Annotated in this window: 31 protein-coding genes and 1 pseudogene; 16 read left to right on the top strand and 16 right to left on the bottom strand. The window is 62.8% G+C overall.

The window, feature by feature from the left end:
• Positions 1–167: 167 nt before the first annotated feature.
• The 5 genes from G0D83_RS20975 to G0D83_RS20955 form a co-directional block, all read right to left on the bottom strand.
• On the bottom strand, positions 168–542 hold the full coding sequence (locus G0D83_RS20975; protein ID WP_164196651.1) for a hypothetical protein: 375 nt from the start codon (positions 540–542) through the stop codon (positions 168–170).
• A gap of 230 nt (positions 543–772) precedes the next feature.
• The gene (locus G0D83_RS20970; protein ID WP_164196650.1) at positions 773–1,126 is read right to left on the bottom strand and encodes a hypothetical protein; all 354 of its coding nucleotides are present in this window, start codon (positions 1,124–1,126) and stop codon (positions 773–775) included.
• Complete coding sequence (locus G0D83_RS20965; RefSeq protein WP_164196649.1) at positions 1,123–2,997, bottom strand: TniQ family protein; 1,875 nt, start codon at positions 2,995–2,997, stop codon at positions 1,123–1,125. The genes G0D83_RS20970 and G0D83_RS20965 overlap by 4 nt, the downstream gene beginning before the upstream one ends.
• The gene (locus G0D83_RS20960) at positions 2,994–3,257 is read right to left on the bottom strand and encodes a hypothetical protein (RefSeq protein ID WP_164196648.1); all 264 of its coding nucleotides are present in this window, start codon (positions 3,255–3,257) and stop codon (positions 2,994–2,996) included. The genes G0D83_RS20965 and G0D83_RS20960 overlap by 4 nt, the downstream gene beginning before the upstream one ends.
• Entirely contained in the window at positions 3,257–4,402 is a 1,146-nt protein-coding gene (locus G0D83_RS20955; RefSeq protein ID WP_164196647.1) for a metallophosphoesterase, read from the bottom strand. The genes G0D83_RS20960 and G0D83_RS20955 overlap by 1 nt, the downstream gene beginning before the upstream one ends.
• Before the next feature lie 354 nt (positions 4,403–4,756).
• On the opposite strand from G0D83_RS20955, the gene G0D83_RS20950 reads away from it, so the two are divergent.
• Both G0D83_RS20950 and G0D83_RS20945 read left to right on the top strand, forming a co-directional pair.
• A complete protein-coding gene (locus G0D83_RS20950; protein ID WP_164196646.1) occupies positions 4,757–10,609 on the top strand; it encodes a DUF3320 domain-containing protein in 5,853 nt (1,950 codons plus the stop codon).
• Between the two features lie 119 nt (positions 10,610–10,728).
• Positions 10,729–16,296, top strand: a complete 5,568-nt coding sequence (locus G0D83_RS20945) for a RecQ family ATP-dependent DNA helicase (protein WP_164196645.1) — start codon at positions 10,729–10,731, stop codon at positions 16,294–16,296.
• 19 nt (positions 16,297–16,315) lie between these two features.
• On the opposite strand, the gene G0D83_RS20940 is transcribed toward G0D83_RS20945, so the two are convergent.
• Positions 16,316–16,924 (bottom strand): plasmid pRiA4b ORF-3 family protein, encoded by a 609-nt coding sequence (locus tag G0D83_RS20940; protein WP_164196644.1) that lies wholly within the window; start codon positions 16,922–16,924, stop codon positions 16,316–16,318.
• 42 nt (positions 16,925–16,966) lie between these two features.
• Complete coding sequence (locus G0D83_RS20935; protein ID WP_235958160.1) at positions 16,967–18,964, bottom strand: DUF262 domain-containing protein; 1,998 nt, start codon at positions 18,962–18,964, stop codon at positions 16,967–16,969.
• Between the two features lie 572 nt (positions 18,965–19,536).
• Here G0D83_RS20935 and G0D83_RS20930 point away from each other — a divergent pair.
• Complete coding sequence (locus G0D83_RS20930) at positions 19,537–21,099, top strand: ABC transporter substrate-binding protein (protein ID WP_235958159.1); 1,563 nt, start codon at positions 19,537–19,539, stop codon at positions 21,097–21,099.
• Between the two features lie 67 nt (positions 21,100–21,166).
• On the opposite strand, the gene G0D83_RS20925 is transcribed toward G0D83_RS20930, so the two are convergent.
• On the bottom strand, positions 21,167–22,084 hold the full coding sequence (locus G0D83_RS20925) for a LysR family transcriptional regulator (RefSeq protein ID WP_164196643.1): 918 nt from the start codon (positions 22,082–22,084) through the stop codon (positions 21,167–21,169).
• 96 nt (positions 22,085–22,180) lie between these two features.
• Here G0D83_RS20925 and G0D83_RS20920 point away from each other — a divergent pair, with 96 nt between their 5' ends.
• From G0D83_RS20920 to G0D83_RS20880, 9 genes are all read left to right on the top strand, one after another.
• On the top strand, positions 22,181–23,299 hold the full coding sequence (locus G0D83_RS20920; protein WP_164196642.1) for an FAD-dependent oxidoreductase: 1,119 nt from the start codon (positions 22,181–22,183) through the stop codon (positions 23,297–23,299).
• A gap of 19 nt (positions 23,300–23,318) precedes the next feature.
• The gene (locus G0D83_RS20915) at positions 23,319–23,576 is read left to right on the top strand and encodes a (2Fe-2S)-binding protein (protein ID WP_222476316.1); all 258 of its coding nucleotides are present in this window, start codon (positions 23,319–23,321) and stop codon (positions 23,574–23,576) included.
• Positions 23,573–24,985, top strand: coding sequence for an FAD/NAD(P)-binding oxidoreductase (locus G0D83_RS20910; RefSeq protein WP_235958155.1), 1,413 nt, complete (start codon positions 23,573–23,575; stop codon positions 24,983–24,985). The genes G0D83_RS20915 and G0D83_RS20910 overlap by 4 nt, the downstream gene beginning before the upstream one ends.
• On the top strand, positions 24,982–26,109 hold the full coding sequence (locus G0D83_RS20905; protein WP_164196641.1) for an FAD-binding oxidoreductase: 1,128 nt from the start codon (positions 24,982–24,984) through the stop codon (positions 26,107–26,109). The genes G0D83_RS20910 and G0D83_RS20905 overlap by 4 nt, the downstream gene beginning before the upstream one ends.
• Positions 26,106–27,044, top strand: a complete 939-nt coding sequence (locus tag G0D83_RS20900; protein ID WP_164196640.1) for an ABC transporter permease — start codon at positions 26,106–26,108, stop codon at positions 27,042–27,044. The genes G0D83_RS20905 and G0D83_RS20900 overlap by 4 nt, the downstream gene beginning before the upstream one ends.
• A complete protein-coding gene (locus tag G0D83_RS20895) occupies positions 27,044–27,916 on the top strand; it encodes an ABC transporter permease (protein WP_108969686.1) in 873 nt (290 codons plus the stop codon). Before G0D83_RS20900 ends, G0D83_RS20895 begins: the two co-directional genes overlap by 1 nt.
• Positions 27,913–28,905, top strand: a complete 993-nt coding sequence (locus G0D83_RS20890) for an ABC transporter ATP-binding protein (RefSeq protein WP_164196639.1) — start codon at positions 27,913–27,915, stop codon at positions 28,903–28,905. Before G0D83_RS20895 ends, G0D83_RS20890 begins: the two co-directional genes overlap by 4 nt.
• On the top strand, positions 28,902–29,861 hold the full coding sequence (locus G0D83_RS20885) for an ABC transporter ATP-binding protein (protein WP_164196638.1): 960 nt from the start codon (positions 28,902–28,904) through the stop codon (positions 29,859–29,861). Before G0D83_RS20890 ends, G0D83_RS20885 begins: the two co-directional genes overlap by 4 nt.
• A gap of 62 nt (positions 29,862–29,923) precedes the next feature.
• Complete coding sequence (locus G0D83_RS20880) at positions 29,924–30,943, top strand: NAD/NADP octopine/nopaline dehydrogenase family protein (protein WP_164196637.1); 1,020 nt, start codon at positions 29,924–29,926, stop codon at positions 30,941–30,943.
• A 64-nt stretch (positions 30,944–31,007) separates the two neighbouring features.
• Here the strand turns inward: G0D83_RS20880 and G0D83_RS20875 are convergent, their stop codons facing one another.
• Positions 31,008–32,360, bottom strand: coding sequence for an MmgE/PrpD family protein (locus G0D83_RS20875; RefSeq protein ID WP_370457291.1), 1,353 nt, complete (start codon positions 32,358–32,360; stop codon positions 31,008–31,010).
• Positions 32,361–33,227: 867 nt separating this feature from the next.
• On the opposite strand from G0D83_RS20875, the gene G0D83_RS20870 reads away from it, so the two are divergent.
• From G0D83_RS20870 to G0D83_RS20855, 4 genes are all read left to right on the top strand, one after another.
• Entirely contained in the window at positions 33,228–33,968 is a 741-nt protein-coding gene (locus G0D83_RS20870; RefSeq protein WP_164196635.1) for a hypothetical protein, read from the top strand.
• Positions 33,965–36,208, top strand: coding sequence for a Mu transposase C-terminal domain-containing protein (locus tag G0D83_RS20865; RefSeq protein WP_164196634.1), 2,244 nt, complete (start codon positions 33,965–33,967; stop codon positions 36,206–36,208). Before G0D83_RS20870 ends, G0D83_RS20865 begins: the two co-directional genes overlap by 4 nt.
• A complete protein-coding gene (locus G0D83_RS20860) occupies positions 36,205–37,194 on the top strand; it encodes an ATP-binding protein (RefSeq protein ID WP_164196633.1) in 990 nt (329 codons plus the stop codon). Before G0D83_RS20865 ends, G0D83_RS20860 begins: the two co-directional genes overlap by 4 nt.
• 606 nt (positions 37,195–37,800) lie before the next feature.
• Positions 37,801–37,977 carry a hypothetical protein gene (locus G0D83_RS20855; protein ID WP_164196632.1) on the top strand — a complete coding sequence of 59 codons (177 nt, stop codon included), beginning with the start codon at positions 37,801–37,803 and terminating at the stop codon, positions 37,975–37,977.
• Between the two features lie 390 nt (positions 37,978–38,367).
• Here the strand turns inward: G0D83_RS20855 and G0D83_RS20850 are convergent, their stop codons facing one another.
• The 7 genes and pseudogenes from G0D83_RS20850 to G0D83_RS20820 form a co-directional block, all read right to left on the bottom strand.
• On the bottom strand, positions 38,368–39,021 hold the full coding sequence (locus G0D83_RS20850; protein ID WP_164196631.1) for a DUF6680 family protein: 654 nt from the start codon (positions 39,019–39,021) through the stop codon (positions 38,368–38,370).
• A gap of 10 nt (positions 39,022–39,031) precedes the next feature.
• Positions 39,032–39,385, bottom strand: coding sequence for a 4-fold beta flower protein (locus tag G0D83_RS20845; RefSeq protein ID WP_164196630.1), 354 nt, complete (start codon positions 39,383–39,385; stop codon positions 39,032–39,034).
• A 288-nt stretch (positions 39,386–39,673) separates the two neighbouring features.
• A pseudogene (locus tag G0D83_RS20840) lies at positions 39,674–41,058 on the bottom strand (transposase).
• A 301-nt stretch (positions 41,059–41,359) separates the two neighbouring features.
• Complete coding sequence (locus G0D83_RS20835) at positions 41,360–43,243, bottom strand: DUF3604 domain-containing protein (RefSeq protein ID WP_164196629.1); 1,884 nt, start codon at positions 43,241–43,243, stop codon at positions 41,360–41,362.
• A gap of 69 nt (positions 43,244–43,312) precedes the next feature.
• A complete protein-coding gene (locus G0D83_RS20830) occupies positions 43,313–44,305 on the bottom strand; it encodes a HupE/UreJ family protein (RefSeq protein WP_203595631.1) in 993 nt (330 codons plus the stop codon).
• Positions 44,302–45,171, bottom strand: coding sequence for a peptidyl-prolyl cis-trans isomerase (locus G0D83_RS20825; protein ID WP_164196628.1), 870 nt, complete (start codon positions 45,169–45,171; stop codon positions 44,302–44,304). Before G0D83_RS20825 ends, G0D83_RS20830 begins: the two co-directional genes overlap by 4 nt.
• 8 nt (positions 45,172–45,179) lie before the next feature.
• On the bottom strand, positions 45,180–45,482 hold a 303-nt coding region (locus G0D83_RS20820), incomplete at its 5' end, for a DUF3604 domain-containing protein (RefSeq protein WP_164196627.1).

The raw sequence follows: 45,482 nt of genomic DNA, 5'->3' as shown, positions 1-45,482 counted from the left end.
CATTCCCAAATGCACAGGGTGGCGATCAGTCCCACACCCCAGCCACACGCGCCATTGCCGCGCGAGCGGCTTCGTCCGAGGGCCGAAAGCAGCGGCGCTTCCGGCTGAGGCCCCGCACCTGCGCATCACGCAGCCCCTCTCTTATTCGCGAAGGTCTCGAGGCGAGGTCACTTCGCCGCTGCATCGCCAGCCGCAGTCGAGAGAAGTGCTTCAAGGAGCCCTGGTTCAAGCCAATCCCGGTCCTCCAGAACCTCTGCATCGACAACGGTCGGCTGGCGCTTCAGCTCTTCCAGGCCAGAGGCCATGATGCGTGACATACGATATCCGCCGCGATGGCATAGATAGACGGAACCTGATCGACCAAGGAAGCGGTATTCGACGTCATCCGCATCAATGGCTTGGATGCCGGAGTTTATGCGCCACGCATCCCCGTCGAGATACCCCCCGCGCCAGCCACCCAACACTCTGAGCTGAGTGAAAGCTCTGTCCCGCGTCGCAAACGAAACTTTCAGGATCACCCAGTCGTCAGGTGAATAGTCCATGCGCGTCTTCTCCATAGTTCGATTTCGGGAGTGCGATATGTGGGGCGTGACACCGCCGGCCAGGGACGAAGCTCGATGCAAAGACTGCATCGGGGTGTGCGCTCGTTATGCCGTGAAGCGGGGTGACCGAGGGCTTTGGGGGATCCCGTTACAGCTCGACCGCAACGCTGGCCAAGTGGCCTGGTCTGTCTCGCAAGTGGTATGCCTAGCGTGGCGAAGCCGCTCGTCACCTACTTGTCGTCGAACGGAGCCAGGATCGTTCTCAAGAACTCATATGTCTCTTCCGCCACGTCCTCCGCAGCTGAAGCAGGCAGGTCGTGATACCAGAACGACATTGGCAGGGTTTCTTGAATCCAAGCGGGCTCCCCGTAGGTGTTGCGGAGACGAGTGATAAATTCCGCAAACTCGGCCTCATGGGCTTTGATGGCTTGGCTCCGGGGGCCAGTAAGTTTTTCGCAGTGAACGAAGACAGTGCATTTTTCGCCCAGAACCAGCGCGTAAATGCATGGGATCTGATGAGCTTCGCAGTAGTTGGCATGATCCGTCACATCATGGCGGTCATATGTCGTGATGAGGTATTTCATTCCCCGTCTTTCTCCTTGTTTTGTTGGCTTCTTGGTTTCGTGGAGGGAAGGTCAGCTGCGATAGCGACATCGCGCTCGAAAACCGCGCCGTAGTCCTGCCCGTCTGGACTGAAGGGCTCGATCCCCGCAGCCGCCAGCTTGGGCCGGAGCGCCTGCCAGGGCATGCCAAGCTCGACGGCCAGGCCGCGCAGGGTCACGAACCGCTCATGGAAAGCGGCGAGGTCGCCTGGTGCCAGGAAGCGCTGCCGCGCATTGGTCTTGGGGTGTCGGCCTTCCGTGGACGGGATATGCCCTTCGCGCACCAGCCGCATGGCGGCGGAGCGTGTCAGACCGCACTGGCGGGCGAAGACATCGATACTGAGACCCGGCGCCTCGGGGCGATCCAGAAGGCGCTCGATCTCACCTTTCGTGACCACGATGCTGGCGTAGCCATCACGCTTGGTGTGCCGACCGATCCGCTGAACCCTGCCGCCCTCGAGCAGTTTCAGGACCATGCCTGGGGAGACCTTCAGGCTTTGCGCGGTCGTCGGGATGTCATCCCAGCCGTGCATGTTCACGTAGATCGGCTCGGCACCGGTCAGCAGGCTTTCCAGATGCAGGTGCGCGGCACGGATGTCCCAGAGTGGCTTGTGATCTCCACCGTCGATCGCGGGCGGGAAATGGCCCTCTTTTCGCAAAAGTTCGAACTGCGAGCGGGACATGTTCAATGCTTCCTGGAAGTCCTTTGCGGACACCAGGGTGTTGATCCGGTCGAGATGCGGCTGCGCCGCCTTGGCATCGAACAGCTCCCACTGGTCATCGCGGCCGGTCTCGGCGGGCCGGACGAGATCGACATCGACCAGCAGCTTCCGCAGGCGCCGGGGATCCATGCCAAGCTCGCGCGCGGCGGTCCGGACCGAGTGGACCTTTCGCTCCAGCACAGGCTCTCCCATGAGATCGTCGCCCGGACCTAGTGGCCAGGTGCTTGCGATGTGGTCGCGGAGAAGCTCCCGGAAGGGAGCGTAGGCCTCGCCCAGGAGGTCGAACGCGAGCCGGTCATAGAGCGCGCCGTACTTCTTCTTGGGGCCGTCGGTCGGCTCGCCAATGGTCTCCTGCAGTTGCATCAGGGTGTCGCGGACCGTCGCTTCGCCTTCGGTCGCGAAGCGGAAGCCCATCTCGAAGGACATCCAGGCACGTTCCGGGCCGAACTTCTTCCACTTCGGGTATCTGACCGCCCAGATGGCGCGGCCGAGCAACTCGCAGAAATGTGCTGCGGCGTAGAGGTCGAACTGATCGAGCCAGCTCTCCGTGGGGGTGCCCGCAAGGCGCGCCTCGATCCATTCATCGAACGGGTTGGGGGCGCGAAGCTCCTTGTCCAGTTTTCCGGCCCATACGCCGGGCGCGATCTCGGCCAAGCGAGCGGCAGCGTCGTAGCGCCGGCTGACATTGGCCTCGGCCCATAGCGGAACGAGAGGATGGTGATGCTTCAGGCAGAGTGTCACAGGCCGGAAGAGCCAGTGGCCCCTGATGTACATGTCGCCTTCAAAACTGTCTGGGGCGGCTTCCGCATCCTCCCGCAGACAGGCAGGGCAGCCCCGGACGGTGCTTTCCTTGATGGCCTTGGCATGAAGGCGATTGCCGCGGAACTCATGCTCCCGGTTCCCCAGGTAGCGCGGCGACCAACGCCGCAGCTCCTCGACATCAGTCGCGCTGAGATCTGCCAGACGGGCCAAGGCTTCGGGCTTGCCGTCGATCACCTGGCTGAAGGACAGTCCCATGTCGGTGCAGAAGCCCGCAGTATCGACGCCGTTCATCGCGGCGAGGCGCGATACGAAGGAGAAGGCAGTTTCCCGATCCAGGAGGTCGGGCGCGAGGGGGAGTGGTGTGGTCAACGCGGCGCCTCGTGGTCTTTTGAGTCTTCCTCAGCAGGCTCGGCCTCTTGCGCGCGAGAGGGCCTCGCTTCGGGGCATTGATCCTGATGAGCGTAAAGCAGGTGGCCCGGGATCGGCGGGGCGCTTTCGACAAAGCGCTTCACACGCTCCGGATCAGGTTCAGCCGAGCGCGACGTCCGCCGGTAGGCGATGACGACATGAACAAGGCCAGCAAGGCAGGCCAGCATCCCCGAGATCGAAATGATCGCATCAAACGGCATCATTCAGAACCTGGCCGTGTCCGGCCGAGCGCGACGATGACATCGGTTGCGTAGTACGCGTCTCCTTCCGGCACGACAGGGCAGGCGCAACCCCTCAACGCGCGGCGCAGAAAGGTGCGCGTTGAGGGGGAGAGCTTGTCCACCAGAACAGGAACGCCGGTTTCGCTGCTCCGAAGCGCGTGCTCGAAGTCCTGCTCAAGTGCCTGTCGGTCGTCCGGCAGTTCCCTAACCTCATTCGAGGACTGCGTGTTCAGCGCCGCCGCAATGAAGCAGACCTCCGCCAGGTCATCCTCGTCGTCACCGTGATCTTCGTCCGGATAGCCGATTGAAACATTCTGGATACGTGTCCCTGCGACTGTGCAGGACAGCCGCCGGTGCGAATGTCCGAAGAACCAGGTGTCGATGTCGCTCCGCTCGAGGACTTCGGTCAGGTTTGAGTGGAAGGCTGGTGTGAGACCATCGATTGGGCCTGCGGCGGAGGGGTGCGGGCCGTGGTGCGTGACGACAAAGGTCCTGCCATTGCCGGCGAAATGTGGGGTCGCCAGTCGTTCTTCCAGCCAAGCGCGGTGTTCCCTATGCACGGCGATCATGTCTTCAGGTGTGATCGGGACAATGCGGCGCGGCAGCACCTCGTCCGGGTCAAGCAACTCATGACCAGGCGCTTCGATGGAGATCATGTCGAAGTCGCGCATGAACCGGCGTGTGAAGCTCTTGGCAGCCTCCTGATCCCCCAGTAAGTCAAAGTTCGTCCATAACGTGGCGCAGAGAAACCGGTCGCTGCGGTGGCGGAGTTCGGTCTTCTGCGCGAACCAACTCCCGCTGGCGTGAACCAGGTCACGGAGCCGGTTCTCGTCGTCCAGCCGCCCAGAATAGTAGTCGTGGTTGCCGGGGACGACGTAGATGCGATCGGCCGGTACATAGCGGGTCAGGTATGTGAGCGCGTCCTGCAGAGACGGGCCAAAGGTGTCGGACAGGTCACCCGCGACGATCAAGGCGTCAACGTTTTCCTGGAGCAGCCGATCTTGCAGGCCATAGAATTGGAGTGGGTTGCTGCCCAGCCAGAAATGGGACCGGAGATGCAGGTCGGCTATTACTGCGACCGTTCCCCCATTGTCCGGGATTTCGATAACGGTGGGGCCGGGCAAAATCGCCTCCGATGAGTTCGTACGAGTTTTGACCCACAGGGAAGGCAGGCCAGGACGCAGCTGATCGAGGGTGCGCTGGCGCGCTAGCCTCTTCAGTCAGACATTACCTGCCTCATCACGGTAATGACTTCAAGCCGCTGATTTTGCTATATAATTTTTTCGCATTTGATGCGGCCTCCTCAAAGACTTGAATTTGCTCGACTTGTGGGCCTAGAAATTTCTTTTTCGCAAACTTGGTGGGGCGCGGCAGTGAGGAGTTGACCTCTGAGGCTCAAGGGATTCAGCCGTGCAATTGACAGTCAAATACCTCTATGCCTGAGTAGTTTGGGGATTAAAGGGCCAGGTAGCGTAAGAATGTCGTTTGATACGGTTGGGGAAGAGTCGCGTGACCAGCTCGTTCTGGAGCTGTCCGTCGCTCAAAAAGTAAACTTTGCATCGTCCCAGAACGGTGTCTCGGTTCTGAAAAGTGTCGTGTTGCAGAACCTTTCAGATGAGCCGCTGGAGAATATCACTCTCGAACTGGCTTGCAGTCCCGGTCTGATCCGCCCGAAAAACTGGACGGTGGATCGGCTGGCGCCGGGGCAACGACAAGAGCTGCGCGACCTGGAAACGCCCCTGGACACGGTGATCCTGGGCGGTCTCAACGAGGCAGAGTGGGGAGAGCTGCAGTTCGTTGTAAAGCACGGCGAGACGGAGCTGCTGCACGAGCAGCGCCCGATCGAGATGCTGGCCCGAGACGAATGGGGTGGTGTCGGCGACATGGCGCATCTGCTTGCGGCCTTCGTCTCTCCCAATGACACGGTTATCGCTAGTGTCCTAAAGGAGGCCAGCCGACTACTGGAGGGTGCCGGACAGAGCGGTGCCATGGATGGCTACCAGACCCGCGACCCGTCCCGTACATGGATGCTGGCCGGGGCGATCTGGTCGGCCGCGACCGGCATGGGGCTTACCTACGCAGTACCTCGGGCAAGTTTCGAGTTGCGCGGCCAGAAGGTGCGCGACCCCGGCCGCATCAAGTCTGAAGGACTGGCCACCTGCCTGGATAGTGCTCTTCTGCTGGCCGGCTGCTTCGAGGCTGCTGGCCTCAACCCCGTTGTGCTCTTCTCCGAAGGGCATGCCTGGACCGGGGTCTGGCTGACGGACCGGGATTTCGGGACCATCAGCGAGCCCGACGTCATGACGGTCCGGAAGGCCATCGATGCGCGTGAGTTCGTGGTCATGGAGACCACCTTGCTGACGAAGAAGCCCAGCGTCGGGTTCGAGCAGGCGGTTGATACGGCGCGCGAGCTGACATCCGAGCGCAATGAGCACAGCTTTGTCATGGCGGTCGACATCCGGCGTGCCCGGGCGGCCCGGATTCGCCCGCTTGCCAGCCACCGCTCCGAGCTGGAGGCCGAGGCGGAAGACGTCATTGCAAGTCCGGCAGCCCTGCCGCGCCCGCTGGATCTGGGCCTGCTGCCGGGCGAACTGATCGAGGATGAGGCCTCGACGCCAGCGGACCGGATCTCTCGCTGGCAACGCAAGCTTCTGGACCTGTCGCTGCGCAACCGGTTGCTGAACTTCAAGGACAGCAAGCAGACGCTCCCCTTCCTGTGCCCTGATGTCTCGGCACTGGAGGATCAGTTGGCCGACGGCAAGAAGTTCCGCGCGCTGGCGTTGAAGGACGAGGATCCGGTCGGCACGCGCGACCTTCTGGCGAAGGAAGAACCCAAAGTCCTTGATGAAGTCGCGAAGGATGCCTTCGCAAAGGGCCAGATTGCGGTCCCGCTGACCCGCAAGGAAAGCGAGCGCCGGCTGCTCGAGCTGCACCGGCGCGCCAAAAGCGACATGCAGGAAGGGGGCACGAACACCCTGTTCCTGGCCGCTGGCTTCCTGCGCTGGAAGAAGTCCGAAGGGGACACGCGCAGCTACCGCGCGCCACTGCTGCTGGTGCCGGTGAAGATCTCGCGCAAGTCGGCGCAATCGGAGTTCGTGATCGAGCATCACGAGGACGACGTGCGCTTTAACACCACGCTGCTGGAGTTTCTCAAGCGGGACTTTGACCTGAAGGTGCCCGAGTTGGAGGGCGATCTTCCCCGGGACGACAGCGGTTTCGACCTGCCACGCATCTTCGAGATCATGCGCCGCAAGGTGCGCGATGTTGCTGGATTCGAGGTGGTAGAGGAGCTTGCGCTTTCGACCTTCTCCTTTGCAAAGTTCCTGATGTGGAAGGACCTGGTAGAGCGGACCGACAGCCTGCGCGAGAGCGCGCTGGTGAAGCATCTGGTGGACAACCCGACCGAGCCTTTCCTGGCCGAAGGGACGCCGGGTCTGCCGGTTGCGGTCGATGTGGACCGCAGGCTGGCGCCGCGCGACCTATTCACGCCGCTGCCCGCTGACTCCTCGCAACTTGCCGCCGTTCTGGCCGCGCAGGAGGGGCATGACTTCGTCCTGATCGGGCCGCCGGGCACCGGCAAGAGCCAGACTATCGCCAATATCATCTCGCAATGCCTCGCCATGCAGAAGACGGTTCTCTTCGTCGCCGAGAAATCGGCGGCGCTGGACGTGGTGCAGCGGCGGCTTGCGTCACATGGGCTTGGCGATGCGGTGTTGGAGCTGCATTCCAACAAGGCCGACCGGAAATCGGTGCTGTCTCAGTTGGGCCGCAGCTGGGCGCGGGCGGCCAGCGCGTCGCAGGCCGACTGGATCAAGGTGACGGATGATTTGACGGTCACCCGCGAACAGCTGAACACCTATGTCACGGCGCTGCACAAGAAGGGCATGCAAGGCTTCAGTGTCTTCCAAGCAATCGGCAAGGCTGCCGGTCAGGAACAGCCGTTCAGCCTGGGCTTCGCGAACAAAGACGCGCATGATGCGGAAAGCTACATGCATCTGCGGAAGCTGGCCGAAGCCCTTGGCCGGTGCCAGGAGATCATCGCGGGCCGCAAGCCGCTGCCGCTGGTACAGGCGGATGAGTGGTCCTTCGGCTGGCAGGCGGAACTTCTGGAACGAGGCGCGAAGCTAGGCACGGCCACCCGTGAGCTGGCAGAGGCGGCCGAGGCGCTCGCTCGCCATGCCGGGCTGACCTGGGCCGGCGCTGGCGAGGCGTCTGAGGTCGCGCCGCTGCTACTCCTGTCGTCGATCCCTGAGACGGGCGAGGATGTAAGCTGGTCGCTGACGCGGGATGTCGTCGAGATGAAGGCGCAGGCAGAGATGCTGACGGACAAGCTCGCTGCCTACACCGTCGCAGCCGGTCGCACCTCTGCCAGCTATCCGATGGCGCGGCTTGAAAGCATTCCGCTGGATCAGCTTGATGCCAACTGGCGACTCGCACAGACGAAGATGTGGCCGTTCTCGATCTTTGCCAAATCCTCGGTGCGCAAGCTCCTGCAGACCTATGCGGAGGGCGGAAAGGCCGATCCCCAATCCGATATCGCCGCGCTGGCGGACGCCAAGCGCGCCCGAGCCGAGGTTGAGACAACCCCGCTCAACGGGTGTCCGGTGGTCAAGGGCGTGGAAACGGATCCGGCACGCCTGGCTGGCTGGATGGACCAGGCGCGGGCCATGAAAACGATACTCGCCGATATCGCGCCCACGGTCGCCGATCCGGCCCGTTGGGATCTCGCCCGCCAGAGCCTTGCCCAGCGGAGCGGCGGTGACCTGCGGAACGCGATCACGCTCTTCCAGCGCAAGCATGAAAGCTGGCAGGAGCATGCCGGGGCCTTCGCGCAGGTGGCGCATACCTCGCCCGAGGGGATGGCCCTGTCGGATCTGCTCGCAGCCTTGCAGGCCATCCAGGACAACAAGGAGCACCTGCAGGATTGGACCCGGTGGGTCGAAGTCCGCACACAAGCCAGTGGCGCAGGGCTTGAGCCCCTCGTCCATGCAGTCGAAGAAGGCCAAATCGAGGGCGATGTCGATGCAGCCTTCGCCTCGGCCTATGCGGCCTGGTGGTTGCCGCAGGCCATGGATGCGCAGCCTGAATTGCGGGGGTTCTCCCACTGGTCGCACGAGGACGCGATCAAGCGCTTCCGGGAGTTGGACGACCGCGCAACGGACATGGCGGCCGGGCAGGTCCTGTCTCGCATTCAGCATGGCTTGCCAGCCCAGGATGCTGTTGCGCGCCGGTCTGAACTTGGCACGCTGCGGCATCAGCTTGGGCTGCAGCGGCCCAGCATGCCGATCCGGGAGCTGATCTCGGAAATGCCCGATGCCTTCACCAAGCTGGCCCCCTGCGTGCTGATGTCCCCGCTTTCGGTGGCGCAGTACCTCCCTGCGGGGCAAGCGGCCTTCGACGTGGTGATCTTCGACGAGGCGTCGCAGATCACCACCTGGGACGCGATCGGTGCGATCGCGCGGGGCAAGCAGGCGATCATCGTCGGCGACCCAAAGCAGCTTCCCCCGACGAACTTCTTCGGGCGCAGCGACGCCGGTGAGGACGAGCTGCCTGAAGCAGAGCGGGATCTGGCGTCCATCCTGGACGAGGTCGCCGCGGCAGGCATCCCGACGCAGCAGCTCGATTGGCACTATCGCAGCCGGGACGAGGCGCTCATCGCCTTTTCCAACTGGCACTACTACGGCGGCCGCCTGGTGACCTTCCCGTCTCCGGCAACGGCGTCGGAAGCGGTGAGGCTGCATCAAGTAGATGGCGTCTATGCGCGGGGCCAAGGGCGAACCAACGAGGCCGAAGCCCGCGCCATCGTGCGCATGACGGTACGCCGCCTGAACGAATGGCTGACTTGGCCTGAAGATGAGCGGCTGACACTTGGTGTCATCACCTTCAACGCCGAGCAGCAGGGTCTGATCCTCGACTTGCTGGATGAGGAGCGGCGGAAGAACCCAGATCTAGAATGGTTCTTCGAGGATGCACGGGAAGAGCCGGTCATTGTCAAGAACCTGGAAAACATCCAGGGGGACGAGCGGGACGTAATGCTGTTCTCGATCACCTTTGGCCCTGACCATGCAGGCAAGCTTTCGATGGCCTTCGGTGCTCTGAACGGAGACGGCGGCGAGAAGCGCCTGAACGTGGCGGTGACGCGCGCTCGGGCGGAGTTGCACGTATTTGCTTCGATCCGGGCCGATCAGATCGATCTGACGCGCACCAAGGCCATCGGGGTGAAGCACCTGAAGGGCTTCCTCGATTTTGCAGCACGTGGTCCTGTGGCACTTCCGGCGCAGGACGATGGGTCTCTTGGGCCTGTCGAAAACGTCTTTGAGGCAGCGATAAAGGCAGCCATCGAGGCGAAGGGCTGGGAGCTGCGTCCGCAGATCGGGGTGTCGGGCTTCCGCATCGACCTGGGCGTCGTGCATCCGGATCACGCGGGCGTCTACCTTGCCGGGATCGAGTGTGACGGGGCGACTTATCACGGCTCCGCCACGGCGCGGGACCGGGACAAGGTGCGGCAAGCGGTGCTCGAAAACCTTGGCTGGACGATCTTCCGGATCTGGTCGACCGACTGGTTCCGCAATCCTGCGGCTGTGGTCGAACGCATCCACACCGCGCTGACGGAGCACCTCGAGGCGGATCGCGCCGAGCGGGTCGAAGAATACGCGGCACGCGACGCCATGCTGGCGGAAGATGCCGATGAGATCGCGGTCTCACATGAGGCCGAGGAAGCAGAGGCCGCTGAGGTCGAACTGCCGATCGTGGAGGTTGGCGTTGAAGGAGACATCGCACCGTCAGAGCCTGTCCGGCAGGAGGCACAGTTTGCCCGTGCAGCGCCGTCAGCTGCTAGGCCGGAGGTGGGAGAAACTGGTTCGAGCGAAGCCAATCCCGATCCCGAAAGGTTCTACGATGCGGACTACATTCCGGTCCTTGAGCGCCTGATCGCGGGCGTGGTCGAGCGCGAAGGGCCCATGCCGATTGCCTTGCTGGGCAAGCGGGTCTCCGGGATGCATGGCTGGCAACGGACGGGGAGGCGGATCTCCGAGCAGGTGTCCAGGGCGCTTGGTCTGGTTGAGCTGCATCCCGAGAATGGTGTCGATTTCCTTTGGGCGGTGGGTACGAAAGCCGACAGGGTCGGTTTCCGGTCGGGACTGGATCGGTCTATCCGGGATATTTCCCGGACGGAGATTGCGGAGCTTTATGATCGCCATGTGTCCGAGCTGAGCAGGAGCGAGGATCCCGTTCTCGATTTGGCGCGGTACGCGGGGATTGCCAGATTGTCAGCGGATGCGCGTTCATACCTTTCGGAGTGCATTGGATGGCGATCTATTGCCAGTGAGTGAGGAAGAGCGATCGGGCGGTCGCGCCACTGCCCGTCGCATCAGGCACGTCATTGCCTTCGGGCCCCACTACGAAATCAAGGGGCTTTGTTCGGCGCTTTCTCATCGTTACTCATAAGCCTATGGAAATGCGTCACAACCAACTTTTGTCCCGGTGCCTGTCAATCGATCTCGAGGTCGATCCTTCCAGGGCAAAGATCTTTGGTATAGCGGCCGTGCGCGGTGATGAACGGCCGGTGCTAAAGTCGTGGGAAGGGATTTCCGAAGAGTTCCTCGATCAGCTCGAAGCGCAGGTCGGTGATGTGGCGCATCCGATTGGTCATAACTTCCTGAAGCACGACCTCGAACATCTGATCGCGAAACGGCCCCGTCTTGGCCAGATCATTCAGGCACCAATCGATACCCTGTGGTTGAACCCACTCGCCTTCCCGCGGAACCCATACCACCACCTCGTGAAGCACTACCACGACGGGCGCCTTGCTACCGGGCACGTGAATGATCCTGAGCTGGACGCGCGCCTTGTTTTCGAGGTGCTCGCCAATCAGCTGGATGCTTTTGCAAAGCTGGCGGAGGACGCGCCCGACGCGCTGGTTGTCTACCATTATCTGACCACGCGCATGGAACGCGCCGGCGGCTTTGATGCCCTGTTTTCCTACCTGCGCGGCAAGAGTTGCCCAAGCTATGACGAGGCTGCTGCCGGGATCACCCGGTTGCTCGACGGGCGAGCTTGCGGGTTGCGTGTCGAACAGACGTTGCGACGCCTCAGTAGCCCTCAGAACGGTTGGCCGATGGCCTATGCCCTCTCTTGGATTACGGTGGCAGGCGGCGACTCCGTCATGCCTCCCTGGGTGAGGGCGCAGTTCCGCGAGGCATCTCTGATCGTCAGGCACCTGCGGGACACGTCCTGCAAGGATCCGGCCTGCAACTGGTGCGCCGAGCAGAACGACCCGGTGCGCGCCTTGGAAAGGTGGTTCGGGTTCCCCAGCTTCCGCCCCAAGCCGGTCGACCCGGAGGGACGCCCGCTGCAGGAACGCATCGTCGATGAGGCCATGTCCGGCAACAGCCTGCTGGGGATCCTGCCGACAGGGACGGGCAAGTCGCTGTGCTACCAGGTGCCGGCGCTGTCGCGGTTCGACAAGATCGGTGCGCTGACGGTGGTGATTTCTCCCCTGGTCGCTTTGATGGCGGATCAGGTTCAGGGGATGGAGCGTGCCGGGATCTCCTGCTCGGTCACGATCAATGGCATGATGTCCATGCCGGAACGTCAGGATGCGCTCGACAAGGTCCGGATGGGCGACACCGGGATCCTCATCATCTCTCCTGAGCAGCTTCGCAGCACCTCGATCCGTAGTGTGCTGGCGCAGCGCGAAGTGGGGCTTTGGGCGATTGACGAGGCGCACTGCGTGTCGAAATGGGGGCATGATTTCCGGCCGGATTATCGCTACCTCGGCCGCTTCATCAGAGAATTCTCGGGGGATCAACCACCCGCGCCTGTGCTCTGCCTCACCGCGACCGCAAAGCCCGAGGTGGTTGCGGATATCATCGAACACTTCCAGTCCAAGGCCGGGGTCGAGCTGTTGTCGCTTGACGGGGGCGCCTCGCGGACAAACCTGGCGTTTGAAGTGCGACTGACGAACAAGACATCCAAATTGTCGGATGTGATGAACGTCCTCGACGCACTGCTTCCCGCCGAGGGGCGTTCTGGGGCGGTGGTTTATTGTTCTTCGCGCAAGGAAACCGAGCGGGTGGCCGAGTTCCTGAAGTCTCAGGGTGTGGATGCGGCGCATTTCCATGCCGGGATGAGCGCGGAAGACAAGCAGGTCGTGCAGGAACAGTTCCGGGTGGGCGAGCTGCGCGTGATCGCCGCGACCAATGCCTTCGGGATGGGGATCGACAAGCCCGACATCCGCTTGGTCGTCCACGCCGATATCCCGGGGTCTTTGGAGAACTACCTTCAGGAGGCCGGGCGCGCCGGACGGGACCGGGAGGACGCCCATTGCGTCCTGTTGTTCGCGGCTGATGATGTGGAACGGCAGTTCCGGCTGACAGCCAGTTCGCGCCTCGCCCGGCATGAAATCGGCGCAATCCTCAAGGCGCTGCGTCGGATCGACGAGCGGACGAAGAAAACTGGAAAGGTCGTCGCGACATCTGGTGAGATCGTCCGGTCCGAGAAGGACCAGGAGTTCGAACGCGACAGCACCACGGACGACACTCGCGTCAAGACCGCTGTGTCCTGGCTGGAGGAAGCACATCTTGTATCGCGGGAAGAGAACCGGGTGCAGGTGTTCCCGTCCTCCCTCAGGGTGCGGTCCGTGGATGAGGCGAAGCAGCGGTTGGCCGGGGCAGACCTGACGCGAGCGCATCGCAACCAACTTCTGGCCATCGTGGCGCATCTGGTCTCCGCCCCGGCTGATGAAGGCGTGTCGACCGATGAGCTTTGCGGTGTGGCGGGGATATCACCCGGTGCGCTGCCAAAGGCCATGTCGACGCTGGAAACGCTTGGTATCGCGCGCAACGACGTTGCGATGACGGTTTTTGTCCACGTTGGTGTAGCCAGTTCCTCAGCACAGAGACTGGCTCAGGCTTCTGCGCTGGAGGGCGATCTTATCGCACTCATGCAGGAGCTGGCGCCGGACATGGATGACCGAACCCCGGTTCCGCTGAACCTTTCTGAAACCTGTCAGCGTTTGCGCGACAAGAACCACCCGGATGTCAGGCCCGATGCGGTCGACAGGCTGGTGCGGGGGATCGCCCAGGATGGCCGAAGCCAAGACGGCGGTCGCGGGAACATCTCTCTGCGGAGGGTCAGTCGCAATACGCTGATGGTCACTCTGGTGCGACCCTGGAAAACAGTTCGGGCAACGGCAAACTTGCGGTGGCAAGCGGCCGAGCTGCTCCTGACCTATCTGACAGGCCGGCTCGACAAGGGTGTGCGGGGCAAGGATCTTCAGGTCGAGACGACGGTCGGCGACCTGCTGGCACAGCTGAATCAGGATGCCTTCCTGAAGACCAGTGGCATTGGTGACATGACCAAGCTCATGGAGCGGGCGCTTATGTGGCTGCATGAGCAGGGCGTGGTGACGCTCGGAAAGGGGCTTACGGTGTTCCGCTCTGCCATGACGGTCTATCTCGATCCGGCAGGGGGGCAGTTCACTCAGGCGCATTTCGCGCCGTTGGAAGACCACTACGGCGAGCAGACACTCCAGACCCATGTCATGGCGACCTATGCCGAAACCGGGCTGCGGGCGATGAGCGATGCGTCACGCCTGTCGGAGGACTACTTCCTGCTCAACAAGGAGCAGTTCATGAAACGGTGGATGCCTGGCATGGGCCGCGAGGTCCGACGGCAGACCACCAGCGCCTCCTGGGAGGCGATCGTCGAGAAGCTGGGCAACAAGGTCCAGCAGGATATCGTGACGGATGACCGGGACCGGACGAATGTTCTGGTCCTGGCGGGCCCGGGGTCAGGCAAGACGCGGGTGCTTGTCCATCGGATCGCCTATCTGCTGCGTATGAAACGCGAGGATCCGCGAGGCATTCTGGTTCTCGCCTACAACCGGCACGCAGCGGCCGAAATCCGCGTGCGGCTGCGGTCGCTGGTCGGCGACGATGCCATTGGTGTCACCGTCTCTACCTGTCATGCGCTGGCGATGAAGCTTGTTGGGGCCAGTTTTGTGGGTCAGCGGGCCGAGACCGAAGATTTCGATGGCATCGTAATGGAGGCGGTGCGCCAGCTCGAGGGCGAAGGGCTGCCGAAATCCGAAGCCGAAGCGCAGAGGGAGACCTTGATCCAAGGCTATCGCTGGATCCTCGTGGACGAGTATCAGGACATCGGGCCGGAAGAGTATCAGCTTATCTCGGCAGTCGCTGGCAGATCTCTCGAGGATGCCGACCTGAAGCTCAGCCTGTTCGCCGTCGGGGACGACGATCAGAACATCTATGCGTTCAATGGCGCCTCCGTCGGGTTCATCCGCCAGTTCGAAGAAGACTACAAGGCGCGGCCGGCGTTCCTGGTCGAGAACTATCGTTCCACCAACCACATCATTGCGGCGGCCAATGCGGTGATTTCGGCGGCGCCGGATCGGATGAAGGTTGGTCATGAGATCAGGATCAACGCAGATCGCAGGCGTGATCCTGAGGGGGGCGTCCTCGCAAAGGTGGATGGGGTTGGACAGGGCCGGGTCCAGCTTCTGAATGTCCCCTCCGGCGATGTGCCACAGGCGATCGCTGCCGTCGACGAGATGGTGCGGCTGTCGAAGTTGGATCCGGAGTGGTCCTGGGCCCGTACCGCCATCATCTCTCGTGACTGGAAGAGGCTTGGCGCTGTCCGGACCTATGCTGAAAAGCAGGGTATCATGGTCGAAATGGCCAATCAGGACCTGCCAAACATCTGGCGGCTGCGCGAGACACAGGCGCTCGTGGCAAGTCTGCGTCGGCGACAGGGAGAGCTTCTGGGCGTTGCCGACATCATCGATCTCCTCAACGAGCAATCAGGCAACAAGTGGGTCGACCTGTTGGCAGAAGGTATCGCCGAGCTGGCGAGAGAGCTGAAGACAAAGACTATGCCTGTGCCCGATATCGTCGAATGGCTGGCCGAATGGTCCCGTGAGACACGGGGCGAGCAACGCGGGCTGCTCCTGCTGACAGCGCACCGGGCCAAGGGGCTTGAGTTCGATCATGTGGCTATTCTGGATGGCGGTTGGGACCGGGCATCGAAGAACGAAGACCGTGATGCTCCGCGCCGACTTTTCTACGTCGCGATGACGCGTGCCCAAAAGGGCCTGATCGTTATGGCGTCGGGCGAGCATGCGTTCCTGAAGCCCGGCACTCCCTGCGTCGTTGAGAGACAGGTCGAGCCGCATTTCCCGGCTGGAGGACTATCTTCGAGGGTCTACCATCTGCCGAACCTAAAGCATGCCGACCTGTCATATGCCGGTCGCCAGGGAGATCGGCACGAGGTTCACCGTGCAATCCAGGAATGCCGGGTGGGTGACCCGTTGCACCTGGACCACCGAGCCTCCAACTGGGAGTTGCTGGACCGGCATGGCCGCCTCGTAGGACGCATGTCGAAGTCATGGGAGCATCCGCCGGGGCAGATCCTGCTTTCGGGTGCAGTTGGAGCTGTGGTCCAGTGGCGCAAGTCGGATGGTGACGAGAAATATGCGCACTACGCGCGTCGAGATGCTTGGGAGACCGTCCTTCCCGAACTTGTTTTTGCCCCACCGGGACAAGTACCTTCTGTCGCAACGTTGCCCGACACAGCTGTCGAAAGTGTCGTCTCTCGGGCCAATCCGGCAGGCTGGACGGAGATCCGGGGCGGGCAGCTTGCGAAAGCCGTCACGCCGGATGATGCGGATGCGCTCGCTGCGCTTGCGCAGCGCATCTACAACGAAAGTCGGTCGTGGGGCGAATTTATCGACAGCTTCAAAGAACGGGGTCTCGAAGTGGCGCCCAAGGGTGGCGGCCTCGTGCTCAAGGACGGGACCGATGGGCGCGAGCTTTGCAAGATGTCCGCATTGGGCCTCAACTACAAGGAGATGGTGCAGGGCTTCGAGGAAGGGTTTCCCGGCCATCCGTCTCCCTCCATGGCGGACTACGCTCTAGGAAAGAAGAAGGCAGGTGCGCCGAAGCTACAAAGGCGCAGCAAGCCTTCGACCGAAGAAGATGACTTCGACATCATAGATGAGTAAAATTGCCAGCGCGCTCACCCTATCTCGTCTGGCGACTCCGCTCGAACGCCAGCATTGCCACTTTCCTCTTGGCCGCGATGTCGCGGACGGTCGTGGCAACTGCTGACTCACCGAAGTCCCTTGGATTGAAGGGGCGCCCGTACCAACGGATCATGTCCTTGTGCGCCGGGTGGCGGCTATTGCCCATGGCTTCCACGAAATCGACGAAACCGGGCGGGCCACCGACATCTTCCGGCGGCGCGGTGAGCTCGCCACCCAGATAGAGGGGATAGTCGACGTCTGGATCCGCGACTCCGACATGTTCGATGACGACGCGATGCTGCCAGTTGTCACCGAAATCGTAGGTGTATTTGAACTCTGCTACGCCGCGCCCTACCAAAGTTTCCAGGCGCATGTTCTTGGCATGGTAGACCTTGTGGCCCCATGCCGCATCCTCCGGACTGGGTTCCCCGTAGTCACGCTCCCCGACCGTGAACTGATAGAGGTGGTAATTCTCCCAAGGCATTACGCCCTGGATGAGCTCATGGAGGGCGCGTAGGTTCGTGGTCAGGCTGACCTCGACCCGCCGCCATATGGTTGGCTCGATATGCAAGAGCTCCACGCGCAGTCGAGCGATCTGATTTGCCATGAAGGCTCCTTCCACACGGCCGAACGAGTGACCCGCGTCTCTCTATTCCGCTGCGATGCCCTGTCCGGATGCCGAAAGGCGGTTGACGTAGGACTTGAACTCGCGCGTCGAGGTGAAACACCGATACCCGGCGGAGCTTGCGAGTGAGATCAACTCCGCGCTCTCGCCCAAGAGAACAGCGACGGGTTCGGACAATTCAGTCTGGACACCATTCGGCCAGACTAGGTCGAGGATCGCACGTTGTTCGCCGGTTTCGGCATCAACGAAGTCGAAGGACATCTCGCCTTGCGCGAAGCCTTGCTGCGCCACCCAGTCGTTCAAGGCTTCCAGTTCATTGGCTTCCTCTTCGCTGGCGATGCCGCCGAGAAGAACCTTGTCGGTCAATCTGGCCGAGCGCGATCCTTCCAGGATCGCGGTGTCGCCATGAAGCAGAGAGGCGAGGCATTCATTGGCAGCGTCGGCCAAGAGTTCCTTCCGGGCTTCGATGAAGTCGCGGTACTTATCGATCTTCCAAAGCTCGGGGTCCTGCGGGATCCACTGCGATTGAAGGGCGCCGGGGTGCGCCGCCTCGATCTCTGGGAAGTACTCTTCGGGGTGACGATCCGAGATCGAGAGGTTGGTATCCTTGGTGAGGAAGCAGAAGTTGGCCAGCGCGTTAACTTCAGATCGCGCATATTTGGCATCATAGAGGCGGGCGCGGGGGAAGATGTGGTGAACTTCCAACCGGCTCATTTTCCCGAGAAGATTGTTCTTCAACGGAAGGCCGGTGCCCCAGTCGCGCGCCTCGGTCATCCGCGTCAGCATGTACAGGACGGGATAGAAACGCGCACCAACGCTCCACGAATGGAAATGCCCTGGTTCAACGCGCAGTCCGCCCTGTGCGAGCCGGAGTTCGCCAATCAGCTTGTCCAGGTCGCCCCCGCTCTGGTCGAGAATGCCGAGATCCTTGTCGATGAAGCTTTCCACGGATCCCGAGAAACGCCCCCACATGCCGGTTTGGACGAACCAGAAGAGGAGTTTGTCACGGGTCTTCTCGTCTAGCTTGCCGCCATGGGTGTCGAGGAAGCGCACCATTACGGGAATGGCGAACTTCGAGAACAGGACACGGTTATGATCGAGGCCAAGGCGACCGCCGATCATGTTCAGGCTGCTGTCGATATGCTTCACGGCGCGTTTCAGAGCGTCTGCGATGTCACCAGCATCTTGGCTGTGAAGGTAGAGGAATTTCGCCTCTCCGGTCAGGATCGTGTTCACGGACCGGAGCAGCCAATCTAGCGTGAAGTCATAGCCTTCTGAACGCCAGCGGCCGATGCTGAACTTCATCGTATTGCGGGCTTCCGGCCAGTCCGCGCAAATCTTCGCCAAGGCCAGATCGCCCTTCGATAGTTTGGTGCCGCCGCTGTTCACGCGATTGAAGATGTCGACGACGACGTCCAGCGTCTTGTCCGGACCAGTGACCTCTTCTATGTGAAAGTTCTTTTCACGAATGCCCAGCAGCTGGTTCAGGCGGCCGATGTAGTCGCCGACCTTCGCTTGGGTATCCGGGTTCTGGCTCAGGGTGGCCACGAAGGCACCGATCCCCGCGTTCCCCTTCTGCAGGACCTGGGTCACGTCGATCCAAAGCGGGTCGTCCCCCATCTTGATCGGCTGGAAGAACGCGAATTCCTCGGTCTCGAGGTTGAACCTCAGGTCGGTGAAGGCCTTGGCGTTTCCATCGAAGAAGCGTGGCGGCTTGCCACGGATCACGCCATAGAGCGAGGTGATCCGCTGTTGTCCGTCCAGGAGCAGCTTCACGACACCGGGTGCCAGTTGGCCGTCTCCACGATGGGTGGCCGTTGATGCGTCGGTCGCCCAGACCAAAAGACTGCCAACAGGATGCCCTCTGTACAGCGATTGGAAAAGACCGCGGACTTGTTCACGCCCCCAGACATAGCCACGCTGGAATTCCGGCAGGGCCATGTGGCCTTTGTCGATATATTCGAGAATTGAAGAGATCTGCATTAGGCAACCGACATATCTTTCTGGGCGTTGAGACAGCATGGCCTGCATCCGCCTGATTACACAAGGTTGCTTATGAAAAAGCAGGGCTTAAGTCGGTGCGGTTCACTCCCCGGGGTCGCAGTTATTCATGCTGCTCGAGGCGAAAGCCGGCTCTTTGTCCACGGACACGGCAGTGGGTCGTGCTGCACCGAGAATGCAGGTCTACGCGAGGAAGGACATCGTTCCTGCGGGGCGCATCGCTGGACCGTCAGAAAAGCGCCGAAGTTACAGTCCCTCGATCGGAGCCCTCAAGCTGGCAGCCGCAAGTTGGCGCCCCAACTGCGTGCTCGTACTCTCTAGCCTGCGGGTCGCGGGGCTATGGAGGACTTGGCGTATTCCGCGCCTTTCATCGTATGTTGGCAGGGGGCGTCAATCTTCGACCATGAGAACCTGCCGAACAGCCAGAACTCGCAAGTGAGTCCTCCTCGCCCATATCTGCGACACGCCTTGAGGGGAGGTCGCTGGATTTGCATGCGTATAACCTGATGGAATATGGGTCGAATATTTTCGATTTTGACGACATAAGGATGGGTTCCCATAGTCGGCCATATCAAAACAACAGGGAAACGATCATGACTGGAAACACAGTGACAAATCTGAGGCGCATCCTGGGAATGGCCGTGGCTTCTGGGGTGTCGATGACCAGTGCGGCCGCGATTGCCGCCACGCTGAATGTTGGTATCAACATGGATGCCACCAACCTCGATCCGCATCGTGCGACCGCGACCACCGATGTCGCGCTGGCGGGCTGGATGTTCAACGGTCTGGTACGGTTCGCACCGGGCAGTGCCGACCCGGCTTCCATCGAGCCGGACCTGGCGACCAGCTGGGAAACTTCCGAAGACGGGCTGACTTGGACGTTCCACCTGCGCGACGGTGTAGAGTTCCAGCGGGGCTACGGCCCATTGACCGCCGAGGACGTCGTCTATTCCCTAGAACGAGCGGCCGATCCGGAACGGTCGTCCTTCGCGAATGACTACGCCGCCTTCGAGAGCGTCGAGGCGCTTGATGCGGAAACCGTTCAGATCAAGCTCAGCGCGCCGGTTCCGGGCTTCCTTGGTCTGGTCGCCAACTACCACGGTGGCATGGTCGTCAGCCGCAAGGCCGCCGAGGAAAAGGGCGATGCGTTCAATGGTGATCCCGTCGGCACCGGCCCGTTCGAGTTCCAAGAGGCCGTGACCCAGCAGCACGTCGATCTGGTGGCGAACCCCGATTACTACCGCGGCGCGCCCGAGCTGGACGGTATCCGCTTGCAGATAATCCCTTCAGACTCCAGCCGTGAACTTGCCTTGATGTCTGGCGAGCTGGACTTGATCTACGGCAAGCGCGAACAGCGTTGGGTCGACCAAGTCAGCCGCAACGAGAACATAATTGTCGATATCTTCGCGCCCGGCGAATACCGCACCCTCTATCTGAACGAAACGCATGCGCCACTGGACAACATCAACGTTCGCAAAGCCGTGGCTCATGCCATCAACGTGGACGAGATCTCGGCCTTCGTGGGGGAAGATGTCGGTCCGCGCGGCTGCTCTGCGGTGCCCTCGGGCTACCTTGGCGAGAGCTGCGATGCAGGCATCTACAGCCATGACCCGGAGCTGGCCAAGTCACTGCTGGCAGAGGCGGGCTTCCCCGACGGGATCACGCTGACCGCGGTCGTTTCCTCCAGCTCGTCGCAGAAGCCGATCATGGAAGTGATCCAGGCGCAGCTGGCCCAGGCCGGCATCAAGATGGAGATGAACGTCGTCGATCACCCGACCTATCACCAGCAGATACGTCAGGACCTGAGCGACTTGGTCTTCTACGGTGCCGCGCGCTTCCCCGTGGCCGACAGCTACCTGAGCCAATTCTACCATTCGCAGGCGATCGTCGGCACGCCCACAGCCGTGACCAACTTCTCGCATTGCAAAGTGGCGGACGCGCAGATCGACGCGGCGCGTGTTGAGACCAATCCGGAAACGCAGATGCAGCTCTGGGCCGAGGCGCAGAAGCTGATCCACGATGACGTCTGTGCCGTCCCTCTGTTCAGCCTGATGCAGGTCTGGGCGCGCAGCGACAAGCTGGACTACGGGTACGAGCTGACGGGCAACCTGAACCTGGCGCCCTCGATCACCGAAAACACCGCGCTTGCGGAGTGAGCAGGGCTTCCAATACTTTTCGGGAACTTACAGACGGCGCCCTCTTGGGCGCCGTCTTGACGTTTGCTCAGAACTGATAGCTGTCTTCTTCCCAAGCAGAAATCGCGGCAGCTCGGGTGACCTCTTCGACGAAGGCGCTGACCAGCTTCGAGTTGCGGCTGTGCGACGGCCAGCTGGTGTGGAACTCGAAGCTGGTCGCCGGGTCGAAGGGGCGCATCTCGACCCGGCCTTTGACGCCTTCCGATACCAGCGGATCGACCAGCGTCACCCCCATGCCGCCGGCGACGAATTCGCAGACGTTCGGGGCAGTGGCGGCCTCAATCCGGATATCGGGCCGAAGGCCGGCCCGTTCAAAGACTGCATCGACCCGGTTGCGCGTCAGGCTTGCGCGGGCAAAGGCGATGAAGGGCTCTCCGTCCAGGTCTTTGGGGGTGATCCTCGCCTTCGCGGCAAGCGGATGCCCGATGGGGAGCAGGCAAACCATCGGTTTGGAATGCACCGGCCGTGTGGATATCGTGGGGTGATCCAGCCGCGTCACCAGGATCGCCACGTCCAGCCGGCCAGATACCATCCAATCCGCCAGGAATTGCGAACTGCGCGTATCGACAGAGATGAAGGCGTCGGGGAAGCGCTCCCGGAAGGCCCGGACCGCACGCACGATGAACCCGCCCGACAGGCCCGGCATGACGCCGACGCGCAGTTGCCCACGATTTTCACGCCGGATGGCTTCGACAGCGCGGATCAGCTGGCCCACGCCGCCAAAGACCCGGTTGGCCTCGTGGTAAAGGCGCATCCCCTGTTCCGTGGCGACCAGCCGGCCGCTGGCACGGTCGAAGAGCTGCATTTCGGTGTCGTCTTCGAGCGTTGCGATCAGCTTGCTGGTTGCAGGCTGCGAGATTGACAGCCGTTCCGCGGCACGACTGACGCTGCCGGCCTCGACCACGGCCATGAGGGCTTCGAACTGTCTGAGGCTGGGTTCGCGCATTGGTATAACCTATCAGAATATTGCGTCCAACTTTTCGATTTTGACTTTCTACTCTTCGATTTGGATAAAAATCAACAACAAGCGAGGTAATCCAGCGTGGCACAGCCAGACTACATTGTGATCGGAGCAGGCACCGTAGGCGTCTCTCTTGCTTACGGGTTGCAGAAGCGCGGGCAATCGGTCTGCGTGGTGGATGGCGGCGCGCGCGACTTTCGCGCGGCGCGGGCAAATTTCGGCCTGGTCTGGGTGCAGGGCAAGGGTGGGAACCTGCCCGCCTATGCCCGCTGGACGGCCGAAAGCGCGGCGCTGTGGCCGGGGTTCCGCGATGCGCTGGAGCAATGCAGCGGCATTGGTCTGGATTACCAGAATCCCGGGGGGCTGGCCTTTGTCCTTTCCCAGCAGGCATTGAAGGACCGCCAGTTGTTGCTGGAGAAGATCGGCGGCGGTGCCTTGCCAGAGGGTGTGGAGATGCTGGACCGGGACGCGCTTCAGGCCCGGCTGCCCGATGCCCGCCTGGGGCCTGACGTCGCGGGCGCCAGCTATGGCACCAGCGACGGTCACGTGAACCCGCTCAAGCTTCTGGCGGCGCTGCAGCAGGGCCTGTTGGAACTTGGCGGAGAGATCCTTTGGGACTGGCCGGTCCGGACCTTGCGTACCACCGGACAGGGCTACGAGCTGACCGGCCCCGACGGTGCGACGCTGCGGGCGCCGAAGGTGATCGTGGCGGCAGGGCTGGCCACCTCAGGCATCGTCGCGCCTTTGGGGATCGACCTGCCGCTGCGTCCGCAGCGCGGGCAGTTGCTGGTCACTGAACGGATAGCGCCGATGTTGCCCATGCCCTGCAGCGGGTTGCGTCAGACGGCGGATGGCACCGTGATGATCGGGGCCACGCACGAAGATGTCGGCCTGGACACGGGCACGACCCAGGCCTCCGCGACACTGCTGGCAGAGCGCGCCCTGCGCATCCTGCCCGCCCTCGCGGGTGCGCGCATCGTGCGGCAATGGTCGGGGCTGCGGGTCCTCTCGCCCGACGGCGGGCCGCTCTACACCCAGCCCGAGGACTATCCCGGCCTCTGGACCGTCAGTTGCCATTCCGGCGTCACCCTGGCCGCCGTGCATGCCGAGCGGTTGGCCGAACAGATCCTTGCCGGTGCTTTGACCGGCGATACCCGTCACTTCTCAGAGGACCGTTTCCATGTTTCGACCCCTGCCTGACCGCCCGACTGGGCCAACCGTGACCGTGTTCGTCGAAGGGCAGCCGGTCGAGGCACGCGACGGAGAGACTGCGGCCAGCGTACTGTTGCGCCATCTCGGGTCCGCGCGCATCACCCCGGTCAGCGAAAGTCCGCGCGCGCCCTTCTGCATGATGGGCTGTTGCTTCGATTGCCTGGCCGAGATCGACGGCAAGGGATCGACGCAAAGCTGCCTCGTGCCGGTGCGCGAAGGCATGACCATTGCCCGTCAGATGGGCGCGAGGAAGGTGGTGGGATGATGATCTTCGACGTTGCCATCATCGGGGCCGGCCCCGCCGGGATGCAGGCCGCCTGTGATCTTCGCGCGCGCGACCTGTCCGTTGTCGTGCTGGATGAACAGCCCACTCCCGGTGGCCAGATCTGGCGCGGGGTCGAGCGCAATTGCCAACCCGGATCGCACCTGGCGCAGGGGCTGGGCGCCGAGTACCGCCAAGGGGCCGACGTTGCCCGTTCCTTCCGGGCCTCCGGGACCGATTACCGCCCCCTGTCACGGGTGTGGCAGATCGAGGAAAGCGGCAAGGAGGCCATCGCGCAAAGCTGGCAGGTCTTCGTGACCCGCGAGGGTCAGGCCGAGGTCATCGAGGCGCGGCGCGTCCTTCTGGCCATCGGCGCACAGGAGCGGCCCGTGCCCTTCCCGGGCTGGACCCGCCCCGGTGTGATGACCGTTGGCGCGGCCCAGATCCTTCTGAAATCCGGCGGTCTGCTGCCTGAAGGACCGGTCTGGATTTGTGGCGCGGGCCCGTTGCCTTTGCTTTACGCCCACCAGCTCCGCAAGCTGGGCGGCCAGATCGAAGGCTTTCTCGATACCGCCCCGCGCGACACGCTGCGCCGGGGGCTGCCGCATCTGAACGGTGCCCTGCGCGACTGGAAGAGCCTGGTAAAGGGTCTGGGCTGGCAGGCCGGGATGCGGCTGTCGGGGCTGCGCCGCGAAACCGGGGTCACGCAGCTTCGCGCCGAGGGCGGCGAGCGCCTCGAACGTATCCGCTGGCAGACCCCCGAAGGCGAGAAATCGGCCGCCGCAGGGGTGCTGCTGATCCACGAGGGATTGGTGCCTTCGGTTCACCCGACCCTTTCCCTGCAGTGTGAGCACGCCTGGTCCGACACGCAGAAATCGCTGCGGCCCGTGCTGGATGCCTGGGGGGAAACCACGCGCAGCGGGCTGTTCGTCGCGGGCGACGCGGCGGGGATCGACGGGGCCAAGGCGGCGCTGGCCAAGGGGACGCTGGCAGCCATCGGCATTGCCCGGTCGCTGGGTGTTCTGGAGGACACAAAGGCGCGGCAAGCCCGGGCGGCGGGCGATCGCGCGCTGTCGAAGGCACGCGCTGCGCGGCCGCTGCTCGATAGCCTCTATCCCGCGCCCGAGGGCAAGATCAGCGACGACACCATCGTTTGCCGCTGCGAGGAGCTGACCGCGGGCCAGATCCGCGCCGCAGCCCGCCGTGGCGCGGCAGATCCCAACCGGGTGAAGGCCGAAACCCGCGCCGGCATGGGGCCCTGCCAGGGCCGCCAGTGTGGCTATACTGTCGCGCGGCTGATCGCCGAGGCGCATGACCTCCCGCGCGCCGAGGTTGGCTTCCACAACATCCGCCCGCCGTTGAAGCCCGTGACGCTGGGCGAACTGGCGTCCCTCGGGAAGGCCAAGACATGAAGGCACGCACCGACCTCATCGTGATCGGTGGCGGGCTGCATGGGCTCTCTGCGGCGCTGCAATCTGCCCGGCGCGGGCTGCGCGTGGTCCTGCTGGAGGGCGCCTTCACCGGGCGTCATGCCTCGGGCGCGACGGCTGCCGGCGTGCGCAGCCTCAATCGTGCAGTAGAAGAGTTGCCGCTGAGCCTTGAGGCCCAGGCCCAGTGGGAGGACATGACAACCCTCGTGGGCGACGACTGCGGCTTTCACGCGGGGGGACAGGTGCAGGTGGCCATGGATGCGGATGCCGAGGCCCGGATCAAGGCCCGTATCGCGCGGCTGGAGGCCCTGGGGATGCACCACGAGTGCTGGATCGGCCCGGAGCGCCTGGCTGAACTGGTGCCGGTCATGCAGCCCGGCGCGCTTGGCGCGGCCTATGTCGCGCGCGATGGCTCTGCCGACCCGCATCGCACCATCCGGGCCTTTCGCGCGGCCTGCCTAGACGCCGGCGTGGAGATCCTTGAAAACCACACCGTCACCTGGCTGGCCCGTGAAGAAACGCGCTGGACCGTCGTGGCGGGCGGCATCACCCATGTCGCCCCTACGGTCGTCAATGCCGCCGGAGCCTGGGGGCGCCAGATCGCCAAGTTGGCCGGCGATCCGCTGGACGTTGGCATCAAGAATTCGATGATGATCGTGACCGAGCGCTGCGAACCCTGCCTTGGCCCGGTCATCTCGGCGCAGAACCGCAAGCTGTCGTTCAAGCAGACCGCGGATGGCACTTTTTTGATCGGCGGTGGGGTCCAAGGACGGCTGCGCCCCGGCGGTGGTTCGGCCTCGGTGGACTTCGGCGCGCTTTCGGGGGCCATGTCCACGACCCTGGCCCTCTTCCCCTGGGTCGCGGACCTGCGCCTTGTCCGGGCCTGGGCCGGCATGGAGGCGGCCACCGCCGACCTGCTGCCCGTCATAGGACCGTCCCGTCGGGCCCCGGGGCTGATTCATGTCTTCGGATTCTCCGGGCACGGATTCCAATTGGTCCCGTCCGTCGGACGGGTGATCGCAGACCTGGCAGAGACCGGGCGTACAAGAACCGAACTGTCGGCCTTTGATCCGGGCCGGCTGGCAACCAACAGGAAAGCCGCATGACAAGATACATCTTAAGGAGATTGCTGGCCGCGATCCCGACACTTCTGGCCATGTTGACCATGGTCTTCGTACTGGTCCGGTTGGTGCCGGGCGATGCGGCCATGGCCATGCTGGGCGACCAGGCAAGCGAAGCGTCGCTGGCGGCGCTGCGCGCCAAGCTGGGGCTCGATCAGCCGATTGGCGTGCAGTATCTGGCTTTCCTGCGGGACATGCTGGGCGGCAACTTCGGCGTCTCAATGAGCAGCGGGCGGCCGGTGCTGGAAGAGGTCGCCCGCGTGCTGCCCTATACGCTGGAGCTGACAGCGGCGGCGGTCATCATCGGTGCCATCTTCGGTCTGCCGCTTGGCATGGTGGCGGCGCTGCGCCGCAATGCCTGGCCGGACTACCTGTCGCGGATCCTGTCGCTGACCGGCCTTTCCTTCCCGGGCTTCGTGTCTGGTATTCTGATGCTGCTGGCCTTCGCGGTCTACCTGCGCTGGTTCCCGGTCATGTCGACCGCGTCCGACAGCTTCGGGGATCATATCCGCAACCTGACTCTCCCGGCGCTGAACCTTGGCCTGATCATGACGGCCTACATCACCCGCGTGACGCGCTCGTCGATGCTGAACGTGTTGGGGGAGGATTACATCCGCACCGCCCGCGCCAAGGGCGTGCCGCCGCGTCGCCTGATTATGCGGCACGGTCTGCGCAACGCGCTCATCCCCGTGGTCACTGTTGTCGGCCTCTACTTCGGCACGCTGATCGGCAATTCGGTGCTGGTGGAAATGGTCTTCACCCGTCCGGGCCTGGGCAAGCTGATCCTGGGTGCATTGCAGGCACGTGATTACACGCTGCTGCAGGGGCTGATGGTGATCTTCGCCAGCTTCGTGATCCTCGTGAACATCCTGACCGACCTGATCTACGCGGTCGTCGATCCCAGAGTGAGCTATTCCTGATGACCGCCGTGACTGAAACCATCCCCGTCCGCAAACCCAATGTCGTGCTGCAGACCCTGAACCGCAATCGCCTGTCCTGGGTGGGTGTCGGGCTGTTGGCGCTGATCCTGCTCTCGGCGATATTCGCGCCGCTTCTGGCGCCGCATGATCCGCTGCAACAGAACATTCTGCATCGCCTGGAAGGTCCGTCGCCGGAATTCTGGCTTGGCACCGACAGCTATGGACGCGATGTGCTCTCGCGCCTGCTGTACGGCACCCGCATCTCGCTCGCCGTGGGGTTCCTGTCGGTGCTGATCGCGATGACGGTGGGCTCTGCCATCGGGATCTTCGCGGGCTATGTCGGCGGCATGGTCGACCAGGTGATCATGGGCATTGTCGACGTGATGCTGTCCTTCCCGACACTGCTGCTGGGCCTCATGGTCGCGGCGATGCTGGGGGCGAGCCTGGAAAACCTGATCATCGCCATCGCGATTACCGAAACCGCGCCTTTCGTGCGCATCGCCCGAGCGCCGACTATCTCGGCCAAGCGGAAGGAATACGTGGAAGCGGGCCGGGCGCTCGGCTTCTCTCCCCTGCGGATCATGGGCGTGCATATCCTGCCCAACATCCTGTCTGACATCGTCGTCGTCGCCTCGCTCTGGATGGCCAGCGCGATCCGCACCGAAGCCTCGCTGTCCTTCATCGGCCTGGGGGTGCAGCCGCCGACTGCCACTTGGGGCGGGATGATCCGCGAAGGCTTCGAGAACATCCTGTCGTCCTGGTGGCTGGTGGTCTTCCCGTCTCTGGCGATCCTGCTGACCGTGCTGGCGCTAAACATCCTGGGTGACGCCCTGCGAGACGCCATCGACCCGAAACTGAAAGGTGAGTCATGACTGCTCTTCTCGACATTCACGGCCTGACCACGGAATTCCGGGTGAACGGCCGCTGGCATGCCGCCATCCAGGATGTGGACCTGTCGCTTGCCGCCAATGAAACCTTGGCCGTGGTGGGCGAAAGCGGCTCAGGCAAGAGCGTCACCGCGCTGTCGGCGCTGCGGCTGCTGCCGCAGGCGGGCGCCCGGATCGGTCGCGGCGAAATCCTTTTCGAAGGACGCGACCTGGCAAAGCTGTCCGAACGGCAGATGGCCCAGATCCGCGGCAACGAGATCGCGATGATCTTCCAGGAGCCGATGACATCGCTGAACCCCACGATGACCGTGGGTGACCAGATTGCCGAGGTCCTGACGATCCACCGTGGCATGAGCCATGGCGCGGCGCTGAAGGAAGCGCGTGATCTGCTGGACGAAGTGCGCGTGCCTGACCCGGGCCGGCGGATCACCGAATATCCGCACCAGTTCTCGGGCGGGATGCGACAGCGGGCGATGATCGCCATCGCGCTGGCCTGTCGCCCGAAGGTGTTGCTGGCCGATGAACCCACTACCGCGCTGGACGTGACGGTGCAGCACCAGGTGCTGACCCTGCTGGATGATCTGAAGCGCGAGCGCGGCATGGGGGTGATCTTCATCACCCACAACCTCGGTGTCGTGGCGCAGATCGCGGACCGCGTCGCAGTGATGTACGCAGGCGAAATCGTCGAGACGGCGGACTGCGAGCAGCTCTTCGCGAACCCGGCCCATCCCTACACGGAGGCACTCCTGCGGGCGATGCCGCGTGTGGACCGGCGGGCCGACACGCTGGAGCCTATCCCCGGTTCGGTGCCCTCAATCACCGCGCGGCCTGCAGGCTGCCACTTCGCGCCGCGCTGCGGCTACGCCCGGCCGGAGTGCGGCCGTCACCCGGCTCTCGGGCCTGTCAGCGGGGCAGGTGGCTCCGATCACCAGGCGCGCTGCATCCTGCGCGCGAAGGCGGAGGTAGCAGCATGAGCGGTCTGAAAGTCGAGGGTCTGAAAAAGCACTTCACCATCGGGGGCGGGTTCCTGGGTGGCAAGGCCCGTACGGTGCGCGCGGTTGAAAACGTCAGCCTTTCGGTCGCTCCCGGTTCCAGCGTCGGGCTGGTAGGGGAATCCGGCTGCGGCAAGTCCACCGCTTCCCGCGCCATCCTGCGGCTGGAGGAACCGACCGCCGGCCGCGTCACCTTCGACGGCATCGATGTGGCTTCTGCCTCGCCGGCCGAAATGCGCCGCCTGCGCCAACGCATGCAGTTCATCTTCCAGGACCCCTATGCCTCGTTGAACAGCCGCCGGAGTATCCGCAAGACGCTGGAAGAGCCGCTTAAAGTGCATGGCATCGGGGATTCGGCTGATCGCCGAGCCCGGGCCGAGGCGATCCTGTCCGAAGTCGGGCTGCCGCGCGATGCGATGGGCCGCTTCCCGCACGAATTTTCGGGCGGGCAGCGCCAGCGGATCGGCATCGCGCGTGCGCTTGTGCTGGAACCGGACCTGGTGGTGGCGGATGAACCGGTCTCCGCGCTGGACGTATCGGTTCAGGCGCAGATCCTGCGGCTGCTGGACGACCTGCGCGAAAAGCGGACGCTGTCCTTCCTCTTCGTGTCACATGACCTTGGCGTGATCCGGCACTTCTGCGACACGACCTGCGTGATGTACCTGGGCCATGTGGTGGAAAGCGGGCCGACGCAGGAGATCATGGATGATCCCGCGCACCCCTACACGGTGCTGTTGCGGCAAAGCTCCCCCATCCCGGACCCGGCGAACCGGGTGAAGCCGCCGCGCATCGCGGGCGAGATCCCGTCACCGGCCAACCCGCCCTCGGGCTGTCCGTTCCACACCCGCTGCCCGCGCGCTATCGCGGCGTGCCGAGAAAGCATGCCCGCCACGAAAGAGATCGCGCCGGGACGGCAGGTCGCCTGTCACCTCTTCTGAACATAAGCAAACGCCAGCGCGTCGTTCCCTTGGGAGCGGCGCACGCACCCGAAGGAAGCTCCATGAACGTCGGTATCGTCGGCGCGGGCAGTATCGCGCGCGCCTACTTCGCCTATCTCTCCAACGCGGGGCACAGCCCCCGGATGTGGTCGCCGCGCGGCGTTTCCGGTGCAGAATTGCGGGTGGTGACTGAACTTGTCGTTTCAGGCGCTGTCGAGGAGCGTTTCGCACCCAAGCTGGCCGCGGATATCGCAGAGCTGGCCCAGGCAGAAGTCCTCATCCTGGCCTTGCCGGCCACTGGCCACCGCGCCGTGCTGGACGCGCTGTTGCCGCATCTGCGCGACGGGCAGAGCATCATCATCAGCGCCCACCTGTCCTTTGCGGCGCTGCACCTCGGGCAAGCGTTGCACGCGCGGGGCCTGTCCCTGCCGGTGATCTGCTGGAACACCACCGCCATGACCTGCAAGAGCCCCGAACCTCCGGCGATCCGAGTGGGGGCGCTGCGCAAGCGGGTAGAGATCTGCACTTTGCCGGGGGGCGACATCGCCGGCGCCCTGGCGCTTTGCGAGGCGCTCTTTGGTCCGCGGTTCCAACATGGCGGCGACCTTCTGGACAACGCCCTCAGCAACCTCAACCCGCAGACTCACCTGGCCATGGCTCTGTGCAACCTGACCCGGATAGAGACTGGGGAGCAGTGGCATCAGAACTCGCTGATGACGCCTTCCGTCGCCCGCTTCCTTGAAGGGCTGGATGCAGAGCGGCTGGCGATTGCTCGCGGTTTTGGCCGCAGGGTGAGGCCGCAGGCAGAGGGCGGGCTGGACGCGGTATTCCGCGCACGTGTCGCGGCCGGAACCGATCCTCTGGGGCCGGTCGATCCCGAGACCCGATACATCACCGAAGACGTGCCTTTCGGCCTGGTGCCGCTGGTCATGCTTGCAGAGATGGCAGGCGTTCCCGCGCCGCTGCACGAAAGTGGCATCAAGATCCTTGGCGCCTGCCACGGCCGGAATTACAGAGCCCTGAACGACCTGCTGCCGCGAGAGGGCGCATCGGGGCTTCGGGCTCTGCTTGGTCTGGCGTAGGGCGCAGGCGCCTCGCACGAAAAAGGGTGAACGCCGGTCCCAGACAGGGGCCGGCGTTTTCCGGTCAAAGCGGTGTGGAAAGCTGGGACAGAAGCGGGCGCATCTCTCCGGCCTTGAGGGATGCTATTGCGCCCAAGATCGCCTGCTGCCGATCCATCTGAAGCGCCAGGCGGGTGGCACGTCGGAACTTGGTGTCCAGTTCTTGCCAGCTCATCAGCGGCTCACCCTCGGGCGGGGTTGGTGCCGAGGTCAGAACGCGGTCCCCACAGGTCAGGGTCACGCGGCCAAGGATCTCGTTGGGGTAGGACTCGGCGAATGCGTCGCTCGCCTCCAGCGTGACCTTCCGGGCCAGCTCCCTGACGCCCGGAAGCGAGAGGGAAGCCTCGGTCACCGGTGTAAGCATCTCTGGCCCGTGCAACGCGGACAGCGCCAGGTCGAAGGGTATGCTGTACTGCACGTCGACCAGGTTCACCGGATCGGCCTTATTCGAAATGCGCAAGGCAGGAGGATGGGTTTCGACGTGGATCGCGTCGATTTCCGCGCCGCTGACCCCGTGTTCTGCCATCACCTGATGCAAGGCGGCAAGCGGCGCGTGGATGTGGCGGCAGCAAGCGTAGGGCTTGAAGTAAGTCTGGCAAATGTGCAGTGCGGTGCCCAGGCGCAGGTCCTCAGGGAAGACGTAGTGGCGGCGGCTGTCCAGAATGTTGCGCGGTCCGGTGTGGCCGGCTTCGGCCATGACGACTGCGGTCATGCCCGTGACAACGCCCCAGGGGATGCCTTCCTTGACGGAGGCCCCTTCGGGATGCGGGATGCGCGGCGAAGGTCCGCCCGCGAAGCTTTGGTTAGGGGCGCTTTCGCCGACGATCGCCAGCGCGTGCTCAATGGCCCCAAGTGGGGTGCCGCGCAGCGCGGCAACTGCGGCCACCACACCGAACGGCGTCCAAGTTCCCGAGCTGCCGTAGGTCGTGCGCGCCGAGCCGACGGTCACCGCGACCTCGTAGCCGAGGACAATAGCGGCGAGGGTCTGGTCTAGCGTTGCGCCGACCTCCTGCGCGGTAGCCAGGGCCGCGGGAATGATCGCGGCGCCCGGATGACCGGCGGCAAAACGGTTGCCGTCATCGAGATCCTTGGCCGCCGCAGCGCTGCTGTTGGCCCAGGCCGCACCTATAGCGCTGCGGGTCTGGTCGGCGAACCAGATCGTAGCGTGGCCGGGTGCGTAAAGCTCTACGGCGGCTTGGCGAAGTGAGGTCGGTCCCGGGTCGCTAAATCCAACGATGGAAGCCACGATGAGATCAAATATACACTGTAGCGCGGGATCCTTGGCCGCGGAGGGCACTGCGGCGTCACGCGCTTGAACAATGTAGCGCGCAAGTTCTCCGACAATCTCATATGGGGCTTTGTGGTCTCGGGAAGACACTGTCGCTGCCTGGTCCAATGGGTCGTTCCTCAATCCGATTGCTTGATGTCGAGAGGTTTATCGGAGTGCCCGCTCAGTAGTTCAAAGGCAAATTTATTGCTTATGCATTCCTGCGGGTTATACCTCATGTGCGCGGAGCAGAGCTGTCTCATCAGCATACCTGCCATAGCGAAGTGAAAAGCTGACGCCGGGCGGCTTCCATTTCCAAGCATTGAGACCGACGTTTAACGCTTCTAGAGATTGTTCCCGCCAAGGACACAAGCTTACCGATCTGCAAACCGCCGGACTATCTGCACCCATTGGCTCGCCCATCGCTGGCGCCAAAGTTGGGCGGATTTTGCGGGAACGTCGACAGCGGCGCGGCGCACAATCAGGGCACGATCGAATTGCCATTGTGTTTCCGTCATAGCTGATCACTTGGCGGGAGAGCTGCAACTTTCTTCTCGCGATGTTCTGTACATCGCCTTGCGAAAACATGTCCGCCATCGTCCTGCCGGCTCCTAGAACGTGGCGCCTGCGGTCTTCAACATGGCCATCTCAAGAAAATGTACATGATATTTTTTCGCATTTTCAGTGGGTTGACTCCAATCCGGCAAGAGCCTTGAAGGCCGGGCGCATTTTTCTGTTTTGGATTTTCAGCGGATTCGCGGACCTTCCCCTTGTGCAAGGTCGGCGGTCCATGACGTCCACGTCCTGCGCAAAAGAAAACGCGCACCCTCGGGTGCGCGCCTGGAAGTTGGGGCAAAGATCGCCCGTGTATCACTTGCCAAGCTAGAGGCCGAAAACGGTCCGGGCAAGCGCGGTCTGAGCTCCAGGATGAGAATATGACTACTCCGGAAACGCCTCGTTTCCGGGAACGGAGACGGCATGTCGAATTACGAAGAATGGTTGCAAGACCAACCGGCACCCAAGAAGAAACAGCCAGCCCTGGTGGTGGCACCGATCCACGGGGTGCTTCCCTATGCTGGTGCTCTCAATCCGCTGACCCGCAGCGACACGGCCAAGCGGGTGTCGGTTGCGATCGCAACGCCGATGACGGGCGGCATCCGGCAGGTCTACCATTATGATGGCGAGTCCGAATACGCCGTCACCCTGGATGCCCTTCGCAGCCCCGAGCTCTATGGACTGGAAGTGCAGCTTGCGCCTGTTTACTACTATTGCCGTCGCCAGAGGGGAGTGTACCCCCATCATTTCGATTTGCGGCTCACCTTCAAGGATGGGTACCGGCGCGCGGTTTTCGTGCGCAACGCGACGAGCTTGGCGAAGCGCGAAACCCAGGACGAGATCGACGACATCTTCGCCGCGGTCACCGAGGACTTCGCTGACGACTGCATGGTCGTCTGCACCGATGATTACACGCGGGCATACCGCGACAACCTGCGCCGTATCTGGGACTATCTGCAGCTTGTAGATGCCGAAGCCGACAAGATCGTCGAAGATGCCGCGCGCATGACCAACTACTGGTATCTGAGCGATCTGATCGCGAATTGCGACTTCGAGCCGGGTCGCTGCTACCAGGCGGCGATGCGGCTCATCGGCCAGAATGTGCTCTGGACGGACATGCATGGGGTCATCGACTACCCCTCCCGCGTCGCTCTGAACGCATGACTTCGCAGCCGCTCTACAACATCCCCAAGGGATCCATCCTGAAGCTGGATGGCCGCGAACTGATGGTGTCGGTTCGCGAGGAGAGCGGATATGCGGTGCGGTGTCTCGACAGCGGTGAGTGCTTCAGCCTGACGGTTGAACGGGTCGACGATGCAATCCGGGAGCGAGATTGCGAGGTGAACAAGCCGGCGGATGCAGAGAAGAGGTATGCCCTTCTGGAGTACACCGGCGGCATTGAACGCGTGGAGCAGTTTCCGGAAGAGACCCAGCGTATCGTGCAGGGCCGTCTGGCCCTCGTATTGGCCCAGGACGCGCTACGTGAAGAGGGCGAAAAACTCACTCAGCGCTCCATGGACAAGGCCGGGAAACATCGCCGTCTTGTGCTGGAGCGAGCTGACAGGATCGCACCTGGTTTCAACTTCCTCAGAACTCGACGGGGCGGCAAGCTGGCCGCCGGCTTTGATGTTCCTCAGGGGCGTACTCTCGCCAGCTATTATGATGTCTATCATCGCTTTGATCGCAACCCGGTGGTTCTGGCCGACCGCGATCATAAGAAAGGACGCCGGGAACCCAGGCTCTGGGATTGGCAGGAGCGATTCATCAGTTTCGTGCTGGATTGTTGGCTAGTTCCACAGAAGCCGAAGCTGGCCGAACTCTACGCACAGGCGAAGGAGGAGTTTTACCGCTCTCCCCAGGAGATCGCGCAATGTATCAGTTTTCCGACGATCACGACGATCCGAAGCAGGATCAAGGCCATCTCGGAAGTCGTGCGCGTTATCGGTCGGGGCGGCAAGCGGCACGCGACGAACGTAAAGGGACCCGGTTCAACAGACGTGCGGGCCCTGGCGTTCGGCGAGAAGTTCGAAACCGATCAGTGCCTGCTGTCGATCTTCACCTCTGGCGACGGCGTCGTGAGAGCGAAGGTGATCGATCCCAAGCAGGCACCACAAGAGCTCGCGGACAACGAGGTCCGGCGCTGCTGGCTTCACCTGATTATCGACGTCGCGACCCGCGAGGTGCTTGGTTGGGTTATCTCCGAGACAGCAGACGCCGACCATACCAAAGCGCTGCTTCGGATGGCGACGCGGGACAAGACCAAGGAAAAGGTCCGCTACGGATGCAGGCAGGAGCCAGTGCCTCCCGTGCGGCTGGGCCTCAGCCTAGCCGACAATGGTACCGCCACTCGAAATGCCGACGTCTATGCCAGCCAACTTGGTATGGGCATGAGCGTCATGACTGCACGTGCCTACCAGCCCCTGGATAAGCAAGTGGTCGAACGGGTGTTCGGGACACTGCAGTGGCAGGTGCTCAATACCCTGCCTGGGTACACGGGCAGTCGTCCTGGAGAGTTGACCGGGTACGACCCGAAGAATTCTGCCAAGCTCAGCCATGATCAGCTTTACGGCATCATCACGCGGTACTTCATCGACGAGTATCCCTTCCGACCGCATCGCGGCACCGGGATGAACGGGGCGACCCCACGCCAGAAGCGAGAGGAAGCGCAGAAGCGATATGGCGCTATTGAGGCGCCCTCCCAGCGTGACAGGTGTCTCCATCTTGGCGCCAAGGTCATTGCGACCACGACTTCTGATGGTGTTCGAGCCTTCAACATCCCCTTCAATTCGAGCCAGCTCGTGCGCTTCGATGATGGCAAGTCCAAGCGGGTTACGGTTCATCTCGACCCCGATGACCTCCGCAAGGTCTATGTAACCGCCGAGGGAGTGGAGGAGGTCATGGAGGCAGAGCTGAGCATGACTGTCTTCAAAGACCAATCGCTCGAGGAGGCCATTGAGATCATGGAGGCAGCGTCGAGATCCAACCCGACGCTGCGTGAGCTGCATGACCGACATTTGAGAGAAGCTCGCGCACGTCGCGCGCGCGACTCCGGTTTCTTCCCGGATTCACGCGATCCGTCGAGCTACCAGACACTCGCGCAACTCGAGGCTCGCGCAAGCGAACTGCTTCAGGTTGAAACGCGCCCCGCCGCCTACATCGGCGCCACTGCTGCTCCCGGGCAGCTCATGAGCAGGGGCCGCACGTCGGGTGTGGTGCCGGCACGCCCAGCCGGTACGGCTCCGTTTAAACCGCCATCCGCTTCGACGCCTCCCAGGGCGAGTACATCGTCGCCGCGGTTCGCTGGACAGGCGGATGGGCCCCCAGAGACGGGGACAACTTCGGCGCCAGACTCTGACGACATTAAGGCCATGACCTTCGGCCCCATCAAGGATAGCAAATTGTGACCAACCCCTTCATCATTCCCTCGTTGGCAAACCTGAATGCGGACCTGGCGCAGCGTCATTTCCCGCTCGCCAGGGGCGAGGAACTTCAGCAGACCTTCGCGCAGCTCTTCAGTCGCCACTTGGGGCGTCTGCGGTCCGGGAAGGGCTTCGAGGCACGTAGCCTCCTTGTGACGGGGCTGTCCGGTTCGGGCAAGACAGCCGAGATCTCGGACATGCTGGACCGGTTCAACAAGAGTGCTGTTCCCATGCCGGACGGCAAGCAGGTGAGGTTTGCAAGTTGCGTGCTTGAAGCGAAAGGGAGCTGGAAGGACCTTGGCCGCAAGACCCTGCACGCCTTGGGCTATCCGATTACGAACAAGACCCGCCGGACGCAGTTTGAAATCTGGGATTTGGTCATCAAGCAGGCCAAGCTTCAGGGCGTCATCGGGATCTACTACGACGAGGCCCAGCATATCATGCGCGGAAAGTCGGATGCCGAGGTTCTGAGCGTCCTGGATGCGTTCAAGACGCTCATGAAGTCACACGACTGGCCCCTCATGTTGATCCTTTCGGGTGTTCCGGAACTGGGAGACTACGTGCAACGCGAGCCACAGCTCGATCGGCTGATGACCAGGATCGAGTTCCAGGAAATCGATCTGAGCAGTGCGCCCGGGCATCCAGCGCAGGACTACGAAACCCTCAATGAAATCGTCGGGAGCTACGCGATCAGCGCGGGGCTCAATGTAGATGCCGGCCTACCGACGGGAGATTTCCTGCACCGCCTTGCGACTGCCGGCGCATTCCGGTGGGGCTTGGTGATCGACCTGGTCGTCGATGCCGTGGCACTTGCCGTTGCCAAGAGGGAAGGGGTGATTGAGCGGTCGGATTTCGTGGCGGCCTGGTGTGAGAAAACCGGAATGAACCAGCTGGCGACGCCCTTCACACATGACAGCTACGAGAGGATGTTCCGGAGGGACAAGCCGTTCCGGGCTGCCATCGGCACCTGATCTTCCCAGAGAATTCAGACTTCGAGAAACCCGCGCTTCGGCGCGGGTTTTTTCATGCCCGGATGCTGCCGCTTGGATGACCCCATGAGATAAGCCTCTGATGCTGCGCAGGTTTTTGGTTTCTGCGCAGGCATATGCTTTCACTCTGGAAATCGCGGCCGGCAAGTTGTTGAAAATGTTTATGGATTCCTGGCGCCGAATCGGAAGTGATTGATTTTGCGCATTCATCTGCTTTCTCTGACTAAAGAGTCAGAGAAAGCAGATGAATGCGCAAACGGAAGCATAAGTCTGCGCAAGGGGTGTCAAGGGCGAAACGTATCGCCTCGTGTCTTTGGACTGCTCTCTGAAGGGCGTTGATAGAGGTGCTGGAGCAGACGCTCCGGCGCCTTTCGCGTATGAAGGGGATGTGCGGTTCGTGAAATGACGTCGCGGAGGGCCGTCGTGCCGTCGCTATGCGCTCCTGGGCATGGCGCAGCGGCGCTCGCGATGGTGAGACCCTGAACACAAGGTTGCTTTGAAACGGTGGAAGCTCTGACGAAGACTATGATGCAGACGCAAACTGTCGCTACGATCCTGAACCGATATCAGCGTCGGAGAAATTGTCAGGTGCCCATCACGGCAACCGATGTCTACGCCGACACCATTGCGCGCGTCTGTGGAGAAGGCGTTGACCTCGACCCGGTCGAACGAGGCCTTATCCACCTCAAGCGTCAGAAGGTAATTTCTGGCCGAAGACTGGTCGCCCTCCTTGGCCGCCACCAGCGCGAGATCAGACCTGAGTGACGCCTCGCGGGGGCTTCCTGGGCCAGTTGACACAACGCTACCCAAGAAGACGCTGAGCGTCGCGGCTCTGGGAACAGAGTGATGGCTTCAACCGGCCCGTAGACACCGCTCACGTCCGGCGCAGGAAGGCGAACTGACCTGCCTCGAAGGGCGGGAAGCGGTCATTCGCTGCAGTTTGCGCCAAGGTCAGCTATGTGCAGGAAACGGAGTTTGCAGAGTCGGGACCGTGACGCCGGTCAAAGGCACAATCCTACTTCAAAGTGCCCCAATGCGGCCCGTCATTACGGGCTTTCGCTACGACTGCGAAATTTGACAGCGGGTGGGGCAATGCTGTGCGGGACGGGACTGCGCTCGTCCGAACTCGGCTATCGGAAACCGCCTGGGCTCCTGCTAGTCACACTCCGATTTGTCTTCGGTCTTGTCGCGGGACAGGACCAATGGCTTCACCCCTTGCAATGCGTCGGTCAGCACCTGTTGCAGCGCGGCTTGCAGTTCAGCGCTGGCGGGATCGGCGGCAGGAAATTCCTTGACGGCCAGCGGCAGCGCAATGTCGCCCTTGAACAGCCCGACCAGACCCCTGCGGATGATGGTTTGTTCAGTCTCAAGGTCGCCGTGGGCGCGGGGCGAGTATATGTCACGGGCGAGCTGCGCTTTGCTGAAGTTATAGCCAAGGAACTGCGACATGAGGTGCAGTATGTCTTGGAATAGGTCGAGCCGCTTCTGTGCCCATGCGTCGGTAGCTGGACCGTCAGTTGTGTGGTGATCGAAGTATAGCTTCCAGGCATCGTTGATCTGCTTGAGCTTACCGCTCGACCCATAGAACTCGACAGGCACGGCGTTGAGGGCTTCGACGTGCTGGGGCGAGAGCATTGCGGCCCGTGTCGCCATCAGGGTTCGGAAGATGGCGAGTTGCCGCTCCTTCACGTCCCGCCTGCGTTCAAGCCATTTCTGCGCCTGCACGGCCAACACTGGCCCCAGCAAAGCAGCGACTACGATAGCGATGTCAGTTAGCTTTATTGTGAAATCCCAATTCATCGTCGTCATTTGGCGTCCCTCATTGCCGGAAGTAGAGGCCATTGGCACAGCTAGACCAGCCTATGCCGCGTGCAGCCTTGGCATGAGGAGCCTGACGCATTGCTTTCATGGGTCTCATCTGCCGCATCGACTTCATTGGCTTCATCGACCGCATGGGGCGCATCGGGCCACCGGAGGCATCGGCGGAGAAAAGAGCTGGTTGGTTAGACCTGTCGTAGAGCCAGCCGTTGGCGATCCAACCAAGCAAGCGACCCGAGAAAGAATAGACTTTGTCGCCTGCGACGTAGCCCACCGGCTCACCGCTCCACAGGTAGAGGTTTTCGCCGTCTGGCGAGTAGCAGGCGGCTTGCCCATTTCTGTCAAAGAATTCCATGTGTTGTCCCTAGGGCTGTCTCGTCACCTAGGTATAGATCAGGTTCGCGCTTTGTTCAATATTTTGCACTTAAGAGTCGACAAAGGAAGTCTTCTAGCTTTGATCTGCCATTGGCATCAAGCAGCCCGAAGGTCGGCTAAGGGCCGGACTATCGGCGCACCTGGGGAGACCTGTGTGCGCCCCGCCGCAGCGCCGCATGACCAGTTCGAGCCTATTCGGTTGAAAAATTCGGCTTGATGATCGCGTTGACCCTCGCCCAGGATTTGCGGCTCCTGTGCCTATCTTTCCTCAAAAGGCGACCTGTGGGATCGGAAGGAGCTTTGCGAGCTTCCGGAGGTTCTGTGCGGTGGCTGCGAGGTGGAATTCATCTCGTGCGCCGCTCGGTCCTCGCAACCGGAGACGGTTGAGGCCCAGAATGCGCTTCAAATGCGCGAAGAGCATCTCCACCTTCTTCCGGAGCTTGCAGGAGATCGCGTAGTCGGGCGTCTGAGCAATCGCACGCGCCCGATTCCGGGAGGGCTCGAAGATCGACCGGAGGATTTTCCGCGAGGGCGCCTTGGGGCAGCAACGCGCTTTCAACTCGCAGGCATCGCAATCGGCCTTGCCGGCGCGGTAGCGAAGCATGCCATCTTCATCGGGTTTTTTCTCCCGGGGTTTCGTGAAGGTCCGGCGGCTTTGCTTCAACTCCTTGCCGCCCGGGCAGATGTAGACATCCCTCTCGGCATCATAGGCGAAGTCGGCGCGCTCGAATGTCCCATCCCTACGGGCTGACTTGTCGACACCGGGATATGGGGTGCGATGCCGCGCTGCTGATCCAGCCAGTCCAGCATGACGCCGGTGCCGTAGGCGGTGTCGGCGATCAGCCGTTCCGGTGCGATGCCGAAGGTATCGTTCACCCGGTCGATCATCGTCCGCACCGATCCAACCTCGGCCTGGCGGATCGACCGGGTGGCCTCCACATCAAGGATCACGCCGTTGTCGGTATCGATCAGGTAGTTGGTGGAATAGGCAAAGTAGGCCGGACCTCCCCGAGCCCCGGTCCATTGCGAAGCGGGATCGGAATGGGAGGTGAACTTCGGCTCGACCGGGCTCGCTCCGCCAAAGGCGGCATCATCGAGTGTGTCCAGATATTCCCTGACAGCCCGAGGCGCGTCTATGGGATCGATGCTGCCCGACTGCCAGTCCGACTTCGGCGTGGAGTTCTGCCGGTTCGCGTCAGCCGCGATAATACTGGCGTCCGCGGCGAGGCGCTGGCCGCTGCCGAGGCCCTCCTCGAGGCAGCGCGCCACCACGGTCTCGAAGAGATGGCGCAACAGGTCACTGTCGCGGAAGCGGCCGTCGCGGTTTTTGGAAAAGGTCGAATGATCCGGCACCGGGACGGTCAGATCGAGGCGGCAGAACCAACGGTAGGCAAGGTTGAGATGGACCTCCTCGCAGAGCCGGCGCTCGGACCGGATGCCCATGATGTAACCCACCAGAAGCATGCGGATCATCAGTTCCGGATCAACCGACGGTCGTCCGGTGGAGCTGTAGAATGGCGCCAGGTGCTGCCGGATGCTGGCCAGGTCGACGAATTGATCAACTGATCGGAGCATGTGGTCCGGCGGAACGTGCGTTTCGATCGAGAACTCGTAGAAGAGAGCGCCTTGCGCTTCCTGCCGGGACCCCATCATCGCCGTTCACCTCAAGCTGCCGCAGCCAAATTGAATCAGCGGCCAGCTCTTCAGGCAAGCGGAGTTTTTCAACGGAATAGGCCCGAATGCGACATTCAAACAGTGAAGCTTTTCCAGCCGCGGAACCATGATTTCTTGGGGAGCGACAAGTACCAGCGAGCCCCGGGGTGTGAGAAAGGATTCACGAAACCACATGCGCCGCGAAACGGATCGACAGGAATACCCACTGCTCCCGGCCACTCGACGCTTTCGGAAGGCTGCCGACAGTGCCGGCTTCAGCCTTCCGAAGCCGACCAATCAATCACCCCGGTGTGTACCAGATCGGCGAAGAGTAAGCCCGGTCCTGAACCGTCATCGGTGCGTCATCGGGCATTTCGATCCCGAAGTATTTTGCGTCATAGGCGGTCCAGCGCGGTGTCGGGATCTCGATGACCCGGATGTAGTAAAAGGCCTTTTGCGCCGGATCGAACTCCGGGTCCTCCCAGTACGCGCCCAGAACAGCCTGGCCGATGTCATTGGTGTAGCTCGCATCGGGAACGTCGACGGTGCTGCCCACATCGGTTTCGCAGACCTCGCCGACGACCTCACGTCCGCCGCAGGCGATGTCCCAGATTTTCTCCTGGGTGTTGCCCTCGGCGTCAAGCCAGCCCTTGATGATCTGCACACGGTCGAGGTTTGCGCCGTCCGGATCACGCAGCGCCCGCACCATGAATTTCGGAGCGGCGCCCTCAGGGCCCGGACGCAGATCACCTCCCATGGGCACGCCACGGGCATAGCCCTGCGCGGCGAAGTCCGGGCGCTGCACTTCGGGCTCCTCGAAATCCCATCCCGCAAAAACCCGTACCCTCAGGCGCGTGCCCGTCGTGGCAAACACCTCGCGCCGGGCGAAGGCGTCCCAGATGGCTTCTCGGGTGTTCTCGGTCGCCCAGGCGGCGGCGAGGCCGGAGGCCCCGAGGTCGATGTCATAGATTGAATATTTGGGATCGACCGCACTCTCGATGAAGATGCCATCCTTGCGGTGCTCAGAGGGCTCGACGAAGTAGATCTTGCCAAACCAGTTTTCCTCACGGGTCGAGGGGATGGCGTTGTGGCTGTCGGTCGAACCGATCATGCCGAACTTGAACGGGTTGGTGCCGAGCCGGGCCTCTTCCTCGAGGCCAAGCTTCAATGCCTCGCGGGCATACTCTGTTTTCAGCATCCCGGGTTCTTTCGGCACGGTGCCGGTGAGATTGGAGGAGTCCATGATCTCAAAATCGGCAAAGGCGTCGTCTGGCGACAGCAGCGGGTGCGCCTCGCCGGTACCCTTGGGCTGGGTGACCTCCACCACGCGCTCAAAGCGCTGGCGGGTCTCGGCATAAGCGGTATCGAAGGGTTCTCCGTCGAAGGTTTCGAGCATGAACATCATGCCGTTCGACAGGTTGCCGTTATGCGGGATGGCAAGCACTCGGCCGCCGGTCGTCTCCTCATACGCCGCGAGGTACTGCCAGAGGTCCTCGGGGTTGTCGCTGTCCAGCGCCGAGAAGGGCACCACCCGGCGCGTCCTGTCGGCGTTGTCGCGGAAGATGATATTGCGGTGCAGGTTGTTGCTGCCCGGGCCCGAGGTCCACTCATAGCCAATGAATGTGGTGAAGACGCCGGGCTCGTAGAAGCGTTCAGCGTTGTCGATCACCTGGTCCCAGACGCGGGAGTCGATTTCGGGGTTGTCGATCGGGTCCTCGCCCTTGGCGTTTGCCGCGCTCCATTCATAGGCCGCATCTATGCCGGCGCCGGCTTGGAAGTACTCATACCAACGCCTGCCGGCCTCGGTGCCGAGCGCCAGGGGATCGCCACGCATCAGGTAGTCGGCGATGCCGATGTTCTCGGCATGGTCGGCGACGACGACGAAGTCGAGCGGGCGGATCAGCTTGAATCTCTGGCCAGTCTGGCTCTCGATCTCCTCTCCGCGCGCAACGCGGTAGGCCGCCTCTGGCCCCAGCGTTGCACCCGCCAGCCCTGCATCGGCTGACCACGAGGTGTGCAGGTGGGTGTCGCCGAAATAAGCGTCCTGCGGGTAGTGGTCATCGACATAGGGCGAGTAGCTGGCTTCAGGTGCCGCGTAATCGCTTTTCGGAACGTGGACGTCCTGCGCCGCGGCGGGGGTCGCAATGGTGGCTAAAATAGAAAGTGTGCCAAGGGTATGTCGCATGATGAAAGCTCTCCTTGAAAATTATGATCTCTTTCGCTCGATGCAGTGGCCTCTCCTATCGATGCTGCCTCAGAAAAACATGCTGTCCAGCCTCTCGAAGACCCAGAAGGTCGCGATGGTCCCTATGCCGTAGGCAGCAGCGACCGGAGTGGCGCGCGGCAGGGCGACGAGGCGGCGCAGCAGCGCGACCAGTGCCAGCAGCACACCGATGAAGGCAAGCTGGCCCAGTTCCACTCCGACATTGAAGAAGAGCAGCGCCAGCGGGATGTCGGTTTGCGGCAGTCCGATCTCGACCAGCGCCCCGGCGAAGCCGACGCCGTGCAGTAGGCCGAAGGCAAAGGCGACGATCCAGGGCCACCGGGTCGCGAGGCTGGAGCGGCCACGGCGCAGGTGGATGGCCTCGACGGCGACCAGAAGGATGCTGAGCGCGATCAGCGTCTCAACCGGGGGTGGCGGCAGCGAGACGTAGCCGAAGGTGGCCAGCGCCAGCGTGATCGAATGGGCAACGGTGAAGGCGGTGACGGTCTTCAGCAGCATCGGCCAGCCGCGCACGATCAGCATCAGTGCCGCGACAAACGCCAGGTGATCGACCCCCTCGAGGATGTGCTGCACGCCAAGCCGCGTGTAGGTCTGCACCACGGCCCAGGCCGAGGGCGCCTCCGGGATGGTCACGGCGGGCTCGCGCGGGCGCAGCAGGAAGCTGTGATGCGTGCCGTCCAGCAGCGAGACATTGACCAGCGTGTCGATGGTGGTGCGGCCCAGCCCGTCGATGCGCAGCAGGGTGCCGGGCAGCCCCGTCCCGCCGGTGAGGCCGTAGCGGAAGATCACGAAGCCCTCGACGAGGGTCTCGCCGGGCACCGGGGTCAGCGTAAGCGCAGGATCGAAGCTCGGACGGATGTTCTGCACCATGCCGTCGCGGGTCGGCACCTTCCACAGCAGCTCGTAGCGCTGCGGCGCGACCTCGTCGATCTGCAGGAAGGCGGGCCGGATTTCATGCGCACGCGCCGCGGGGGCCAGTGCGCAGAGGCAAAGAAGGAGCGCGGGGAGCAGGCGCAGCATCATGGCCGGGCATACTCCTGCCGTACCGCCTCAGGCACGCCCTCGGCTTCGAAGCGGACCTCGTAACGGTTCAGAAGTTCTCGGAACATCTGCTCCTGCGCATCCAGCACGGTGTAATACTCGTACTGCCGGGCGACGAAGTCGCGGACCTCCTCGAAGGGGGCGAGGTGCTCGGGCTGGTTTTGCGTGACCAACACGAGGTGCAGCCCCAGCCCCGAGCGGACCGGCCCGGACCATGTCCCGACCGGCAGCTCCGAGAGCGATTCCGCGAAGCCGCCGCCGAAGGAATTCTCCAGCGCCTGCGCCGGGGTCAGCGCCCAGTCCGTCGGCACCGCCAGCTTGCCGCGCTGGCCGGGCGGGACCTCTCCGCCCCCCTGCAGTGATGCGAGCGTGGTCTCAAGCACCTCGTCCCCGGCCTCGGCGGGCAGGTAGAGAACCTGCCGGAAGGCGTAGGCCTGCGGCAGGGTGAAGAGATCAGGGCGCGCGGCGTGGAACGCGCGCAGCTGTTCCTCGGTGGGGGGCTGCATGAGCAGGCTCAAATCGCTCGAGACCGCCTCCATCTTCTGCGCCAGCCGGGTGCGGATGATGTCGTCATCCTTGTCGAGACCCATGCGCAGCGCCTCACGGTAGAAGACCTCCTGCCGCAGGTGACGGTCGATGATCGCCTTCAGGTCCGCCGGCGCGGGATCGCGCTTCCACTGCGCGGTCCAGAGCGTCTGCAAGTGATCGAGCCGGGCCTGGTCGAGGGTGATGACCTCGGCCTGCGGCCCCGCGCTCTCCTGCGGGGCCAGCCAGTTCCATGTCGCGAAGAGCAGCCCGCCCAGGACGAGGAAATGGACGAGCGGCTCCCTGAGGATCGACTTCAGCATGGCGCGGCTCAGTTGACCTCGTGCCAGATCGGCGAGGCCCAGGCGCGCTCGACCAGCTCGCGCTTGACGTCCTCGGGGTAGCTCACCCCCTCGCGCAGCTCGTCGTAGAGCGTCCAGCGCGCGGTCGGCAGCTGCAGCACGCGGGCGTAGTAGAAAGCCTCGACGTCGGGGTTCCAGTCGGGATCGGTCCAGACGGTCATCAGCTCGGGATCGCCCTTCTCGGTGTTGAACTCACCGGTCTCCATGTTGATCGGAGCATCGACGGGCGTGACGCTGCCATCCGCCTGTAGGCGGTCGCCGGAGGCCGCGAC

It is taken from the genome of Salipiger sp. PrR003, from assembly GCF_010500785.1.
GTDB lineage: Bacteria > Pseudomonadota > Alphaproteobacteria > Rhodobacterales > Rhodobacteraceae > Salipiger > Salipiger pacificus_A.
This window is presented reverse-complemented; position numbering and strand designations above follow the sequence as displayed.

Bases quoted from the DNA above. Each gene is read 5' to 3' on its own strand.
- G0D83_RS20870 (WP_164196635.1), top strand. From the start codon at position 33,228: ATGTCGAATTACGAAGAATGGTTGCAAGACCAACCGGCACCCAAGAAG.
- G0D83_RS20910 (WP_235958155.1), top strand. From the start codon at position 23,573: ATGATGATCTTCGACGTTGCCATCATCGGGGCCGGCCCCGCCGGGATG.
- G0D83_RS20850 (WP_164196631.1), bottom strand. From the start codon at position 39,021: ATGACGACGATGAATTGGGATTTCACAATAAAGCTAACTGACATCGCT.
- G0D83_RS20825 (WP_164196628.1), bottom strand. From the start codon at position 45,171: ATGCTGAAGTCGATCCTCAGGGAGCCGCTCGTCCATTTCCTCGTCCTG.
- G0D83_RS20880 (WP_164196637.1), top strand. From the start codon at position 29,924: ATGAACGTCGGTATCGTCGGCGCGGGCAGTATCGCGCGCGCCTACTTC.
- G0D83_RS20975 (WP_164196651.1), bottom strand. From the start codon at position 542: ATGGACTATTCACCTGACGACTGGGTGATCCTGAAAGTTTCGTTTGCG.
- G0D83_RS20960 (WP_164196648.1), bottom strand. From the start codon at position 3,257: ATGCCGTTTGATGCGATCATTTCGATCTCGGGGATGCTGGCCTGCCTT.
- G0D83_RS20940 (WP_164196644.1), bottom strand. From the start codon at position 16,924: ATGGCAAATCAGATCGCTCGACTGCGCGTGGAGCTCTTGCATATCGAG.
- G0D83_RS20845 (WP_164196630.1), bottom strand. From the start codon at position 39,385: ATGGAATTCTTTGACAGAAATGGGCAAGCCGCCTGCTACTCGCCAGAC.
- G0D83_RS20945 (WP_164196645.1), top strand. From the start codon at position 10,729: ATGGAAATGCGTCACAACCAACTTTTGTCCCGGTGCCTGTCAATCGAT.
- G0D83_RS20865 (WP_164196634.1), top strand. From the start codon at position 33,965: ATGACTTCGCAGCCGCTCTACAACATCCCCAAGGGATCCATCCTGAAG.
- G0D83_RS20905 (WP_164196641.1), top strand. From the start codon at position 24,982: ATGAAGGCACGCACCGACCTCATCGTGATCGGTGGCGGGCTGCATGGG.
- G0D83_RS20900 (WP_164196640.1), top strand. From the start codon at position 26,106: ATGACAAGATACATCTTAAGGAGATTGCTGGCCGCGATCCCGACACTT.
- G0D83_RS20885 (WP_164196638.1), top strand. From the start codon at position 28,902: ATGAGCGGTCTGAAAGTCGAGGGTCTGAAAAAGCACTTCACCATCGGG.
- G0D83_RS20890 (WP_164196639.1), top strand. From the start codon at position 27,913: ATGACTGCTCTTCTCGACATTCACGGCCTGACCACGGAATTCCGGGTG.
- G0D83_RS20930 (WP_235958159.1), top strand. From the start codon at position 19,537: ATGACTGGAAACACAGTGACAAATCTGAGGCGCATCCTGGGAATGGCC.
- G0D83_RS20895 (WP_108969686.1), top strand. From the start codon at position 27,044: ATGACCGCCGTGACTGAAACCATCCCCGTCCGCAAACCCAATGTCGTG.
- G0D83_RS20950 (WP_164196646.1), top strand. From the start codon at position 4,757: ATGTCGTTTGATACGGTTGGGGAAGAGTCGCGTGACCAGCTCGTTCTG.
- G0D83_RS20970 (WP_164196650.1), bottom strand. From the start codon at position 1,126: ATGAAATACCTCATCACGACATATGACCGCCATGATGTGACGGATCAT.
- G0D83_RS20935 (WP_235958160.1), bottom strand. From the start codon at position 18,964: ATGCTGTCTCAACGCCCAGAAAGATATGTCGGTTGCCTAATGCAGATC.
- G0D83_RS20835 (WP_164196629.1), bottom strand. From the start codon at position 43,243: ATGCGACATACCCTTGGCACACTTTCTATTTTAGCCACCATTGCGACC.
- G0D83_RS20925 (WP_164196643.1), bottom strand. From the start codon at position 22,084: ATGCGCGAACCCAGCCTCAGACAGTTCGAAGCCCTCATGGCCGTGGTC.
- G0D83_RS20830 (WP_203595631.1), bottom strand. From the start codon at position 44,305: ATGATGCTGCGCCTGCTCCCCGCGCTCCTTCTTTGCCTCTGCGCACTG.